Here is a 56,642-nt window from a genome sequence, read left to right on the forward strand (position 1 = left end):
TATGTCCCCGGACCGTACAGTGGGAGAGGGGCGTGGTGAGGGCATCAGGCCGCACAACCGGGAATGGTTTTTACGCCGGAATCTGATCGATCTTACTGCTGCGCGACCAGACGCGGTGCGCGGCGAGCAAATCAAACAGCTTCGTCATAAAGGCATCGTCAACGCTATCGCCCTCGACAATGCCGTCCTCACCCTGCTCGGCAACCTTCAGTTGCGCCTTAAACTGACGCGCGTCGCCGGACAGCGCAATGGGCTTCAGGTGCTTATAGGCTTCCAGCAGATAATAGATGGCATCACCGTTGTTGAGCAGGCTGGCAATATCCCCGCACGGCACAATCACCGCATCGACGGTCAGCGACGGCGCGCCGGCAAAGGTCGCCGCCACCGGCAGCACAGAACCATCGTCGGCGGTCACTTCACCCATGCGGGAATAGAGCAGTTTGGCGTGTACGCCCTGGGTTTTTAGCGCCTGCATAATCCCCAGCACGTCGCTGGCGCGGGTTTTGTCGTTCAGCAGGATGGCGACTACGCGGCCCTTAATTGAACCACCCGGCACCGCATACAGGCTCAGCGATGGATCTTTCTTCACGCCGTTAACCTCTTTCGGCGGCGCAAGGTTGCGCTGTTCGTCCGTTAGCGTGATGCCAAGGTTATCCGCCACGCTCTGGGCAAGCTGAATATCAATGTGCGCCAGCTGATCGACCACGCGCTCGCGGATGTAGGTGCGCACCACTTTGCTCAGTTCGAAGCTAAAGCCGCCGATGATGTGCTGTTGCTCAATCGGCGTCTGGCTGTTCCAGAACAGGCGAGGGTGGGCGTAATACTCACCGAACGAGGGGCTGCGCTCGCGAATTTTGTTGCCGTCGATACGCTCCTGGTACGATTCGAATCCGCCGCGTTTCGGCCCCGGCGGGGTTTCTCGCGGCCAGTTGTCGTTGATGGAGTTCGGCTCATAGTTTGCCGGGTTGGTATCAATATCCTGACGGTGCATCCCGTCGCGCTGGAAGTTATGGTACGGGCAGGTTGGGCGGTTAATCGGGATCTCGTGGAAGTTCGGCCCGCCAAGACGGCTAATCTGCGTATCGGTATACGAGAACAGACGTCCCTGTAAGAGCGGATCGTTGGTGAAATCCAGTCCGGGGACGATGTGGCCCGGGTGGAACGCGGCCTGCTCGTTTTCGGCAAAGAAATTATCCGGGTTGCGGTTAAGCACCATTTTCCCCACCAGCTGAACGGGCACCAGCTCCTCAGGGATGAGTTTTGTCGGGTCAAGCAGGTCGAAATCGAACTTAAACTCGTCTTCTTCCGGGATCAGCTGTAAGCCCAGTTCATATTCCGGGAAGTCACCCGCTTCAATGGATTCCCACAGTTCGCGGCGATGGAAGTCCGGATCGCGCCCGGTGAGCTTCTGCGCCTCATCCCATACCAGCGAGGCTTTGCCCGCTACCGGCTTCCAGTGGAAGCGCACAAACGTAGCTTTTCCTTCCGCGTTGATCATGCGGAAGGTATGAATACCGAACCCTTCCATCGTGCGATAGCTGCGCGGGATCCCACGGTCGGACATCGCCCACATCACGTTGTGTAAGGTTTCAGGCTGCAGGGAGACATAGTCCCAGAAGGTATCGTGCGCACTTTGTCCCTGGGGTATGGCCCAGTGGGGCTCCGGTTTTACCGCATGGACAAAGTCAGGAAATTTATGCGCATCCTGAATGAAAAACACCGGGGTGTTATTGCCCACCAGATCGAAAATACCCTCTTCGGTATAAAACTTGGTGGCAAAGCCGCGGATATCACGCACCGTATCTGCCGAACCTGCGCCACCCTGCACGGTGGAGAAACGCACAAAGACCGGCGTGATTTTATCCGGGTCGGAGAGGAAATCCGCTTTGGTGATCGCTTTCAGGCTTTTATAGGGCTGGAAGTAGCCGTGCGCCGCAGAACCGCGCGCGTGAACGATGCGTTCCGGAATTCGCTCGTGGTCAAAATGGGTAATTTTTTCCCGCAGGATGAAATCTTCCAGCAGGGTCGGTCCGCGCGCGCCTGCGCGAAGGGAGTTTTGATCGTCAGCAATGCGCACGCCCTGATTTGTGGTGAGTGCAAAACCTTCGCCGCCTTTACGGTGTGGCTCAAGCGATTTAAGCTTCTCGTTTCCGGTGTCCGGCGATTTCATGCTTCCCGGCGCGGTTGGTTGTTCGCCAGGGGCTGATGGGCCCGGCGAGGGGCGGTGAGAGCCGTCAGCAGGGGCGAGAGAGTCCATACCCGGTTGAGATTCTTCAGTGCCATGAATCGGTGATTGATGTGATTTATCTTTGTTCGACATTGCACGCTTCTCCTTTATCCATTGCTAAAAACCCTATTAAGGATAGAACAATGTCGTGAGATAGCTCGCTAACTAAGCGTTTTTCACATGACGTTATTAACGAAAGGAGCCATCTCACCCACTCGGAGCGCGACGTAAGGCAGCAGGATCGGCTATCATAGAATTTTCCTGCTTCAAGAATTTGCTTTAGTGAATCCGTCGCTTATGAAACCTCTTCGTCAACAAAACCGCCAGGTTATTAGCTATGTGCCCCGCGTTGAGCCCGCGCCGCCTGACCATGCCCTGAAAGTGGATGGTTTTCGTGATGTCTGGCTGCTTCGCGGTAAATATGTGGCTTTTGTCCTGATGGGGGAGCATTTCCGCCGGTCGCCGGCGTTTTCCGTGCCGGAGTCAGCCCAGCGATGGGCGACGCAAATCCGCCAGGATGAAGAGGTTGAAGAATAACAGCCATAAAAAAACCGCCATCAGGCGGTTTTTTTATTTCTATCGAGATTAACGGTGCGCCAGCTCGGCGTCGTCTTCACTTTCCAGAATGGCTTTGTCGGTCTGCTTCAGCCACTGGCTGGTCAGCGTACCGGCAGTCATGGAGCCGCTCACGTTCAGCGCGGTACGGCCCATGTCGATCAGCGGTTCAACGGAGATCAGCAGGGCGACCAGCGTGACGGGCAGGCCCAGCGCGGGCAGCACAATCAGCGCGGCGAAGGTTGCACCGCCGCCGACACCTGCAACGCCGGCGGAGCTGATGGTAACAATCCCGACCAGCGTGGCGATCCAGACCGGATCCAGCGGGTTGATACCCACGGTTGGGGCAACCATCACCGCCAGCATCGCCGGGTAGAGACCCGCGCAGCCGTTCTGACCGATGGTAGCACCAAAGGAGGCAGAGAAGCTGGCGATAGATTCCGGCACGCCCAGACGACGGGTCTGTGCTTCAACGTTCAGCGGAATAGACGCTGCGCTGGAACGGCTGGTGAAGGCAAAGGTCAGTACCGGCCATACTTTGCGGAAGTATTTCAGCGGGCTGACGCCGTTCACGCCCAGCAGGATACCGTGCACCACGAACATAATGCCCAGGCCCAGATAAGAGGCGACAACGAAGCTGCCCAGCTTAATGATGTCCTGCAGGTTAGAGCCGGCTACCACTTTGGTCATCAGTGCCAGAACGCCGTATGGCGTCAGCTGCATGACCAGACGGACCAGCTTCATCACCCAGCTTTGCAGGGTATCAATCGCCGTCAGCACGCGTTCGCCTTTCGGCGCGTCGTCTTTCAGCAGCTTAAGCGCAGCCACGCCCAGGAATGCCGCGAAGATCACCACGCTGATGATAGAGGTTGGGCTTGCACCGGTCAGGTCAGCAAACGGGTTCTTCGGAATGAAGGAGAGGACCATCTGCGGAACCGTCAGATCAGCCACTTTACCCACGTAGTTGGTTTGAATTGCGGTCAGACGCGCCGTTTCAGCGGTACCCTGAACCAGACCTTCGGCCGTCAGGCCAAACAGGTTGGTAACCAGCACCCCCACCAGCGCGGCAATCAGCGTGGTAAAGAGCAGCGTACCAATGGTCAGAAAGCTGATTTTACCCAGCTGAGTTGCGTTGTGCAGACGGGCTACGGCGCTCAGAATAGAGGCGAACACCAGCGGCATAACGACCATCTGCAGCAGCTGGACGTAGCCGTTACCGACAATGTTGAACCACTGAATGGACTCTTTCAGTACCGGACTATCGGAGCCGTAGACGGCGTGTAAGGCCAGACCAAACGCCACACCCATGACCAGACCGACCAGCACTTTTTTCGCCAGGCTCCACTGTTTGTGGCGCGCCTGCGCGAGAAGCAATAGTAATACGACGAACACGACTATGTTCGCGATGAGTGGAAAATTCATCCCCGTTCTCCTGATTTATTATGTGGGATCGGTTTTTCCCGATCCTGTTGGCGGAAGGTTAGCAGAAGTGTGATGTGGCGCTTATATCCAAATGGAATGGTTTATGACAAATGGAATGATTTTGTTGGTTTACTGTTCAATCTGGTGATGAATAAAACGATTGAACTGAAATTGCAGCGAATTGATCATCTGGGAAGACCAGCGGACTGCACTGTTTTCGGGCAAGGTTTGCGGCATCCAGACGGCGTAGGCGAACAGCGCCATGCAAAGCACGCGTTCAAGCTGATTCCCCTTCTGCGGCGCAAGGATCGGAAAACGGAAACGCCAGCGGCAGGGCCATAGCAGCGGCACGCCCGCGGGCGTCAGCATATCGGCGAGGATATGGCTTAAATAACCCAGCACCATGCCCTGAATGGCATCGCCCGGCACTATCCAGCTTTCAGGGACTTTTAAATAGAAAAGCGTGAGCAGGCCAAAAACGGCCAGCAGGCTGTGGGTAAACCCGCGGTGGCCGAACGCGCGGGCGATGGGCTTCGACACCCACTTCAGGCGCTGTCCGAGGAAGGATTTTGGGTGGTCAATATCGGGCAGCAGACAGGTTAAAACGGCGGAAGGGACAATATGCCACCAGTCTCCCTGTGCAAGCACGGGAGTAAGTTCTGCGTTTTTGGCAAATACTGCACACGCAATTGAAAAAAGCAGGTGGCCTTCCGCCGTCATGATAAAACCCACGAAACTGTCAATTTATACAGTATAGGGTTTTTATACAGTGGGCGAAAGAGGTGACGGTGTAACTGTTTGTCACAAACGCGCCTCAGCGCGCCAGCCAGCCGCCGTCGACGGCTAAGGTGTGACCATTCACGTAATCTGATGCGGGGGAGGCTAAAAAGACGACCGGCCCCTGAAGGTCATCCGGTACTCCCCATCGACCCGCCGGGATGCGGTCAAGGATCTCCGCGTTACGCTGTTCGTTATCGCGCAGCTGCTGCGTGTTGTTCGTCGCCATGTAGCCCGGCGCGATGGCATTCACGTTGATGCCATGTAGCGCCCACTCATTTGCCAGCAGGCGCGTGATCCCCAGTACGCCGCTTTTCGAGGCGGTATACGACGGCACGTGAATGCCGCCCTGAAAGGAGAGCATAGAGGCAATATTGATAATTTTGCCGCCCTGGCCCTGGGTGATAAATCGCTTAGCGACCGCCTGAGAGAGGAAAAAGAGCGACTTGAGATTCAGGTTCATGACGTCATCCCAGTCTTTTTCGCTGAACGTCAGAGCCTCCTCCCGGCGAATCGTCCCGGCATTGTTTACCAGAATATCAATTCGTCCCATCTCCGCCACGGCGGTGTCCACGACGTACTGAAGATTTTCCTGCTGGCTCAGATCGGCCCGAATAGCCACAAAACGTCTTCCCAGGGCGGTGACGGCGCTGGCCGTTTTCTCAGGAGCTTTGCGATTTACCCCAACGATATCGCAACCTGCCTGCGCCAGCGCAATAGCCATGCCTTGCCCCAGCCCGGTATCGCACCCGGTGATGAGGGCCACTTTGCCTGAAAGAGTAAAGGTGTCCAGTATCATACGCGCCTCACAAGCTGGTTATCGTCGTGCTGACGTTAAAGATAGGAGGCAGGGATGAGAAAAGCAAACAAAATGAAACTGTGTTTTGTTTTTGTCAGGCAGCATGACGCTGCCTGTAAGAGGAGCGCTATTCGCCGCGCAGGTGTTGAACCGTCAGTTCAGCCAGCGAATTCAGCTTAACGTCGGAAAGAGCATACCGGGGATCGTGGCGGTTTTCTTCATCGGGAACCACAATGGAGCGCATACGCGCGGCTTTGGAGGCCACCATGCCGTTTACTGAATCTTCGAGCGCGACGCAGGTAAGCGGATCAAGACCCAGCTTCGCGGCGCAGTCCATATAGACCTGCGGATGCGGCTTGCTGTAGGGCAGTTTTTCCGCAGAGGCCAGGGCGTCAAAACTGTCTCGCAGCTCAAACATGATCAGCACTTTTTCCAGCATATGCAGCGGTGAAGCGGAAGCCAGGCCAACCTTCAGCCCCTGAGATTTGCACAGCGCGACAGCCTCATGTACGCCCGGTAAGAGCGGCTTGTTCTCCTCCACCAGCGCGATGGCGCGGCTGATAATACGCGAGGTGACTTCGTCGCGATCGGGCCCAACCCACGGCTGTTGGGCGTACCACAGGTCAACGACCATATCAATACGCAGGCCCAGCGTGTCGGGAAGTTCATTACGGCGACTGATATCAACGCCCAGGCTGGCCATCACGTCCAGCTCGGCGCGATCCCACAACGGCTCGGAATCAATCAGTAATCCATCCATGTCAAAAATAGCGGCAAGTATCTGGCGCGGTGTCGACATCACAACGTCTCCTTATCCAGGTGTTCGACAGACGATAAGTGCTAAGCACAGTCTGCAATTTAGCATATTGCTTTTAAAGAGCGGGCGAAATTGATGTCCAGCAGGTAGACTTAGGCTCAAATCACGCGTCTTTATGAAGAGGAACTGATGACGTATCAACAAGCTGGACGCATTGCTGTCTTAAAACGTATTGCAGGCTGGGTGATTTTTATTCCCGCCGTCATTTCTACGCTGATCTCCGTGCTGAAGTTTATGTACGATCACAGCGAAAAACAGCCGGGCATTAATGCGGTAATGCTTGATTTTGCGCATGTCATGATTGAGATGGTGCGGTTTAATACCCCGTTCCTGAACGTCTTCTGGTTCAACTCGCCAACGCCGGACTTTCACCAGCAGCTGAATGTTGGGTTCTGGATTATCTATGCGCTGATTTTTATTGCGATGGCGCTGCAGGCATCGGGCGCACGAATGAGTCGCCAGACCCGTTTTTTACGCGAAGGGGTGGAAGATCAGCTTATCCTTGAGAAGGCGAAAGGGCCTGAAGGAATGAGCCGGGAGCAGATTGAATCCCGCATTGTGGTGCCTCGTCACACCATTTTCCTGCAAATTTTCCCGCTCTATATCCTGCCGGTTATCATCATCGTGGCGGGATATTTCTTCTTCTCACTGCTCGGTTTTCTGTAACGAATTAGGGTGGCGGCAAGGCCACCCGTTTTGTCTTTAAGCCGCAAGCACGCGTTCAAGCGCGCGCTGGGCGTTGACCAGATGTTGCCCGCCAAAAAGAATGGCTCGGTTCATCAGCGTATAGAGCTGATACACGGGCTGGCGCTCAAGGAAGTCCGGCGGCAGGGGGGAGACAGACTGATAGCCATCGTATATTTGCGGCGGTTGTTCGGGATGCAGGGGCAACATGGCCAAATCGCACTCTCTGTCGCCCCAGTAGCAGGCCGGGTCGAAGATATACGGGCCGTTGGGGCCCAGCGCGCAGTTATCGGACCATAAATCACCGTGCAGCAAAGACGCCTGAGGCTGGTGGGAGGCCAGGCGCTGTTGCACATGCTCGACGATGGCATCAATATTGCCAAATTCCAGCCCTTTCTCTGCGGCCAGCTCAAGCTGCCATCCGATGCGCTGCTCGGCAAAGAACGTCGACCAGCGGCGCTGCCAGGCATTGGGCTGCGGCGTGGTGGAAAGGTCGTTGTCAAAGTCGAGACCAAACTGGGGCTGGTCGCTCCACTGGTGCAGGCGCGCTAACTGTTGTCCGAGAATAAAGGCATTATGGGCGTCCAACGGGCGGGCAGGGAGATAGTCCATCACCAGAAAGCTGTAGTCCCGGTCACTGCCCACGGCCAGCACCTCAGGTACCGTCACCGTTTTACTGCGGGACAACAGTTCAAGCTGATCGGCTTCAGCGGTAAAAATCTGGAGCAGCTCTCGCTCGTCGCATTTAACGAACAGATCGCGTCCTGCGTAGCGTAAATGCCACGCGGCGTGAATTTCCCCGCCCGGCAGCTCGTTACGCAGTTCAATTTCACCTTCACCCAATTGCTCATGTAAAAGATGACTGATAGCCTGCCACATGTTGACTCTCCCATGTTGTCTGCCAGATCATAAAGTTAGCGCATAACTGCGGTAAAAAAATACGAACTAACGCACACCTGAGCGGATTAATTTCATGCAGGGCACTTATTGTTCTTTTTTCTGCCAGCGTTCCCACGTCTCCACGGTAATGTCGGCAGGCTTGTCGGTCACGCTTTCCACCAGGCTGGCGGCCAGCGCATGCACCTCTTCTTCACTCAGGGCTGCGATCAGGCCAAACGCCAGGGTGCCTAAATCATGGATATGACCTTCGTCATCCGTTAGCGTGAGCAGGAAATTCGCCCGTGTAAAGGCATTGTTGAGCTCGTTAAGCTCGGTCAGCGATGCTTCATGAAGGCTGATGGTCACGACGTAGCGGGTGATATCACCACTGCTCATAATTCACCTCGTTGTTATCCTGAAAGTTTTTTTAGCATAGTCGATACGCCATATTTGGCGACTTCCACAGATATCCCCCTCCGTCAGGAGGGGGATATATCGGTTAGCTTCGTGACAGGTAATCGACGATTTTCTGCGTATCGGCAAGCGAACACAGGCGCGTTCCCTGATTGATGGTGGCGGCACTCCCCGCCGCGACGCCATAGCGCGTCATCTCCAGAAGTGATGCGCCCTGCGCCAGCTTCAGCGCCATCGCGCCGACCATACTGTCGCCTGCGCCGACGGTGCTCTGGCTCTTCATTGGGGGTGGAACAACCTGCACAAAGCCCGTCTTGTCTACGGCCAGCGCACCCTGAGGACCGAGAGAGACGACAACACGGTGCGCTTTGCCGCTGCGAACCAGTTCTTCTGCGGCAGTACGCACGTCATCCGGCTGGCTAAGTTCGCGATTAACAAGCGCACTCAGCTCTTTCTGGTTAGGCTTAACGAGCTCAAGCTGTCCGGGTTCTAATGCCGCCTGCAGGGCTTCGCCTGAACTGTCGACAATGCAGCGAATGCCGCGATGAAGTACGGCATCAACCAGTGCTGTCAGTTTTTCTGTTTTCACGCCTGGCGGCAGGCTACCGCTGATGACCAGCAGCGAGCCGCTTTCAATGGTTAGCACCTTCTCTTCCAGCTGACGAAACTCATCATCGCTCAGCCTGGCGCCTGGCATAACGAAACGATACTGTTCCCCGCTGGACTCAACGTGGACATGCAGGTTCTGCCGGGTCCAGTCTTTGGCGTCTACGGTATCCACGGCAACCTGTTCATCGGCCAGCAAGGTAACAAGATGCTCCCCCGTGGCACCACCGGCCGGAAAGATGGCAGTCGCTTTACCGCCGAGGTGGGTAATCGCGCGCGCAACGTTAATCCCGCCGCCGCCCGGCTCAAATACGGGTGCGCTACAGCGTAGTTTACCTTCCGGGTAAATCTGCGGCGTTATGGTCGCGGAGTCGAGGGAAGGGGAGAGCGTCAGCGTATAAATAGAAGCCATCATAACCTCCTTTTAGCATGGGTTCTTTTAAGCCTGGCACCGATCGACAGGAAGGCAATGTAAATAACAGTATGATTTTAAAAATGAATGCTGACATAAATGCGATGAGGGATATATAAAATAAAACGCGTTTTGAGATCGTTCTTATTCAAAAAATGAAATAAGAAAATATTGCTATGTTATTTGCGCCTTTTTATAATTTGTTACCTTTCTCTGGACGCCTTGTCATTGATCCTCAAGAAAGTTTCCGAGACCGTGGTGGTCTCTTTTTTTGTTGTACGGACTCCTTAAATAAAATGAAGCTTTTGAAGACAGTACCCGCAGCACTGATGCTGGCGGGTGGCGTTTTTGCATCACTGAATGCAGCCGCCGATGACACCGTTTTTACTGTCATGGACGATCCCTCCACTGCCAAAAAACCGTTTGAAGGTAACCTGAACGCCGGGTATCTCGCCCAATCGGGTAATACGAAAAGCTCTTCTCTGACGGCGGACAGCACCCTGACCTGGTACGGCAATACCACTGCATGGTCGCTGTGGGGAAATGCCAGCAACACGTCCGCTAACGATGAACGCTCATCCGAGAAATACGCGGTCGGTGGACGTAGCCGTTACAACATGACCGACTATGACTACATCTTTGGTCAGGCAAGTTGGTTAACCGACCGCTTCAACGGCTATCGCCAGCGCGATGTGTTCACCGCCGGTTATGGTCGTCAGTTCCTGAATGGTCCGGTACACAGCCTCCGTTTCGAATTCGGTCCTGGTGTCCGCTATGACGAGTACACCAATGGCGAAAATGAAACCCAGCCGCTGGGCTATGCTTCCGGCACGTATGCCTGGCAGATGACCGACAACACCAAATTTACGCAGGGTGTTTCTGTGTTTGGTGCCGAGGATACGACGCTGAATTCCGAAAGCGCTTTGAATGTGGCTATCAATGAACACTTCGGTTTGAAATTGGCCTACAACGTGACCTGGAACTCTTCACCGCCAGAAACGGCACCGGATCATACCGATCGCAGAACCACGATTTCGCTGGGCTATAAAATGTAATCATAGCGGGCCGATGAAAGTGTCGGCCCGTTTTCATTATTATGGTTAACCCGCGCCAATAAATTCTCATCACGCGCAACGGCATTTATTTTTATTTGTACTTAGCCCCAAATCATTGCCGCCCACCGAAATAACAGCATTGCACCGCAGATGGCAACCAGCACCAGCACCATTTTCCAGTGTTTTACGGCAAATCGTTTTGTTGGCATAACCTAATCCTTGTTCGTTGATACGCATAGTCTATCAAACGGAGCCAAAAGATGCGCCTTCCCGGGAGCGATCGAGTTATGCCAACAAGGGGTCGGCTCAGAACCAGTGGAATCGTTCGGCGAGGATCAACACTAAACCTGTTGCGGAAAGGATGTTCAAAATCACAACCGTTCTACTGGATACATTCATGGTATGCACCTGTTGATATAAAAGGCATGTTCAAGAGTAGCCCAGCATGTCTGAAATGCGAGCGCCGGAGAGATGCAATCTGCAAATTTACGCTACGTGCCAGCCCATCATTCTGGCTGCAGAGGGTGCAATCTCCTTGCTGATAGTGTTAACATTACGTCGCTTGCCGTAAATCCGCATTAATCTGAATTCGGCAGGTGCATGATGACGAACCAATTTGACGATTGTTGGTCAGATGGTGTCGTAATCTATTGTCAAATCACGATTATTTTCTTTGTATATGCTCTTATGTGTGGGGCATCACTGCAAATAAGGATATAAAATGCCTGTAATTACTCTTCCTGATGGCAGCCAACGCCATTTCGACCACGCTGTTAGCCCTATGGATGTTGCCCTGGACATCGGTCCTGGCCTCGCGAAAGCGACCATCGCCGGCCGTGTGAACGGTGAGCTGGTTGATGCGTCCGATCTGATTGAAAACGATGCGACGCTTGCAATCATCACCGCGAAAGACGAAGAAGGTCTGGAGATCATTCGTCACTCCTGCGCACACCTGTTGGGTCATGCTATCAAGCAGCTGTGGCCAAACACCAAAATGGCGATCGGTCCGGTTATCGACAACGGTTTCTACTACGACGTTGATCTTGACCACACCCTGACCCAGGAAGATATCGACGCGCTCGAAAAACGTATGCACGAGCTCGCCGAGACCAACTATGACGTCATCAAGAAGAAAGTCAGCTGGCACGAAGCGCGTGAAACCTTCGTCAAGCGTGGCGAGAGCTATAAAGTCTCTATTCTCGATGAAAACATTGCTCATGATGACAAGCCTGGCTTGTACCATCACGAAGAATACGTCGACATGTGCCGTGGACCGCACGTGCCGAACATGCGCTTCTGTCATCATTTCAAACTGATGAAGATCGCCGGCGCCTACTGGCGTGGCGACAGCAACAACAAGATGTTGCAGCGTATCTATGGTACCGCGTGGGCGGATAAGAAAGCCCTGAACGCGTACCTGCAGCGCCTGGAAGAGGCGGCGAAGCGTGACCACCGTAAAATCGGTAAGCAGCTTGACCTGTACCACATGCAGGAAGAAGCGCCGGGTATGGTGTTCTGGCATAACGATGGCTGGACTATCTTCCGTGAACTGGAAACGTTCGTACGCTCCAAGCTGAAAGAGTACCAGTATCAGGAAGTGAAAGGCCCGTTCATGATGGACCGTGTGCTGTGGGAAAAAACCGGCCACTGGGACAACTACAAAGATGCGATGTTCACCACCTCGTCTGAGAACCGTGAATACTGCATCAAGCCAATGAACTGCCCGGGCCACGTTCAGATCTTCAACCAGGGTCTGAAATCCTACCGCGACCTGCCGCTGCGTATGGCGGAGTTCGGTAGCTGCCACCGTAACGAGCCATCAGGTGCGCTGCACGGTCTGATGCGCGTTCGTGGCTTTACGCAGGATGATGCGCATATCTTCTGTACTGAAGATCAGGTTCGTGACGAAGTTAACGCCTGTATTCGTATGGTCTACGATATGTACAGCACCTTTGGCTTCGAGAAGATCGTGGTCAAACTCTCAACGCGTCCGGAAAAACGTATCGGTAGCGATGAGACCTGGGATCGCGCAGAAGCGGATCTCGCCGTAGCGCTGGAAGAGAACGGTATTCCGTTCGAATACCAGCTGGGCGAGGGCGCATTCTACGGTCCGAAAATTGAATTTACCCTGTATGACTGCCTCGATCGCGCATGGCAGTGCGGTACTGTACAGCTGGACTTCTCCCTGCCGCAGCGTTTAAGCGCCTCTTATGTTGGCGAAGACAACGAGCGTCAGGTACCGGTCATGATTCACCGTGCTATTCTAGGTTCTCTGGAGCGCTTCATCGGCATCCTGACCGAAGAGTTCGCGGGCTTCTTCCCAACCTGGCTTGCGCCAGTGCAGGTCGTGGTGATGAACATTACCGATTCTCAGGCAGATTACGTTAAAGAATTGACGCAGAAACTACAAAATGCGGGCATTCGCGTAAAAGCAGACTTGAGAAATGAGAAGATTGGCTTTAAAATCCGCGAGCACACTTTACGTCGTGTCCCGTATATGTTGGTCTGTGGTGATAAAGAGGTGGAAGCAGGCAAAGTTGCCGTTCGCACCCGCCGTGGTAAAGACCTGGGCAGCCTGGACGTAAGTGAAGTGATTGAGAAGCTGCAACAAGAGATTCGCAGCCGCAGTCTTCAACAACTGGAGGAATAAGGTATTAAAGGCGGAAAACGAGTTCAAACGGCACGTCCGAATCGTATCAATGGCGAGATTCGCGCCCAGGAAGTTCGCTTAACAGGTCTGGAAGGCGAGCAGCTGGGGATTGTGAGTCTGAGAGAAGCGATCGAAAAGGCTGAAGAAGCTGGAGTAGATTTAGTTGAAATCAGCCCTAACGCCGAACCGCCAGTTTGTCGTATCATGGACTACGGCAAGTTCCTTTATGAAAAGAGTAAGTCTTCTAAGGAACAGAAGAAGAAGCAAAAAGTTATCCAGGTTAAGGAAATCAAATTCCGTCCTGGTACCGACGATGGCGATTATCAGGTAAAACTCCGCAGCCTGATTCGCTTTCTGGAAGATGGCGATAAGGCCAAGATCACACTGCGTTTCCGCGGTCGTGAGATGGCCCACCAACAGATTGGTATGGAAGTGCTTAACCGCGTCCGTGACGATCTGAGTGAACTGGCAGTAGTCGAATCCTTCCCTACGAAGATCGAAGGCCGCCAGATGATCATGGTGCTCGCTCCTAAGAAGAAACAGTAAGGCCTTCAAGCAGCAAAATCTGTGGAGCCTTCGGGTTTCATAGGTTTTGTTCGCCTATGTTTCGTTTATTTAACAATGCGAAGTGGAAGTTATTAAGATGCCAAAAATTAAGACCGTACGCGGTGCTGCTAAGCGCTTCAAAAAAACCGGTGGTGGTGGATTTAAGCGTAAGCACGCAAACCTGCGTCATATTCTGACCAAAAAATCTACTAAGCGTAAACGTCACCTGCGTCCAAAAGGCCTTGTTTCTAAAGGCGATCTGGGTCTGGTTATCGCGTGCCTGCCGTACGCATAAGCCGTTAACGTTTAATTTTTTACTAAGAATATAGATACAGGAGAGCACATATGGCTCGCGTAAAACGTGGTGTAATTGCACGTGCACGTCACAAGAAAATTTTGAAACAAGCTAAAGGCTACTACGGTGCGCGTTCACGCGTATACCGCGTTGCCTTCCAGGCTGTTATCAAAGCAGGTCAGTACGCTTACCGTGACCGTCGTCAGCGTAAGCGTCAGTTCCGTCAACTGTGGATTGCGCGTATCAACGCAGCAGCACGTCAGAACGGTATTTCTTACAGCAAATTCATCAACGGCCTGAAAAAAGCCTCTGTTGAAATCGACCGTAAGATCCTGGCTGACATCGCAGTATTCGACAAAGTAGCGTTCACCGCTCTGGTCGAAAAAGCGAAAGCAGCACTGGCATAAGCCAGTTGAGAGAGGGGGCCTGGCTCCCTCTTTTCATTTAACACCATCAGAAGATTGACATTTATCCGTGCAGGCTTTTCAATAAGGTCTTACCGGTTTTTACCCAACAAGGTAACGCAAGCATGAATGCTGCTATTTTCCGCTTCTTCTTTTACTTTAGCACCTGACTCCAGGAGGCTAGCGCGTGAAAGATGAAACGAAAAACAGCGCCAGATAAGCCTCCCAATGGAGGCTTTTTTTGTGCCTGAATTTGAGAGAATAACTCCACCAAATCGGTGTCTGCACCGACATAATGAGGAAAATCATGTCACATCTCGCAGAGCTGGTTGCCAGTGCAACAGCCGCCATTAATCAGGCCTCAGATGTTGCCGCGTTAGACAATGTCCGCGTCGAATATCTTGGGAAGAAAGGGCACCTGACCCTTCAAATGACAACCCTGCGTGAACTGCCGCCAGAAGAACGCCCGGCAGCGGGTGCGGTGATTAACGAAGCCAAAGAGCAGGTTCAGCAGGCGCTGAACGCGCGTAAGGCCGAGCTGGAGAGCGCGGTACTAAACGCGCGTCTTGCGGCAGAAACCATCGACGTTTCTCTGCCGGGTCGCCGTATTGAAAACGGTGGTCTGCATCCGGTTACCCGTACTATCGATCGTATTGAAAGTTTCTTCGGTGAGCTCGGCTTTACCGTGGCGACTGGCCCGGAAATCGAAGATGATTACCACAACTTCGACGCCCTGAACATTCCTGGCCATCATCCGGCACGCGCTGACCACGACACTTTCTGGTTTGACGCGACGCGTCTGCTGCGTACCCAGACCTCTGGCGTTCAGATCCGTACCATGAAGGATCAGGAACCACCAATCCGCATCATCGCGCCGGGCCGCGTGTATCGTAACGACTACGATCAGACCCACACCCCAATGTTCCACCAGATGGAAGGTCTGATTGTTGATAAAAACATCAGCTTCACCAACCTGAAGGGCACGCTGCACGATTTCCTGAACAACTTCTTTGAGGAAGATCTGCAGGTTCGTTTCCGTCCGTCCTACTTCCCGTTCACCGAACCGTCTGCGGAAGTTGACGTGATGGGTAAAAACGGCAAATGGCTGGAAGTGCTGGGCTGCGGCATGGTGCATCCAAACGTGCTGCGCAACGTGGGTATCGATCCGGAAGTTTATTCCGGCTTTGCGTTCGGCATGGGCATGGAGCGTCTGACCATGCTGCGCTACGGCGTGACCGACTTACGTGCATTCTTCGAAAACGATCTGCGTTTCCTCAAACAGTTTAAATAAGGGCAGGACAGAACAATGAAATTCAGTGAACTGTGGTTACGCGAGTGGGTGAACACCACGCTGGACAGCGAAGCGCTTTCCAACCAGATCACCATGGCGGGCCTGGAAGTTGACGGCGTTGAGCCGGTTTCCGGTGCCTTCAACGGCGTCGTGGTGGGTGAAGTGGTCGAGTGCGGCCAGCACCCTAATGCTGACAAACTGCGCGTGACAAAAGTGAACGTAGGCGGCGACCGTCTGCTGGACATCGTCTGCGGTGCGCCAAACTGCCGTCAGGGCCTGAAGGTGGCCGTGGCGACCGTCGGTGCCGTACTGCCGGGTGATTTCAAAATCAAAGCGGCCAAGCTGCGCGGTGAGCCGTCTGAAGGCATGCTGTGCTCTTTCTCCGAGCTGGGTATTTCCGACGACCACAACGGCATCATCGAGCTGCCGCTGGATGCGCCAGTGGGCACCGATATCCGTGAATACCTGAAGCTTGATGACAATACTATCGAAATCAGCGTCACGCCAAACCGTGCCGACTGCTTAGGTATTATCGGCGTGGCGCGCGACGTGGCCGTACTGAACCAGACCGAACTCAACGCGCCGGAGATTGTCCCTGTTGAAGCGACCATCAGTGACGTGCTGCCGATTCAGGTTGACGCTGCTGATGCCTGCCCGCGCTACCTCGGTCGCGTGGTAAAAGGCATTAACGTTAAAGCGCCAACCCCGCTTTGGATGAAAGAGAAGCTGCGCCGCTGCGGTATCCGCTCAATCGACGCCGTGGTTGACGTCACTAACTACGTTCTGCTGGAGCTGGGCCAGCCGATGCACGCGTTCGATAAAGATCGTATCGACGGCGGCATCGTTGTGCGCATGGCGAAAGAGGGGGAAACCCTGGTGCTGCTGGACGGCACAGAAGCCAAACTGAACGCCGACACTCTGGTGATTGCTGACCACAGCAAAGCGCTGGCGATGGGCGGTATCTTTGGTGGCGAACACTCTGGCGTCAACGACGAAACGCAAAACGTCCTGCTGGAATGTGCGTTCTTCAGCCCGCTCTCCATCACCGGCCGCGCGCGCCGTCACGGCCTGCACACCGATGCGTCTCACCGCTACGAGCGCGGCGTTGATCCGGCGCTGCAGTACAAAGCGATGGAGCGTGCAACCCGCCTGCTGATCGACATCTGCGGCGGCGAAGCGGGCCCGGTTATTGACGTCACCAACGAAGCGACCCTGCCGAAGCGTGCGACCATTACCCTGCGCCGCAGCAAGCTGGATCGCCTGATTGGTCACCACGTTGCCGACGCGCAGGTGACCGACATCCTGACGCGCCTGGGCTGCGAAGTGACCGAAGGTCAGGACGAGTGGAAGGCCGTTGCGCCATCCTGGCGTTTCGACATGGAAATTGAAGAAGATCTGGTGGAAGAAGTGGCCCGTGTTTACGGCTACAACAACATCCCTGACGAGCCTGTGCAGGCGGGTCTGGTGATGGGCACCCACCGTGAAGCCGACCTGTCCCTGAAGCGTGTGAAAACCATGCTTAACGACAAAGGCTACCAGGAAGTGATCACCTACAGCTTCGTTGATCCTAAGCTGCAGCAGCTGATCCACCCGGGTCAGGAAGCGCTGATCCTGCCAAGCCCAATCTCCAGCGAAATGTCTGCGATGCGTCTGTCCCTGTGGACGGGCCTGCTGGGGACTGTCGTTTACAACCAGAACCGCCAGCAAAACCGCGTGCGCATTTTCGAAAGCGGTTTGCGCTTTGTGCCGGATAATCAGGCAAATTTAGGCATCCGTCAGGATCTCATGCTGGCTGGTGCCATCAGCGGTAACCGCTACGAAGAGCACTGGGACCTGGCAAAAGGCACGGTTGATTTCTACGATATGAAGGGCGATCTGGAAGCGATTCTGGATCTGACCGGTAAATTATCTGAAATTGAGTTCCGAGCGGAAGCGATTCCTGCGCTCCATCCGGGCCAGAGCGCGGCGATTTATTTAGACGGCAAACGCGTTGGTTTCATTGGCGTTGTCCACCCGGAGCTGGAGCGTAAGCTGGACCTGAACGGCCGTACCATCGTGTTCGAGCTGGAGTGGAGCCCGGTTGCAGACCGCGTCATTCCTCAGGCGCAGGACGTCTCCCGCTTCCCGGCGAACCGCCGTGATATCGCGGTTGTGGTCGCTGAAAACGTGCCCGCAGCAGATATTTTGGCCGAATGTAAGAAAGTTGGCGTAAATCAGGTAGTTGGCGTAAACTTATTTGACGTGTACCGCGGCAAGGGCGTAGCAGAAGGTTTCAAGAGCCTCGCTATCAGCCTTATCCTTCAGGATACCAGCCGTACACTCGAAGAAGAGGAGATTGCCGCTACCGTCGCCAAATGTGTAGAGGCATTAAAAGAGCGATTCCAGGCATCATTGAGGGATTGAACCTATGGCGCTTACAAAAGCTGAAATGTCAGAATATCTGTTTGATAAGCTTGGGCTTAGCAAACGGGATGCCAAAGAGCTGGTAGAGCTGTTTTTCGAAGAGATCCGTCGTGCTCTGGAAAATGGTGAGCAGGTAAAACTCTCCGGTTTTGGCAATTTTGATTTGCGAGACAAAAACCAACGTCCGGGCCGTAACCCGAAGACGGGGGAAGATATTCCCATTACAGCCCGCCGCGTGGTGACCTTCAGACCCGGCCAGAAGTTAAAGAGCCGCGTCGAAAACGCAACGCCTAAAGCAGAGTAATATGAACTAACCAAAAAGGCCGCCCACGCGGCCTTTTTTCTTTGCGCTCTCCGGCAAACACGCCGTAAAATCAATTACATCACTCGCTAACAAACCGTACACATGCTTGATTATGCTCATCGCCAGCACCGTTCCGATCGGCGTCGCCTGCTTCTGCTGGCGCTGCTGCTTATTCTTGCCGCGGGTATCAGCCTCTGCGCAGGCGACAGCTGGATCGGGCCTGAAAGCTGGCTGGGGCCTGACGGGCAGCTCTTTGTCTGGCAAATTCGCCTGCCGCGCACCGTCGCGGTGATCCTGGTCGGCGCCGCGCTGGCGCTGTCTGGCACTATTATGCAGGCGCTATTCGAAAACCCGCTGGCGGAGCCCGGCCTGCTGGGGGTGTCGAACGGTGCAGGCGTCGGGCTGATTGCGGCGGTGATGCTGGGCGGGGGAGAACTCTCCGGCTGGAGCATTAGCCTGAGCGCCATTCTCGGCGCACTGCTGATCACAATCATTCTTCTTCGCTTCGCCAGACGGCACCTGTCGACCAGCCGGCTGCTGCTTGCCGGCGTCGCGCTGGGGATCATCTGTAGCGCGCTGATGACCTGGGCGGTCTACTTCTCGACCTCCTTTGACCTGCGTCAGCTCATGTACTGGATGATGGGCGGCTTTGGCGGCGTTGACTGGCACCAGGGCTGGCTAATGGCGCTGCTGGTGCCGGTCATCGCGTGGGCTGCGCTGCAGGCCCAGCCGCTGAATCGGCTCGCGCTGGGGGAAATCTCTGCCCGCCAGCTCGGCATGCCGATTGGTTTCTGGCGTAACGTACTGGTCATTGCCATTGGCTGGCTGGTAGGCGTGAGCGTGGCCCTGGCGGGGGCGATTGGCTTTATCGGGCTGGTCATTCCGCACATGCTGCGTCTTTGCGGCTTCACGGATCATCGAACCTTGCTTCCGGCCTCGGCGGTTGCTGGGGCAGCCACGCTGCTGGTGGCCGACATCATCGCCCGTCTCGCCCTGACGGCCGCAGAATTGCCTGTTGGCGTGGTGACCGCCACGCTGGGCGCGCCAGTCTTTATCTGGCTACTATTAAAAGCTGGACGTTAAATCGACAACCTGAGGAAATGCTATGCAGTCAGATATCCTGAATACCGAAGTGACCACCATTGATGGGGATAACACCACGCTGGAAAGCTACAAAGGCAAGGTGTTGCTCATCGTCAACGTGGCATCGAAATGCGGCCTGACGCCGCAGTACGAGCAGCTGGAGAATATTCAGAAGGCCTGGGAGAAAGACGGTTTTACCGTGCTGGGCTTCCCTTGCAACCAGTTCCTGGGCCAGGAGCCGGGCAGCGAAGAAGAGATCAAAACCTTCTGCAGCACCACTTATGGCGTGACGTTCCCGATGTTCAGCAAAATTGACGTCAACGGTGAAGACCGCCATCCGCTGTATGCGAAGCTGATTGCCGCCGCGCCGAAGGCCGTTGCGCCGGAAGAGAGCGGTTTTTACGAGCGCATGGCCAGCAAAGGCCGCGCGCCGCTCTATCCGGACGATATTCTGTGGAACTTCGAAAAATTCCTGATTGGTCGTGACGGCCAGGTCGTTCAGCGTTTTTCGCCGGATATGACGCCTGAGGACCCGATCGTCATGGAATCTATTAAGCTGGCGCTGGCGAAATAATGTCGCTGCTGATGCAGCTCACGGACGTCGCCGAGAAGGGGCGTCTGGAGCCGGTAACCTGCGACATCAATTCGGGTGAAATCCTGCATCTCGTCGGGCCAAACGGCGCGGGTAAAAGTACGCTGCTGGCGCGGATGGCGGGGCTGACCACCGGGCCAGGGCAGATTACGCTGCTGGAACATGCTTTGCTCGACTGGTCACCCGCCTCGCTGGCCCACCGGCGCAGCTACCTGGTGCAGCAGCAGGTACCGCCTTTTGCGATGCCGGTCTGGCATTATCTGATGCTGCATCTGCACGACAAACAGCATACGGCACTGCTGGAGGAAGTGGCTGCAGCGTTAGGGCTGGAAGATAAACTGTCCCGGCATGCCAGCCAGCTTTCCGGGGGGGAATGGCAGCGGGTGCGTCTGGCGGCGGTCATTCTGCAGATCCATCCCGCGGGCAATCCTCACGGGAGGATGCTGCTGCTGGATGAACCGATGAGCGGTCTGGATGTTGCCCAGCAGGCGGCGCTGGATAGCCTGCTAAGCGCTCTGAGCAGGAAAGGTATCGCCGTAGTGATGAGCAGCCACGATCTTAACCATACGTTACGTCACGCCCATCGCGTGTGGCTCCTGTCGCGCGGCAGGATGATCGCCAGCGGTACGCGGGATCGGGTCCTTACGCCGCCAAATCTTGCCCGCGCCTACAACATGTCGTTCCGCAGGCTGGATATAGAGGGACATAAGATGCTGATTTCTACCGGGCAGGAGTAACCGTTTCTTGCCTGTGAACACAATTGCACGCTAAATTACCAAAAGAACAATAAAAGCAGAGGATTCGTCTGAAAATGCGATTCTGGTTTCTCTTCGTGGCGGCACTCTTTCTTGCGGGATGCAGCAGCCATCGTGCACCGCCGCCTAATCCGCGGCTATCGGATTCTATCACCGTTATTGCCAGCCTTAACGATCAGCTGAGCAACTGGCGCGGCACGCCTTATCGCTACGGCGGCATGAGCCGCGGTGGGGTGGACTGCTCAGGCTTTGTCCTGATGACGTTTCGTGACAAGTTTGATTTACAGCTTCCGCGAGACACGCGCAAGCAGGCGGAAATAGGCACTGAAATTGATAAAGACGATCTCCTTCCCGGTGATCTGGTCTTTTTCAAAACCGGATCGGGAGAAAGCGGCCTGCATGTTGGGATATATGATACAGACAATCAGTTTATTCATGCCTCTACCAGCCGCGGCGTGATGCGCTCTTCTCTCGATAACGTGTACTGGCGTAAAAATTTCTGGCAGGCGCGACGTATTTAGACTGCCCGAACACGTTTCTTATGTCGGCATGGTAACTATTAAACCATGCCGTTTTTCTCAAATAAGCTGATTAAAGTTAAATTTACCTAAATTAGCAACATCCTTATGTGTCTGTTTTATCTAAAACTGGCTATTATTCAGTAACCAGGATAAGATTATTTTAGATTCAGGGATAAATCTGAAAATTAATACGGAACTAATGAAATTAAACTTATTAAAATCAAGACAGTGGAATTGTGTCAGCAATTGCTCCAGGATGTCCTCTCTCATCTTTAATGCGGGGCGAGTGCAATGATTATTACGCTAGATAATGCTTACCAGTCTGAACTGATGCTTCTGCCTGCCCGTAATAGCGCAGGCGAGCTAAAAGGTTTAGAAATACTGGTTAACTTTACTGGCGTCGGCACCGATGTGAGGATCCCCACTGAGCTCGTTATCCCTCGGCTTTCAGCGGCAGAGGAGTTAGCGCTGTTTAACGAAAAACTGCAATTGCTTGATACCTGTAAACTGTTTTTTATTCAGCACCAGTTAATTGCATGGATCAATATTACACCAGCAATTGTTGAGTTTTTATTAAGTAATGGGAATGCTGTTTCAATTCTTGAGCGTTATCCGTTTCTTGAGTTTACTGTTAATGAGAACTATCCAGGTTTAAATAACGGAAAGGACGATCTGCAGCTGGCAAGAATGGCGATCCATTTTCCGCTGGTGCTGGCAAACTTTGGAGCCGGTGCTGCATCGCTCAAGGCCGTCTATGATGGATTATTTAAACGGGTTATTCTTGATAAAGGATTCATCCAGCAGCGTGCTTCTGAGCTTTCTTTCGAGCCTTTTATGCGCGCGATCCTATGGCAAATAACGCCGCACTGCCAGTCGGTGATCGTCTCCGGCATTGACGACCACGGTTTGCTGCAGCGCGTTCTGTCCTTCAATTTTGGTGCCATGCAGGGTGCGCTCTGGCCAGCCGTCTCGGCGGAGCACGTCACGACGCTCGTTCAGCAGCGATAACCCTGCCTTTCGCCCGTGTTTAAGTCCGGGTAAACCCTCTACACTAAAGGCAGGAGGACTTATGACCCTGTCTTTTACTGCTCACTGGCATGACGAGTTGCCTGGCTTTTACACCGCACTCAAACCAACACCGTTACATAATTCACGTCTTATCTGGCATAACGATCGGCTGGCCGATGAGCTGGCCATTCCGCCCGATCTGTTTCAGCGTTCAGACAGTGCTGGCGTCTGGGGAGGCGAGACGCTTCTCCCCGGTATGCAGCCTCTGGCTCAGGTCTATAGCGGACACCAGTTTGGCGTCTGGGCGGGGCAGCTGGGTGACGGCAGGGGGATCCTGCTCGGAGAACAACGGCTTCCCAACGGGGAGACGGTTGACTGGCATCTGAAAGGCGCAGGTCTTACCCCTTACTCACGAATGGGCGACGGGCGCGCGGTATTGCGGTCAACGATACGCGAAAGTCTGGCATCCGAAGCGATGCATGCGCTGGGGATTCCCACCACCCGCGCGCTGTCGATCGTCACCAGCGACACGCCGGTGACGCGCGAAACGGTGGAAAAGGGGGCGATGCTGATGCGCATAGCGCAAAGCCATCTCCGCTTTGGTCATTTTGAGCACTTTTACTATCGCCGCGAGCCGGACAAAGTTCGCCAGCTCGCGGACTTCGCCATTCGCCACCACTGGGCGCATCTGCAGAATGAGGCGGATAAATACGTTCTCTGGTTCCGGGACGTGGTTGCCCGTACCGCCACGATGATTGCGCGCTGGCAAACGGTGGGCTTTGCTCACGGGGTCATGAACACGGACAATATGTCGATTCTCGGCCTGACCTTTGATTACGGTCCGTTTGGTTTCCTGGACGATTATCAGCCGGGGTATATCTGCAACCATTCCGACTATCAGGGGCGTTACAGCTTTGATAATCAGCCGGCGGTTGGGCTGTGGAACCTCCAGCGGCTCGCACAAACCTTATCGCCGTTTATCGACGTTGATGCCCTGAACGATGCGCTCGACAGCTATCAGGACCTTTTGCTGCGGGAATACGGCACGCTGATGCGTAACAAGCTGGGGCTGATGACCCAGGAGAAGGGCGACAACGACATCCTCAACGGCCTGTTTACCCTGATGGCGCGTGAGGGAAGCGATTACACCCGCACCTTCCGAATGCTGAGCCAGACGGAGCAGCACAGCGCGGCCACGCCGCTGCGCGACGAGTTTATTGACCGTCAGGCGTTTGACGACTGGTTTGCACAGTACCGCACGCGGCTGCAGCAGGAGCAGGTAGACGACGCTACCCGTCAGGCGCAGATGAACGCAGCGAATCCCGCGATGGTATTACGCAACTGGCTGGCGCAGCGGGCGATTGAGCAGGCAGAGCAGGGTGAGTACGACGAGTTACACCGGCTGCATCTGGCGTTGCGCACGCCGTTTGCCGACCGGGATGATGACTACGTCAGCCGCCCGCCTGACTGGGGCAAGCGGCTGGAGGTCAGCTGCTCAAGCTAGCGATTTTAGCCGGGCGGCGACGTTGCCTTACCCGGCCTGTTCATCACTGAGCAACCCAGCCGCCATCCATATTCCACGCAGCGCCGCGAACGTTCACGGCGCCGTCGCTGCACAAAAACAGCGCCAGCTCGCCCAGCTGTTCCGGGGTAACAAACTCCCCTGAAGGCTGTTTCTCCGCCAGAAGCTGTTCGCGAGCCTGCTCCGGCGGTACGCCATCCGCGATACGTTTGTCGATTTGCTGCTGCACCAGCGGGGTCAGCACCCAGCCGGGGCAAATAGTATTGGCGGTAATACCCGTGCGGGCGGTTTCCAGCGCCAGGGATTTGGTAAAGCCCACCACGCCGTGCTTGGCCGCAACGTAGGCCGATTTCTCTTTCGACGCGACCAGCCCGTGAACGGAGGCGATATTGATGACGCGCCCCCAGTTTTTATCCCGCATGGCCGGCAGCGCCAGCCGGCTGGTGTGAAACACCGCGGAAAGATTAATGGCGATAATGTCGTTCCATTTCTCCACCGGGAAGGCGTCAACCGGGGCCACGTGCTGGATCCCGGCGTTGTTCACAAGAATGTCCACGCCGCCAAACTGCGATTCGGCGTAGCGCATCATGGCCTCAATCTGCAATACGTCCCGCAGATCCGCATCGTGATAGCCCGGCTTTTTGCCCAGTTGCGCAATCTCTTCCCGTGCCGATGCGCTGTCGCCGAAGCCGTTGAGGATCAGCTGCGCGCCCGCCTTCGCCAGCACGCGGGCGATCCCCAGACCAATGCCGCTGGTTGAGCCGGTGACCAGGGCGGTTTTACCGTTCAGATTCATTTTTCTCTCCTTACACAATGCCGGTCAGATAGAACACGGCAATGACAAAAAGTACTGCCAGACTTTTAATGATGGTGATAGCGAAAATGCCGCCGTAGGCCTGGCGATGGCTCAGGCCGGTGATAGCCAGCAGGGTAATCACCGCGCCGTTATGGGGAAGGGTATCCATCCCGCCGCTCGCCATCGAGGCCACGCGGTGCAGCACCTCAAGCGGGATATTGGCCGCATGCGCGGCGGCGACAAACGAGTCGGACATGGCGGCAAGGGCAATACTCATCCCGCCGGACGCCGAACCGGTGATCCCCGCGAGCACGGTCACGCTGATGGCCTCATTTAGCAGCGGATTCGGAATGGCCGCCAGCGCTTTGGATAACACCAGGAACCCAGGCAGCGCCGCGATAACCGCGCCGAAACCGTATTCCGAGGCGGTATTCATCGCCGCCAGAATGGCTCCGCTCACCGCCGTTCGGCTGCCTTCAGCCAGACGCCCCCGGATATTGCGAAAGCCAAAAATCAGCACCAGCACGATACCGGCGATCAGCGCCGCCTCCACGGCCCAGATGGCGGTGATCTTGCCCACCTCGGTCACAATCGGTTTCGCCAGGCCAGGCAGGGTAAGCTCGTGACTCACGCCGTACCAGCCGGGGATCCAGCGGGTAAACAGCAGGTTCAGTATGCCCACCACCAGCAGCGGAGAGATAGCAATCAGCGGATGCGGGAGATTAATGTTATCCGGCGTCTCGGGTTCATTTTTCAGATCCGTGCCGTAACCTTCATTATTATTGAGCGCCTTCCGGCGCTGGCGCTCCAGCCAGAGCAGGCCAAAGATGATAATAAACAGAGAGCCGATAAGCCCCAGCCACGGGGCCGCCCAGGCGTTCGTGCCGAAGAAGCTGGTGGGGATGATATTCTGGATCTGCGGCGTGCCGGGCAGGGCGTCCATGGTAAACGAGAATGCCCCCAGCGCCACGGTGGCCGGGATCAGCCGCTTAGGGATGCCGCTCTGGCGAAACAGCTCGGCGGCAAACGGGTACACCGCAAACGCCACCACGAACAGCGAAACGCCGCCGTAGGTTAACAGCGCGCATACCAGGACAATCACCGGGATGGCGTGTCGACGCCCGAGGATCTGGATTGCGGCGGCGACGATGGAGCGTGAGAAGCCGGAAAGCTCAATCAGCTTGCCAAACACCGCACCCAGCAGGAACACCGGGAAGTAGAGCTTGACGAAGCCCACCATCTTTTCCATAAACAGGCCGGTAAACGTCGGGCCGACGGCACCCGGATCGGTCAGCAGCACGGCACCGAGCGCCGCGATCGGCGCAAACAAAATAACGCTGTATCCGCGGTAGGCCGCCAGCATCAGCAGTGCCAGCGCCGCCAGGGCTATTAACACACTCATTATGACTCCTCACTTTACTTATTATTCGGATACCAACGAGAGGTTTAACGCTCGACGGTCAGGGCAATGCCTTGTCCGCCGCCTACGCACAGGGTGACGAGCCCTTTTTTGACGTCACGGCGCTGCATTTCGTACAGCAGGGTCACGAGGATTCGGCAGCCGGAAGCACCAATCGGATGGCCCAGGGCGATGGCACCGCCGTTAACGTTGACCTTGTGCTCATCCCAGCCGAGCTGCTGGCCCACCGCCAACGCCTGGGCGGCAAAGGCTTCATTGGCTTCAATGAGGTCCACCTCGTCGAGCGTCCAGCCCGCCCGCGCCAGCGCCGTCCGGCAGGCGCTGACCGGGCCCATGCCCATTACTGACGGGTCAACGCCCGTCACGGCGTAACTCACGATGCGGCCAAGGACAGGCAATCCGCTCTCCCGCGCCTTTTCCTCGCTCATCAGCAGCACCGCGGCGGCACCGTCGTTGAGCGTGGAGGCATTCCCCGCCGTGACGGTGCCTTCCTCGTGCAAAAAGGCGGGACGCAACTGCGCAAGCTGCTCTGCGGTAGTGCCTGGTCGGGGCTGTTCGTCACGATCAATAACCAGCGGCGGCTTTTTACCCTGTTTCACCGTCACCGGCGCTATCTCGGCGTCAAGCCGGCCGGACTCAATGGCGGACGCCACTTTTTGCTGCGAGCGGGCGGCGAAGGCGTCCTGCTGCTCGCGGGAAATGTCATACTCGCGGGCGACGTTTTCAGCGGTGATCCCCATGTGGTAATCGTTGAATGCATCCCACAGGCCGTCGGTAATCATGCTGTCCTTGAGGCCGGCATGCCCGAAACGCAGCCCGGCACGTGCGCCGTCCAGCAGATACGGGGCGTTGCTCATGCTCTCCTGACCGCCGGCGATAACCACCTCCGCGTCGCCGCAGCGGATCGCCTGGGCGGCGAGCTGGACCGCTTTTAAGCCCGCGCCGCACACCAGGTTGACGGTGGTCGCCGGCGTGCTGACGGGCAATCCGGCGCCAATGGCCGTCTGGCGGGCGGGGTTTTGCCCGCATCCGGCCGTCAGCACCTGTCCGAAAATCATTTCATCTACCTGTTCGGCGCTGAGACCACTGTTCTCCAGCAGGTGCCGTACCGTGACGGCCCCAAGCTCAACCGCAGAAAGGGACGAGAGCGATCCGCGAAAACTGCCAATGGGGGTTCGCGTTGCCCCGACAATCATGACCTTTTTCATGCTGACCCCTCAGGTGAAGCGCATCTCGCGCACGTCGTCCGCCACAATGATTTTCCCTGCCGTTTTACGCACGATCTCGTCAATACTGACGCCCGGGGCGTATTCCCGCAGGATGAACGCGCCGTCCTGAATTTCCAGCAGCGCGAGATCGGTCAGGACCCGACGGATACAGCCCGCGCCCGTGAGCGGCAGCGTGCAGCGCGGCAGCAGCTTCGACTCACCGCTCTTTGAGGCGTGGGTCATCACCACAATGATGTTCTGCGCCCCGGCAACGAGATCCATCGCGCCGCCCATGCCCTTCACCATCTTTCCGGGGATCATCCACGAGGCGATGTTGCCCTCCACGTCCACTTCAAATGCACCCAGCACGGTCAGGTCCACGTGGCCGCCGCGGATCATGGCAAACGACTGGGCCGAGTCGAAAATGGCTGCGCCGGTCCGCGCGGTCACGGTCTGTTTACCGGCGTTGATCATGTCAGGATCAAGGGTCTGCTCGTCGGGAAAAGCCCCCATCCCCAGCAGGCCGTTTTCCGACTGCAGCATCACGTCCATCCCGTCCGGAATGTAGTTCGCCACCAGGGTAGGGATGCCGATCCCCAGGTTGACGTAATAACCGTCGCGCAGCTCGCGGGCGACGCGCATGGCCATCTGTTCACGGGTTAACATCGTCACACTCCTTGCGCGCGCAGGGTGCGCTGCTCAATGCGTTTTTCAAACTGGCCGACGATCAGCCTGTCGACGTAAATTCCCGGGGTGTGAATGGCCGACGGGGGCAGTTCACCCGGCGGAACAATCTCTTCCACCTCCACCACCGTGATCCGGCCCGCCGTTGCCATCAGTGGATTAAAGTTTTGCGCGGTATGGCGATAGATGACGTTGCCGTACCAGTCCGCTTTCCACCCCTTGATCAGCGCGAAATCGCCGACGATCGCCTCCTCGAGGATGTAGTGCTTGCCCGCGAACTGGCGCACGTCCTTGCCGGTCGCCACGGGCGTGCCGTAGCCGGTGGCCGTATAAAACGCCGGAATACCGGCCCCGCCCGCGCGCACCTTTTCCGCCAGCGTGCCCTGCGGCGTAAGCTCAATTTCCAGCTCGCCGCTCAGCACCTGCTGCTCAAACAGCGCGTTCTCGCCGACGTAAGAGGCCACCACTTTGCGAACCTGCCGCGTTTCGAGCAGTATCCCCAGGCCGAATCCATCCACGCCGCAGTTGTTTGACACCACGGTCAAATCTCTCACCTGACGGCGTCGGACCTCCGCAATCAGGTTCTCCGGAATGCCGCACAGGCCGAAGCCGCCCGCCAGCAAGGTCATTCCGTCCGTCAGCCCGTCCAGCGCCTGCGCATAGCTGCCGACGCGCTTATCCAGTCCTGCCATAGTCATCCCTCCCGTTAACCGTGCCGGTATCATTAGGGGCGGCGACTCATTTGTTAATTTTGAATTTGTGACCCACTCATTTGGTTTTCTTATTAATTTCCTGTTAACTAATTCTTTTCAATTAGTTAACAGGATGAAAAATGAGAATGAGTGTCAAACAGTTACGCGCGTTTTTAGCGGTAGCTCACACTCTCAATTTCGCGCACGCCAGCGAACGCTTAAATCTCTCCCAGCCGGCCCTGAGCCTGACGATTAAAAGTCTGGAAGACGCGCTCGGCGGCCCGCTGCTGCAGCGGAGCACGCGCAAGGTTGCCCTTACGCAGGAAGGGGAGACGTTTCTGCCGATGGCGCGGCAGCTGCTTGCCGACTGGGATAATGTGGAGGAGGCGATGCACCAGTGCTTTACCCTGCAGCGCGGCAAAATCTCGGTCGCGGCGATGCCGTCATTTGCCGCCAACGTTTTACCGGAGGTGCTCAAGGCGTTTCGCGATCGCCACGCCGGGATCAACGTCACCGTGCATGACGTCATTAACGAGCAGGTGATTGAGATGGTGCGGGAAGGGCGGGTTGAGATGGGGATCGCCTTTGAGCCGGCCCCCACGCACAACCTGCTGTTTACACCGCTGGGGCTCGACAGGTTTGTCGCCATTGTGCCGAAGGACTCCGCGCTCGCGGGCAAAAAGCGGCTGGCCTGGGAAGAGCTACTGACGCTGGATTTTATTACCCTGCAGCGCCCATCGGCGGTACGTCTGATGATGGAGGAGGAGCTGGCCCGAAGCGGCAGAAAGCTGGACGTGGCGCTGGAGAGTCATCAGCTGGTGACGGTAGGTCGCATGGTCGCCAGCGGGCTGGGCGGCAGTGCCGTACCGGCGCTCTGCGAAGCGCAGATGACGGCGCTGGGCGCGGTCTGTATACCGCTGGATAACCCGCCCATTGAAAAGTGCATCGGAGCAATCCATCCGGGGCACACGCAGCTCTCTAAAGCGGCGCATGCCCTGCTGGAAACGCTGAAGGATTTTTACCAGCCCGCTCACGGGGCGAGAAATACCTGCGGTACGGGGTGATCCGGATGGCTGCCGACACGCACCTGCGCGCCGTACCAGCGCGCCAGCGTCCCGGCCTGCAGCACGTCCTCCGGTGTGCCACTGGAGACCAGCCTGCCGTTGTGCAACAGCAGAATGCGATCCGCCCACAGCGCCGCCAGATTGAGATCGTGCAGCACCACGCACACGTGGAGATGACCCCGACGGGTCAGGGATTTCATCAGGCGCAGCAGATGCTGCTGGTGGTAGAGATCCAGCGCGGAGGTGGGCTCATCAAGAAACAGCCAGCCGCGCGGGGCTCCGTCGCACCAGAGTTGGGCCAGCGCGCGGGCGAGCTGGATCCGCTGCTGCTCGCCGCCGGAGAGCGTCGAATAGCGTCTGCCCGCCAGCGGTAGACAGCCCGTTATCGCCATCACTTCCTCAACTACCGACGCTTCAGGGGAGCGAGTCCAGGGCGCGCGTCCCATACCGACCACCGCGTCCACCGGCCAGTCGAATCCGGGCTGTGTATTCTGGCGCATCACCGCCCGGTAGCGCGCGAGGGTATCCGGCGGCCAGTCCGCAAGCGGCGTCCCGGCCAGAGTGCAGCGTCCGCTTGCGGGCTTGAGATAGCCGGTAAGCAGCCGCAATAACGTCGATTTCCCGGCACCGTTGGGGCCAATCAGGGCGACCAGCTCACCCTGAGAGAGGGTAAGCGACACATCGTCTATCAGCGTCCGCTGCCCGGCGTTAAAGAAAATCTTCTCTGCACAATAGCGTTCAGCCATGCGTACCTCCGCGACGAAAGATAAGCCACAGGAACCACGGCGCGCCGAGAAGGCTGGTCAATAACCCGACGGGCATCTCCGCCGGAGAGACCAGGGTGCGCGCCAGCGTGTCGGCAACCAGCAGCAGCAGCGCACCGGCCAGCACCGAGCCGGGTACGACGGCCCGGTGGTCGGCCCCCAGCCACATGCGCATCAGGTGCGGCACCACAAGGCCAATAAAGCCGATCACGCCGCTGACGGCTACCGCCGCGGCAACCAGTAGGGCGCTGCACAGCAGCAGGATCCGCTGTACCATCGCAACATCCACCCCGAGATAGTGCGCCTCTTCATCGCCCAGCTGCAGCAGGTTGAGCGGGGCGGCCAGCCGCCAGATAATCAGCACCGCGGGCACCATCAGCGACGTTACCGCCAGCAGGGTGGACCACTGCGCCTGCCCGAGGCTGCCCATTCCCCAGAGGGAAAGCTGGCGAAGCTGGGCATCGTTGCTGAGCCATGAGAGCACCCCGACGGCCGCGCCGCACAGGGCGTTGATGGCGATCCCCACCAGCAGCAGGCGGGACAGGGAGCCGTGACGCTGCTGGCTGAGCAGGAAGATAATAACGGTTGCGGCCAGCGCGCCGAGGAACGCCGCGAGCATCGGGGCATACAGCATCAGCAGGGCAGGTAACGCGGCGGGAATGACCACCCACAGCGCCACCGCCAGCGCCGCGCCGCTGCTGATCCCCAGCAGACCCGGGTCTGCCAGCGGGTTGCGGAAAAGCCCCTGCATCACACAGCCGGCCAGCGCCAGCGCTCCGCCAATCACCAGCGCCAGCAGTACGCGGGGCAGGCGAATGGTAAGCCAGATCTGACGCATGGCCTCATCGCTGCCGCTCCACAGCAGGCTGACCGGCAGGTGCAGTGCCCCAAACCCGGTCGCGGTGAGCGTCATGATGCTCAGGATCGCAGCCAGCATCCACAACGACAAGGCGATCCGCCGGGACATCAGGGCAGTTGCTCCGCTTTGGCGCGCAGCTGCTGGATGGCATCCGGCGTTCGCACGCTGAAGCCCAGCAGCGCCATATCATCAATCGCCAGCATCTGCCTGTTCCGTCCCGCCGGGGTTTGCGCCAGACCGGGCAGCTTCCACAGGTTTTCTTCGCCGCCCAGCGCGTTCACGCCGTCCTGCGAAATCACCACCAGATCGGGCTGGCTGGCAATGACCCCTTCCTGAGACAGCGGCTGATAGCGGGTGAATCCCTGCATCGCGTTCTGCAGCCCGGCTGCACGGATGGCAGCGTCTGCGCCGGTCTGCTGCCCGGCGGCCATTGCGGTCATTCCCCCGTGGTTGAGGATAAACAGCACCCGCTTGTTGAGGGGTGCGGAGGGCAGGGCCGCCAGCGCCTGACGCAGCGTGTGGCGCAGGGCTTCCCCCTCGGCTTCATGGTGCGTAGCGTTGGCAATCACCCGAACCTTTTCCTCAATGACGCTCAGGTCGTTGCGGCCGGGAACGGTTACTACCCTGACGTGACTTTGTTCAACCTGCTTCAACGCCAGAGACGGCTGCGCCTGGTCGCTGGCCAGCACCAGCGTGGGGCGCATGGACAAAATGCCTTCGGCGTTAAGCTGGCGTAAATATCCCACGTCAGGCAGATCGTTTGCCGCCTGCGGCCACTGGCTGGTGCTGTCGCGCGCGACCAGCGAAGACTGCGCGCCAAGCGCGTAGACAATCTCCGTCACGTCGCCGCCAAGGGCGACAATTTTCTCCTGCGCGGCGGCAAACGCCACCAGAGGCAGGGCGCTCAGCAGGGCTAACCACGTTTTCATGCGGCCAGCCCTTTTGGCGTCAGGGCGTCAATCTGGCTGCGCCACTGGCTCTGCTCCGGCTCACCTTCGGTACGCTGGCCGTAAAGCTGGGCGATTTGCGTGCCGTCGGCGGCAAACAGCTCCAGGCTGGTGACGTGGCCGTCAGCCGTGGGTTTGCGCGTCACCCAGCTCTCTGCGATCGTCTCCTCCAGCAGATGCAGAGTAAAGGCAGGGTTAAAGACGTTCAGCCAGCCTTTCATCGGCACGACTTTTTCCACCGCGCCGGTGAAGATCTGCACGCAGCCGCGGTTGCCGACGAAGACCATGATTTCGTTGCCGTCCCGGCGTGCCGCTTCCAGCAGCTGTGCCAGCGCGCTGTTCTCAACCTTACAGGCCAGGTCGTCGCCCACCAGGCGAAACGCCTGCTGACGGCTGAGATTGTGGCGTTTGAGCAGGCTGAAGAACTGATGCACGTCGGTCATGGCGCGCCACTCCTTGTCCACGAGAGCGGCATCCGCGTTTTCGGCGTGAGCCGGGACATCCCCAGCGCTCAGCTCAAGCGGCGGGTTATCGGCAAAGATAAAGCGGGTCAGCACGTCGCCCCATGCGGTAAGGTCGGTGTTGTCCGTGGTGTAGACCTTCAGCACCGCATCGCCCTGACGATCGAAGAACTGAATGCTCTGTCGCTCGCCGCGGGCGGTGGTTTCGCTGAGGTGAAACGCGCTCGCCCACTGGTTGAGGAACAGGCGCAGATCCAGCGCGCGCGGGTTCAGCACCAGCCCGGCGTGGCCGTTCAGGTGCTGGTTGGTGAAGCTGCCCACCTGCTCGTGAACGGCATACTCGTTGCGGCAGATGCACTTGGTTTCACCCACGGCTTCCAGCGCGCCCAGGATATCGCGGATTTCGCCGCGCAGTCGCCAGGCGTCATGGCCCACGCGGGAAAAGGTCAGTTCCGCTTCGCTGATGTTCATTAACCCTGCGATGTCTCGCGCATACTTACCCGGATTTTCTTCTTTTAGCTCAAGCCAGCGTGCGTAGTGATGCATTGTCTTATCCTTCTGAAGAGTGGCCCCGAAGGGAATTACCACTGATAGCTTACGAAAATCTTGCCGTTACGACCGTCCTGCGGAATACCCTGCGGAGACCAGTACTCCTTATCGAAGGCGTTGCCGAGCACCAGCGTGGTGGTGACGCCCTTGAGCTGCTCCTGGCCCTTATAGCTGACGTAGAAATCGTTAACCGCATAGCCCGGCTGCTTGCTGTAGCTGCTGCTGACGTGGGTTGAGCGATCGGCAAAGGTGCCGATCCAGCCCACGGAGAAACCGCTTTGCGCCACCGGAACGTCCAGCTTGCTGGTGACGGTGTCCGGGTTAATGCTGGAGATGTACTCGCCCGTATCGGTGTCTTTCCCGCGCGTGCGGTTATAGGCCACGTCGAGGCTAAACAGATCGGCCGAGTATTTTGCCATCATGTCCCAGCCCCAGATTTTGGCGTTCGGAACGTTGTACGACATGGTGGTCGCCGCGGCAAAATCGACGGTTGTGGAGATATAGTCTTTGGCTTTGGTATCGAAATAGCTGGCCTTAAACTCCAGCGCATCGTTGGCAAGCATCAGATCGTCAAAGCGCAGGCCAAAACCAAACTCCTGCGTTTCGTTGGTTTCCGGGCGCAGGTTCGGGTTCGGCACCCAGTAGTTGGTGTAGAAGCGGCCAATGGAGAAGTGTTTGGCGTCGTTATACATCTCACCCATGGTCGGCGCGCGGAAGGCCTGCGCGTAAGATCCGAACAGCATCAGCCAGTCGGTGGGGCTGACGGTTAACCCGGCGCGGGAGGACCATTTATCGGCATCGACATCGTCGTAGCCATTGCTGCTGCCGCGGTAGTTGTCATACCGCGTGCCGCCCAGCAAGGTGATCGGCAGATCGCGCAGGGTGATTTCATCCTGCAGCCAGCCGGAGCTGAAGTCGATTTTCGCCTCCGGGAAGCCGGTCGTGGACCCGCCCGGACGCTGCTCCTGACGATAATATTCTCCGCCGTAGGTCAGCAGGTGAGAGGCAAAAGAGTCGCTGAACAGGCGGGTACGGTTTTCCACCTTGCCGCCTTTGGTGGTCTGCTTGCGGAACTCGCCGGTGCTGTCGATGTTCTGGGCATTAATGCGCGCTTCGGACCAGTAAACCTTCGCATCGGCGTTCAGCCAGTCGTATCCTTCCGGCGCAATGTGGTAGCCAACCTGCGCATCGCGCTGGATGGTGGAGCGGTCGGTCATCGGGTTGCTGCTATTGGCATCAGAGGTTTGCGGGTTTTTCGGCTCCTGCGCGGCGTTGTTGTAGTAGCGCAGGGCGCCGCTCAGCGTCTGGGCCTGGTCGATTTTCCAGCTGCCTTTCGCCAGCATATTATTGATGGATTCGTCGTTCGGCGCCGTCGCACCGTCGCTCTGGCGGATATCGCCGCGGTCGCGGCTGGACCACGATACCAGGCCGTCCAGGGTATCGGTACGGCCATAGGCGCTGGCCCCCAGGCCGAGGCTGTGGTCCCCCGTTGCGCCGGTACCAAACACGCGATAACCGCTGTTTTTGCCCGGTTCCAGCAGATCTTTGGCGTCGACGGTGTCATAGGAGATGACACCACCCAGCGCGCCGCTGCCGTAGAGCAGCGCAGACGGACCGCGCACCACTTCAATACGTTTAATCAGCGCCGGATCGAGGAACGTGCTGTTGAGGTGCCCGGTGTCGGTACCCTGGCGCACGCCGTCGACCAGCACCAGAACGCCGCGGCGGTCGTAGCCGCGCAGGTTAACGTCCTGACCGTTGGTGCGGCCGGTGCCGTCCAGCGTCAGACCGGGCACGTTGCTCAGCAGGTCGGCGGCAGAGCTGGCGGTCTGTTTTTCCGGGGCGGTGGCGTCAACCACGCTCACCATCATCGGGGCTTCGAAAGCGCTACGGGCGTTGCCTGTGGCGGTGACGGTTATTTCATCTGCGGCAGCAAACGCGGCGCCCGGCAGGGTGCTGACAATCGCCAGCGCCAGAAGGGACGGGCGTAAACGTGCGGTATGCAGGTGTAGCATAGCAACTCTCCATAAAGTATCGAAAGCGCTGGCTGCCTGGGGATCACCTGGGTGGCTGGCGAAAGTTTTGGTTTATTTTGTGAGGATCAGTTTTCCGGCATTCGTCTGGCGCAGCAGATACTGCTGGCCGTCATGCTCGATAATCACCCGGCCTTCCTCACCCAACAGGCTTTTGCTGTCGATGCGGCGATCGGTGGAAGCAGGGGATGGCGCTGTGTGTGTTTTTACTGGCGTTGCCGCGCTGTTATCGGTCGGTGACATAATGTTTATAAATAACAATCAATGTAACAATGATAATCATTATCAATAAACTGCAAATTCACGGCAAGCGTTTTTGTGAAAATTGTGTGACGGGATCAAATTCAGGAGGAGGAAATGCGGCCTGATGCCCTCACCCGAGCCCTCTCCCACAGGGAGAGGGGCGCGAACCGTAGGTCGGGTAAGCGCAGCGCCACCCGACAATAACATCAGAAGCGAGAATCAACCGCCGCTGCCAGCTTCTCCAGCAGCAGCTCGCTGTCTTCCCAGCTCAGGCACGGGTCGGTGATCGACTGACCGTATACCATCTGCTGGCCGGCAACGATTTTCTGCGTGCCTTCTTTGATAAAGCTTTCGGCCATGATCCCGGCAACGGCGGTCGAGCCGCTGCGGATCTGCTGACAGACCTCATCGCAGACGTCAAGCTGGCGGCGATGCTGCTTCTGGCAGTTGCCGTGGCTGAAATCTACCACCAGATGTTCCGGCAGGTCGAATTCGGCCAGCGTTTCACAGGCGGCAGCGATGTCTTGTGCATGGTAATTAGGCTTCTTCCCGCCGCGCATAATGATATGCCCATACGGGTTACCGCTGGTCTGGTAGATGGTCATATGGCCGTTCTTGTCCGGCGACAGGAACATATGGCTGGCACGCGAGGCGCGGATCGCATCGACCGCAATCCGGGTGTTGCCGTCGGTCCCGTTTTTGAAGCCGACCGGACAGGAGAGGGCTGAGGCCATCTCGCGGTGGATTTGGCTTTCGGTAGTGCGCGCGCCAATCGCGCCCCAGCTGATCAGATCGGCGATAAACTGCCCGGTCACCATGTCGAGAAACTCGGTGGCCGTCGGCACGCCCAGCTCGTTGACCTGCAACAGCAGCTTGCGCGCCAGCTCGATGCCGTGGTTTACGCGATAGCTGCCGTTAAGGTCAGGGTCGGAAATCAGTCCCTTCCAGCCCACCACGGTACGCGGTTTTTCAAAGTAGGTGCGCATCACAATCTCAAGGCGATGCTGGTATTTGTCCCGCAGCCCCTGAAGTCGTTTTGCATAATCCATCGCGGCATCCAGATCGTGGATGGAGCAGGGCCCAATCACCACCAGAAGACGCTTGTCTTCACCATTGAGGATTTTTTCAATGCGGCGGCGGGAGGCCGTCACATGTTCCGCGACCGCGGCGGAAACGGGGTGCCGCTCGGCCAGTTCAGCCGGGGTGACCAGGCTGTCTATGCGCGCCGTGCGGAGTTCATCGGTTTTATTCATGACTTGTCTCAGAAAATTTTTGCTTCATCGGCAGACTACCGGGAAGTGATGGGCATCACATTAAACCAATCCCTGCTGATTTCAAGTTCGGGGCGACACCGCCCCGCTGTTGAAAAGGATGATACATGAATCTGAGTTAATGTACTAGCTTATTAGTACATGCGGCGGTTAAGCCCCATGATGTCGAGAATTTTGGTGGCGATCTCTTCTACCGAATAGTTCGTGCTGTTCAGCCACGGGATCTGGTTTTTGCGGTACAGGGCTTCCACTTCGGAAACCTCCATGCGGCACTGGCGCATCGAGGCGTAGCGGCTGTTCTCGCGGCGCTCTTCGCGGATCGCCGCGAGACGTTCCGGGTTAATCGTCAGGCCGAACAGCTTGTGCTGCAGCGGCTTGAGCGCAGCGGGCAGCACCAGGTTATCCATATCGTCGGCAATAAAGGGGTAGTTTGCGGCGCGGATGCCGAACTGCATCGCCAGATAGAGGCTGGTCGGCGTTTTGCCGCAGCGCGACACGCCGAGCAAAATCACCTGCGCCTGGTCGAGGTTGCGCAGCGAGATCCCGTCGTCGTGCGCCAGGGTGTAGTCGATGGCGGCAATACGCGCGTCATATTTGGTCAGGTTGCCGGGGTTCAGCCCGTGGGTGCGGTGCGCGATAGGGGTCGGGTCAAGCTTAAGCTCGCTCTGGAGCGGGGCCACCAGCGCCTGCACGATATCCTGGCAAAAGCCTTCACTTTGCAAAATGATGTGGCGAATCTCAGGAATAACGATGGAGTAGAACACCAGCGGGCGCACGCCGGTCTGCTGGAAGATGGCGTCAATCTGGTCTTTCACCGCTTTGGCACGGCTCTCATTTTCCACAAACGGCAGCGTGATGCTGTTAATCGAAACGGGGAATTGCGACATCACCGCGTGGCCCAGCACCTCGGCGGTGATCGCCGTACCATCAGAAATATAAAAAACGTGACGATCGACAGCATTATCCATTTTACCCACCCTGAATATCATACCTAATTGTCTGAAAGCATAAATTAAAAAAGTTAATTACACAGCAAAGAAGTTATCTGAATTTAAAATGAAATGATGTTTTTGATTTTCCTGAAAAGCGGATTTCATTTTTCAAATAGCGACTTTATTTTTGTGGTTTCTGGCTGAATATAGAGGAATCATCAGCTTATTGGCTGGTGGGAAACTATCCGAAAAGTTGAAAATTTAAATTGCTTACACGATTCACCGTTTTTTTAGCGCAAATAATTATGCCAGTATAAATACGTAGTCAGGTGTTACTTACTCCGATCAAATATCACAAAAGGATTGTTTCGATGTCCAACAATGGCTCGTCACCGCTGGTGCTTTGGTATAACCAACTCGGCATGAATGATGTAGACAGAGTTGGGGGCAAAAATGCCTCCCTGGGTGAAATGATTACAAATCTGTCCGGTATGGGTGTCTCCGTACCAAACGGGTTTGCCACGACCGCCGACGCGTTTAACCTGTTTTTAGACCAGAGCGGTGTAAACCAGCGCATTTACGACCTGCTGGATAAAACGGATATTGATGACGTCACCGAGCTTGCCAAAGCCGGGGCGCAGATCCGCCAGTGGATCATCGACACACCTTTCCAGCCGGAACTGGAAAAAGCTATCCATGACGCGTACAACCAGCTCTCCGCTGACGACGCGCAGGCCTCCTTTGCCGTACGTTCTTCCGCGACCGCAGAAGACATGCCGGACGCGTCGTTTGCCGGGCAGCAGGAAACCTTCCTGAACGTTCAGGGCTACGATGCGGTGCTGGTGGCGGTGAAGCACGTGTTTGCTTCCCTGTTCAACGACCGCGCCATCTCTTATCGCGTGCATCAGGGCTATGACCATCGCGGCGTGGCGCTCTCCGCGGGCGTGCAGCGCATGGTGCGCTCGGACGTGGGTTCCTCCGGCGTGATGTTCTCCATTGATACCGAATCCGGCTTCGACCAGGTGGTGTTCATCACCTCCGCGTGGGGCCTGGGTGAGATGGTCGTGCAGGGCGCGGTGAACCCTGACGAATTCTACGTACACAAGCCTACGCTTGCCGCGGGCCGTCCGGCGGTGGTGCGCCGCACCATGGGCTCGAAAAAAATCCGCATGATTTATGCCCCAACCCAGGAGCATGGCAAGCAGGTTAAGATTGAAGATGTGCCGCAGGAGCAGCGCGACCGCTTCTCCCTGACCGACGCCGAAGTGCAGGAGCTGGCGAAGCAGGCGGTGCAGATTGAGAAACACTATGGCCGTCCGATGGATATCGAATGGGCGAAAGACGGGAACACCGGCAAGCTGTTTATCGTTCAGGCGCGCCCGGAAACCGTTCGCTCTCGCGGCCAGGTGATGGAGCGTTATACGCTGCACGCGCAGGGTAAAATCGTGGCGGAAGGCCGCGCCATCGGTCACCGCATCGGTGCCGGTCCGGTCAAAGTGATCCACGACATCAGCGAGATGAACCGTATTGAGCCAGGCGACGTGCTGGTGACCGACATGACCGACCCGGACTGGGAACCGATCATGAAGAAAGCGTCGGCCATCGTCACCAACCGCGGCGGCCGTACCTGCCACGCGGCGATTATTGCCCGCGAGCTGGGGATCCCGGCGGTTGTCGGCTGCGGTGACGCCACCGAGCGCATGAAGGACGGGCAGAACGTGACCGTCTCCTGTGCCGAAGGCGACACCGGCTACGTCTACGCCGATATCCTTGACTTCAGCGTGAAGAGCTCCAGCGTGGATACCATGCCGGATCTGCCGCTGAAGATCATGATGAACGTGGGTAACCCGGACCGCGCGTTTGACTTCGCCTGCCTGCCGAACGAAGGCGTTGGCCTGGCGCGTCTGGAATTCATCATTAACCGCATGATCGGCGTTCACCCGCGCGCGCTGCTTGAGTTTGACGACCAGGACGCGAAGCTGCAGAACGAAATCCGCGAGATGATGAAAGGTTACGACTCGCCGAAAGAGTTCTACGTCGGCCGTCTGACCGAAGGGATCGCCACGCTGGGCGCAGCGTTCTACCCGAAACGCGTGATCGTGCGTCTGTCTGACTTTAAGTCTAACGAATACGCTAACCTTGTGGGCGGCGAGCGCTACGAGCCGGAAGAAGAGAACCCGATGCTGGGCTTCCGCGGGGCCGGACGCTACGTGTCCGACAGCTTCCGCGACTGCTTCGCGCTGGAGTGCGAGGCGGTGAAACGCGTGCGCAACGACATGGGGCTGACCAACGTCGAAATCATGATCCCGTTCGTGCGTACCGTGGATCAGGCGAAAGCGGTGGTGGACGAGCTGGCGCGTCAGGGCCTGAAGCGCGGCGAAAACGGGCTGAAGATCATCATGATGTGTGAGATCCCGTCCAACGCCCTGCTGGCCGAGCAGTTCCTGGAGCACTTCGACGGCTTCTCTATCGGCTCGAACGACATGACTCAGCTGACGCTGGGCCTGGACCGCGACTCCGGCGTGGTTTCTGAGCTGTTCGACGAGCGTAACGAGGCGGTGAAAGCGCTGCTTTCCATGTCCATCCGCGCGGCGAAGAAGCAGGGTAAATACGTCGGGATTTGCGGTCAGGGACCATCCGACCATGAAGACTTTGCCGCCTGGCTGATGGAAGAGGGGATTGACAGCCTCTCCCTGAACCCGGACACGGTAGTGCAAACCTGGCTGAGCCTGGCGGAACTGAACAAGTAACGGCAACACGATCGCAAAAAGGCGAGGATTTTATTCCTCGCCTTTTTTATTTCACCTCTAATTTGCTCCCCATCACAAATAATCTAAAAAACCAAATATCATAATTTGTCTGTTAATTAAGACAATTGTTAGTGCGCAACGCGTTGCTAATACTTGAGCCTTACTGCGCATTTCCCTTCAGATGATGCGCAACTGGTTGAAATACGTTTTAACCTGATAAAAAGGCAAACAACAATGACACTTTCCTCTGTATTGCGTACCAAAGATAAAATAGGTTATGGCTTAGGTGATATGGCCAGCGCGCTGGTCTGGCAAACGGCCACATTATTTCTTGCTTATTTCTATACCGACGTTTTTGGTTTGCCTGCCGCGATCATGGGTACTATGTTTTTAGTGGTGCGCGTGGTTGATGCGTTTGTCGACCCGTGTATTGGCGCGCTGGTTGACCGCACGCAGACGCGTCACGGCCGTTTCCGTCCCTGGCTGCTGTGGTTTGCTATTCCCTTTGGCGTAAGCTGCCTTATTACCTTCTACGTACCGGACGTCGGGCCGACGGCAAAAATTATTTATGCCTGCGTGACCTACGCGATTTTAAGTCTGATTTACTCCGCCATTAACGTGCCTTACTGCGCCATGCCGGGCGCGCTGACGCTGGATCCGCGCGAGCGTCACTCCCTTCAGTCCTGGCGTTTTGGCCTGTCATTTATTGGCGGGTTGATCGTAACGGTTATCGCTCTGCCGCTGGTCTCATTGTTGGGCCAGGGCAACGTGCAGAAAGGCTATTTCTTTGCCATGAGCCTGATGGGGCTGCTGGGAATTGTGCTGTTCTTTTGCTGTTTCCTGATGACCCGCGAGCGTTATTCCCCGCGCAATGATACCTCCGGCTCCATGCTCACCGATTTAAAACTGCTGGCCGGTAACAGCCAGTGGCGCATTGTGTTTGTGTTTAATATTTTGCTGTTAACGGCGGTGGTGACGCGCGGCTCTGCCACCATGTATTACGTCAACTATGTACTGTTGCGCCCGGAGCTGGTTTTTGCCTTTATTGTTTCTGGCATGGTGGCCTCGCTAAGCGGCGCGTTATTATCTGAACGCCTGCTGGGGAAATTTGACCGCGTACGCGCCTATCAGTGGACGATAATGTCCTTCGTCATTTTCGGCGCGCTGATTTTCTTCCTGCCGCCTTCGCAGGTGTGGCTAATCTTTGGCCTTAACATCGTCTTTAGCTTTATTCAAAACCTCACAACGCCGCTCCAGTGGACCATGTTCTCTGATGTGGTCGACTACGAAGAGCATCGTAGCGGCCGCCGTCTGGACGGGCTGGTCTTCTCTACCGCACTGTTCGCCATCAAGTTTGGCCTTGCGCTGGGTGGGGCAGTGGTCGGCTGGGTGCTCGGCATGGTGGATTACGCCCCGGGCCAGGCAGCCCAGGCGCCGCACGTGCTCTCCACCATCAACGCGCTGTTCACCCTTATTCCGTGCGCGCTGTTCCTCTGCATGGTGGCGCTGCTTTCCATCTACAAGCTCAACAGCCGGCTGGTGGATTCCATCGCCCGGGAGCTGGCCAGCAAGCGTGAGGTAAGACCCGACGCGGGGCAGCTCAGCCCGGCAACCCCTTCCGTACTACAGGAGTAAAATATGACTGCTATCTATAAGGACGCGGGACGTCCCGTGCACGAGCGCGTCGCTGATTTACTGGCGCGCATGACCCCGGAAGAGAAGTTCGCCCAGATGCACGCCTACTGGCTGATCCTTGATGAAAACGGCAACCACCGGGAGCGCAGCGATTTGAGCGATGAATTTGCTGGCGTCAGCGAGCAGGCGGCGCTGAGCGAACGGCTAAAACTGGGCGTCGGGCAGATCACCCGTCCGCTCGGCACCCACATCGTTGACGCGAAAACCGGGGTGCGCGCGGCTAACCGCCTGCAGCGCATGATGATGGAAGAGACGCGGCTTGGCATTCCGGCGTTGTTCCACGAGGAGTGCCTGGTGGGGCTGCTGTGCAAAGACGCCACCCTGTTCCCGTCCTCGCTCAACTACGGCTCGACCTGGGACCCGGAGCTGGTGCAGCGCGCGGCAGAGCAGATCGGTAAAGAGGCGCGTTCCGTCGGTTGCCAGCAGGGGCTGGCGCCGGTGCTGGACGTTTCCCGCGACGTCCGGTGGGGGCGAACCGAAGAGACCTTCGGGGAAGATCCCTGGCTGGTGGGCGTGATGGCAACCGCCTGGGTGAAAGGGTTACAGGGCGACAAGCGCGATCTGCTGGCGACGCTCAAGCATTACGTGGGCCACTCGTTCAGCGAAGGGGCGCGCAACCACGCCCCGGTGCATCTTGGTTTTAGCGAGCTGAACGACACCTTCCTGCTGCCGTTTGAAATGGCGGTCAAGCTGGCAAACGCCGGTTCGGTCATGCCCGCCTACCACGACATCGATAACCAGCCGGGGCACAGCGACAGCTTCCTGTTGACCACCGTCCTGCGCGAACAGTGGGGCTTCGACGGCATTATTGTGGCGGACTACGGCGGCGTCAGCCTGCTGCACCAGCACCACGGGATTTCCCACGACGCAGCGGAGTCTGCCGCGCTGGCGTTTAACGCCGGGCTGGACGTTGAGCTGCCGAAAGATGACTGCGCACGCCATCTGGCGGAAGCGGTAGAGCGCGGGCTGATCTCTATGGCGAAAGTCGATGAGATCGTGGCGCGTACGCTGACCGAAAAATTCCGTCTCGGCCTGTTTGAGAACCCGTATGCCGATGAAAACGGCATCGATCTGCAAAATGAGATGACCCGCCAGGTGGCGCGGGAGGTGGCGACAAAATCGATCACGCTACTGGAAAACAACGGCATTCTGCCGCTGAACGGTAAACCCCGCGTGGCGGTAGTTGGGCCGACGGCAGACGATCCGCTGGCGTTACTCAGCGGGTATAGCTTCCCGGTGCATCTGATCATCAGCGATATGGTTGAGGAAACCTCGCAGGTGACGACCCCGCGCGCGGCGCTGGAGCAGTACCTGGGTGCATCGAACGTGCGCTACGCGAAAGGGTGCCACATTATTGAAAAACGGATGGCGGGTGCGCCGGTCTTCCCGGGCGACAGCGGCGGCAAGCCAATGCAGCAGTCTCCGGTGTCGCAAAGTACCGCACTTATCCCCGAGGCGGTCAGCGCCGCACAGGAGAGTGACGTGGTGGTGGCCTGCGTGGGCGATCTCGCCGGGCTGTTCCAGAGCGGCACGGTAGGGGAAGGCTCCGATACTGACTCCCTGAATCTGCCGGGCGTGCAGCAACAGCTGCTGGAGGCGCTGGTGGCGACGGGCAAACCGGTGATCGTCGTAATGACCGGCGGGCGTCCGTACAACCTTCAGGGGCTGGAGGAGAAGATTGCCGCGCTGATGATGGCCTGGGCGCCGGGACAGGAAGGGGGCTGGGCGATTGCCGATGTGTTAACCGGTCGCGCGGAGCCGCAGGGCCGGCTGGTGGTCAGCGTGCCGAAAAGCGCCGGGGCGATGCCGTTCTACTATAACCACAAGCTGAAAAGCGGCGGCACGCCGTTCGCGTTCCATTTCGGTGCGCGTTACCCGTTTGGTTTCGGCCTCGGCTGGACGCAGTTTAGCTGGGGCACTGCCCGCGTCGCTGAAAGCAGCGTGCCGGTCGACGGTGAGGTGACGCTGAGCGTGGATATCACCAATACCGGCGAGCGCAGCGGCAGCGAGGTGGTGCAGGTCTACGTGCGGGACAAGGTCGCCACCCAGGTGCGCCCGCTTCAGGAGCTTAAGGCCTTCCAGCGCGTCACGCTCTCGCCGGGCGAAACCGCCACGCTCACCTTCACGCTGCCGGTTGAGATGTTCAACTTTACCCGCCGGGACGGGAAACGCATCGTTGAGCCGGGCGAGTTTGAACTGCAGATTGGCGCATCGTCGGCGGATATCCGCCAGGCGGTGGCGGTCAATGTGACGGGGGAAACGCGGGTGCTGCCTGCTGAGTGGCGGATGCTCAGTACCTGTGAGGTTAAGCGCGCGTAGTCAGGATAAAAAAAAGCCCATCGTGGGAGATGGGCAAAGACTACACACAGCAATTCGTTGTTTCACTCAGGGGATTTCCATGCTTATAAATCAAGGTGTTGATTTATAACCGTGAGCTAATAGTAGGCATTGTAATTTTTAGCGTCGATCAGATTCGTCTCAATAGTTAAAGAGACGTAAAGATTTCTTGAGAATAATAGCGGACTTAGTGCTGAAATGGCGGGTCTGACCAGTGTGCAACGAATAAATACTTTAGCGGTGTTAAAGTATTGTGCGGGATAATGTAGGCCGGGTAAGCGTAAGCACCACCCGGCAACAAGGCTTAATGGGTATTCTTTTCTTCCAGCTCGTCCAGCTCGCTCAGAATCACGTCCGGGTCGGTTCCAGGCGGCGGCACTTCATGAACCCAGGCGGAGAACAGACGCCAGGTAACGGCGAGCAGCACTGGGCCAATGAACAGACCGATCATCCCGAATGCAATCAACCCGCCGATAACCCCGGAGAGGATCAGGATCAGCGGCAGGTCTGCGCCCATGCGGATGAGGATGGGGCGAATCACGTTATCCATGGTGCCAACCACGCAGCTCCAGACCAGCAGAACCGTTCCCCACGTGGTATCACCCGTCCAGTAAAGCCAGATAATGCTCGGAACCAGCACCAGCAGCGGCCCCAGTTGCGCAAGGCAGGTCATCAGCATGACTACGGTAAAGACGGTGGCGTACGGTACGCCGGAAATCGCCAGGCCGATACCGCCCAGCACCGCCTGCACCAGCGCCGTCACCACGACGCCCAGGGCGACCGCGCGCACGGCCTGCGCGGCCAGCAGCACCGCGGCGTCACCCCGTTTTCCCGCCAGGCGGGTGGCAAAGTGACGAACGCCTAAAGCCACCTGCTCACCGCGCCAGTAAAGCAGGGCGCTGAAGACCAGCATCAGGGTACAGTGCATCATAAAGCGGCCGATATGTGCGGCCTGACCGACAAACCAGGTGGTGGTGGTGCCAATATACGGACGCACTTTCGCCATCAGCGCGCTGCCGCCCATCTCCAGCAGGCTATGCCAGCCGCTGTAAAGTTTAGCGCCCACGACCGGAATGCTGTTCAGCCAGCCGAGGTCCGGCAGCGTCAGGTCGCCGCTTGTCACGGCGCGGATCACCGGGCCGCTGGAGTCGACAAGGCTGTTTACCAGCAGCGCAATTGGAATAATAAACAGCAGGAACAGCAGCAGCGTCATCACCAGCACGGCCAGCCCGCGGCGGCCAAACAGCAGTTTCTGCAAGCGCAGCAGCAAAGGCCACGTGGCGACGACAACGGTCGCAGCCCAGGCGAAGCCGAGAATAAAAGGTTGAACAATCCACAGACACGCAATAATCATGAGGGCCAGGAACAGCACCGACAGCAGAATTTGCGCAACATCCCTGGGCTGGCGAAGATTGACCATAAATGAAATTTTCCTTAAAAGAACGCCAGTACCACTGGCGGGAATGGAAAACCGCGTCTCTCTTATCATTAGCGATCGCAGCGGTTTTTGACAGGCGAATTCTGCCTGTAATTCAGCAGAGATTATAAGAAAAAAATGTGATAAAACTTTTAAGATACACGCAAACGATTCCCACAACTCTAATTAGGGTCGACAGTAATGATCCCACAGATTTCTCAGGCACCTGGCGTCGTTCAGCTGGTGCTTAATTTTTTGCAGGCACTGGAGCAACAGGGTTTTACAGGTGATACCGCCACGAACTATGCCGACAGGCTGACGATGGCAACCGATAACAGTATCTACCAGCTTCTTCCCGATGCGGTCGTTTTCCCTCGTTCCACGGCCGACGTGGCGCTTATCGCCCGGCTGGCAACGCAGGAGCGGTTTGCCTCTCTGGTCTTCACGCCGCGCGGCGGTGGCACCGGAACCAACGGTCAGGCGCTGAACCAGGGCATCATTATTGATATGTCGCGCTATATGAACCGCATCATTGAGATCAACCCCGAAGAGGGATGGGTGCGGGTTGAGGCGGGCGTTATCAAAGATCAGCTTAATCAGTACCTCAAGCCTTACGGCTACTTTTTTGCCCCTGAACTCTCCACCAGCAACCGAGCAACCATTGGGGGGATGATCAACACCGATGCCTCCGGGCAGGGGTCGCTGGTCTACGGTAAAACCTCCGATCACGTGCTGGGCGTGCGGGCAGTATTGTTAGGCGGCGATATCCTTGATACCCAGCCGATGCCGGTCGAACTGGCGGAAACGCTGGGTAAAGATAACACCGCCAGCGGGCGCATCTACCGCACCGTGCTGGAGCGCTGCCGCGACAACCGCCAGCTTATTCTCGACAAATTCCCCAAACTGAACCGCTTCTTAACGGGCTACGACCTGCGCCACGTGTTTAACGACGACCTGACGCAGTTTGATTTAACCCGCGTGCTGACCGGCTCCGAAGGAACGCTGGCGTTTATTACCGAGGCGCGGCTGGATATCACCCGCCTGCCGAAGGTGCGTCGCCTGGTGAACGTCAAATATGACTCCTTCGACTCCGCGCTGCGCAATGCGCCGTTTATGGTGGAAGCGCAGGCGCTGTCGGTGGAAACCGTCGACTCTAAGGTGCTGAATCTGGCGCGGGAAGATATCGTCTGGCACTCCGTGCGCGAGCTGATTACCGACGTGCCGGACAAAGAGATGCTTGGCCTCAACATCGTGGAATTTGCCGGTGATGACGCGGAGCTGATTGAAAGCCAGGTGACGACGCTCTGCCAGCGCCTGGATGAGCTGATTGCTCATGGCGAAGGCGGCGTGATTGGCTGGCAGCTTTGTCACGATCTGGCCGGTGTAGAGCGTATTTACGCCATGCGTAAAAAAGCCGTGGGTCTGCTTGGCAATGCGAAAGGGGCGGCGAAGCCGATTCCGTTTGCCGAAGACACCTGCGTGCCGCCCGAGCATCTGGCGGATTATATCGTCGAGTTTCGCGCCCTGCTGGATAGCCACGGCCTGAGCTATGGCATGTTCGGCCACGTGGATGCCGGGGTGCTTCACGTGCGTCCGGCGCTGGACATGTGCGACCCGCAGCAGGAGATCCTGATGAAGCAGATCTCCGACGACGTCGTGGCCTTGACCGCCAAATACGGCGGTCTGCTGTGGGGGGAGCACGGGAAAGGGTTCCGCGCGGAATACAGCCCGGCGTTCTTCGGGGAGCAGCTTTACGCGGAGCTGCGCAAGGTCAAAGCGGCGTTCGACCCGGATAACCGCCTCAATCCCGGGAAAATCTGCCCGCCTGAAGGGGTAGACGCGCCGATGCTCCAGGTGGATGCCGTTAAGCGCGGTACGTATGACAGACAGATCCCGATTGCGGTGCGCTCGTCCTGGCGCGGCGCGATGGAGTGTAACGGCAACGGCCTGTGCTTTAACTTTGACGTGAAAAGCCCGATGTGCCCGTCAATGAAAATCACCAGCAACCGCATTCACTCGCCAAAAGGGCGTGCGACGCTGGTGCGCGAGTGGCTGCGTTTGCTGGCGGACCGTGGCGTCGATCCCCTGAAGCTGGAGCAGGAGCTGCCGGAAAAACGGGCCAGCCTGCGCTCGCTGATTGAGCGCACCCGCAACAGCTGGCATGCCAATAAGGGCGAGTATGATTTCTCCCATGAGGTGAAAGAGGCGATGTCCGGCTGTCTGGCCTGTAAAGCCTGCTCTACCCAGTGCCCGATTAAAATCGACGTGCCGGAATTCCGCTCGCGCTTCCTGCAGCTCTACCACACCCGCTATCTGCGCCCGGTGCGCGATCATCTGGTGGCGACGGTGGAAAGCTACGCGCCGCTGATGGCGCGCGCGCCGAAGACCTTTAACTTCTTTATCAATCAGCCGCTGGTGCGCAAGCTTTCCGAAAAGCATATCGGCATGGTCGATCTGCCGTTGTTGTCGGTGCCGTCGCTGCAGCGCCAGCTCGTCGGCCACCGCTCGGCGAACATGACCCTGGAGCAGCTCGAAGCGCTTACTCCTGAGCAAAAAGCGAAGGTGGTGCTGGTGGTCCAGGATCCGTTCACCAGCTACTACGACGCGCAGGTGGTCGCTGACTTCATCCGCCTGGTTGAAAAACTGGGCTATCAGCCTGTAGTGCTGCCGTTCTCGCCAAACGGCAAGGCGCAGCACATTAAAGGCTTCCTGAACCGCTTTGCGAAAACGGCGCAAAAAACCGCTGATTTTCTCAACCGGATCGCCGAACTTGGGATGCCGATGGTTGGCGTCGATCCGGCGCTGGTGCTTTGCTATCGCGATGAATACAAGCAGACGCTGGGTGATAAGCGCGGCGATTTCCACGTCATGCTGGTGCACGAGTGGCTGCCGGCAGCCCTGGAAGAGAAGGCCATTCAGGAGGCTGGCGGTGAACCGTGGTATCTGTTCGGACACTGTACGGAAGTGACGGCGCTGCCCGGCGCCCCGGCGCAATGGGCGTCTATTTTTGCGCGTTTCGGCGCGAAGCTGGAGAGCGTCAGCGTGGGCTGCTGCGGTATGGCGGGCACCTACGGCCACGAGGTGAAAAACCACGCCAACTCGCTCGGCATCTATGAGCTGTCGTGGCATCAGGCGATGCAGCGATTGCCAAGAAACCGCTGCCTGGCGACGGGCTACTCCTGCCGCAGCCAGGTGAAACGGGTTGAGGGTAACGGCGTACGCCACCCATTACAGGCTTTACTGGAGATAATTGGATGATCTGGAAACGTGCCGTCACGCTGCAGGCGCTAAACGCCATGGGCGAGGGGAATATGGTGGGGCTGCTGGATATCCAGTTCACCCGCATTGGGGAAGACGATCTGGAGGCGACGATGCCTGTCGATAGTCGCACCCATCAGCCGTTTGGCCTGTTGCACGGCGGGGCTTCCGTCATGCTGGCGGAAACCCTGGGCTCCGTCGCGGGATATCTCTGCACCGAAGGCGAACAGAAGGTGGTCGGGCTTGAGGTGAATGCCAACCACATTCGCTCGGTGCGCAGCGGGCGCGTGCGCGGTATCTGCCGCGCCCTGCACGCTGGCAGCCGCCACCAGGTGTGGCAGATTGATATTCTCGACGAGCAGGATCGCCTGTGCTGCTCGTCGCGTCTGACGACGGCGGTCGTGTAAAGTTTTCAGATGAATTGCCTTTGGTCAAAAACTAGCCAGTGTGTTGTGATATACTGGTCAGGATTTGTACATAAGCGAGGACATCATGGATACTGAAATAACCCCAACACAGCTGGCAATTGAATATTTACGTCGCGATAAGAGCAACCTGTCTCCGGCGCAGTACCTGAAAAAGCTGAAACAGCTTGAGCTGGAGTTCACGGATCTGCTGGCGCTCTCTTCGAATGAACTGAAAGAAGAGATCTACTTTGCCTGGCGGTTGGGCGTTCACGTCCATTGAGTGAGTGTTGTTGAACAGGCCGCGAGTGCGGCCTTTTTTGTGTCTGACATTCAGTATTTAGCGGGGAGCTTGTTGATTTTGATAAGCCTGCCTTCTTCCATTTCGATAAATCCGCCGGTTTTCAAATCCGCCAGAATGCGCATCACGCCGCTGCGGGAGAGGTGGGTTTTATCGCGGATATAGCGTTCAGCGGTTATCGTTTTGCGAAAAGTGTCTTCTTCGCGCATCAAATCGATTAACTGTCCACGAATAATCTCATAGGCAGAGGGCGCAATTCGATGAAGCATGTTTTTATAGAGGCGATTGGTAACATGCATAATATGTTGAGATAGAATATTCCAGAGATTGTGGGTTTCCACAACTTCCCGCGCTTTTTCTACCGAGATAACACCCGTCAGCCCTGGTGTAATGACTTTACAATACTCATCAAAAAAGACGTCCGTCACATTGCCTATCCCAAACAAAGCGGGGGCCTGCACAGTGAACAACAGGGTCTCATCATCCCGGCGGTAGGAGGCCACGCTTCCCTCCAGTATGAGGTAGCACATGGCCTCACCATGAATTGTATGCTCTAAACGTTCTCCGACGACTGTCGTATGAAAGACAGCAAAGGGACGCAGATGTGCAATTAGTTCACTCGCGAAAGGTGATGAGCGATAACGATCATCTGCGATGTCCTCAAAATCTGGCATAGATAACGGCCTTACTGTTTCATTGTATTATCGAAACATTATAGCGCCGACAGGGCTTTCAGGCTCTAACTCAGCAAGGTGTTATCAATACTTTAACGGTAAATGATTTATCTCCTGTAGAACCCCACGCTGCATCGTAATGTATCCGCCTGTTCTGAGTTCGGAGAGGATCCGCATGATGCCGCTACGTGAAAGCCATGTACGGCTCTTAATGTAATTTGCCGCAGTAGTATGTTCCCGAATGGACTCGGGTTCCTGCATAAGCTCCACGAGCTGAGTGCAGATAATATCGTATGCGGACAGCTGCGATATCATCGCGCAATGCTCGTACACCCGGGAAGCCGAATACATTAGCAGCCTAGCGAAGTGTTCCCACAAATTGTCATTCGCAATGATCTGATTGAAGCTGGCGAGCGCCAGCATACCAATCTCAGATGTTTCTAACGCCCTGACGTACATATGGCCGTTGGTATGCTGGTTACTGACGCCCAGAACAAAGGGAGCCGACTCAGAGTTGAGAATGATGCCATCCCCTCGACGGTGCAAGGCAACGCTGCCGCTTAACAATAAAAAGCAATAGCGTGCTTCGTCGCGATAATAGTGTATAACCTCACCTTTCTCGATTACCATCCGCTCTGAGAATGGCACCATGTGATTAATGAGTAATTCAATTGCGGAGAAAGGTTTTGTCGCTAAGGCGGAGATCCGCGCCTGAGGGGATAACGTCTCTAGCCTGGTATTCATAGTTAACCTCTTTTTTAACCGGTGCAGTTGAGCATGCGCACATAGCCGCATTATCTAAAACGTTAAGCACCAGGGAAATATACCCGACCGGTCTAAATTTAGACCGTTAAAGTAATAGTTATTATAAGTGCTTGATTTATTTATTAGCGAGTGACTGGTCTATGTTTGGACTGGTTTTTTATTTGAATGTAAGAATTTTCTTGGGCTTTGATTCTGTATGTGAAGTTATTAAAAGGTTAATGTTTTCTTTATAGAGTTAAGGTCTACAGTTGGACTGAAAATTAAATTGTCTTTTATCGGGCATTTTAATAAATTTCGTTTCAGCCAGTGAACAGCATTGAAGCTCCTGTCTTGTTTGTAGACGTTGTCTGTTATTTAAAGGGAGAGGGTTCAACGTTATGCTTACGGCACTTTTAAAACCGGCACATATAAATGGTCGAATAAACCATAGGGATGATGTTGCCGAAATGATAGTTATAAATAAAGTTACTAAGGATATAAATCATGAAAAAGAATATTATTGCTGCTGCTTTCGCTGCGACTGCTGCTCTGACCATGTCTAATGCATTCGCTTCTGCTGGTACCGTTAATTTCACCGGTGAAATCATCGATGCAGCGTGCACCGTTGACGCGGGTTCTGTAAACCAGACCGTTGATCTGGGCCGTTACAGCAAATCTGAATTTACCGCTGCTGGCGATAAAGCCGCTGCAACTAAGTTCTCAATCGTTCTGACCGACTGCCCGGCAACCGTAACAGGCGCAACCATCAAGTTTGACGGCTCTGCGGACCCAGCAAACTCCAACCTGCTGGCTGTAACCGGCGGCGCAACGGGCGTTGCTATTAACCTGATGACGGCTGACAGCCAGGATCTGCCGCTGTCGGGCGTTAACTCCCACGTATACAGCCTGTCTGAAACTGTACCAAACACCCTGGACTTCTTTGCTCAGTACGAAGCAACGTCTGCAACTGTGGGCGTAGGTCCAGCAAACGGTGTAGCGAACTTCTCCGTTAGCTACCAGTAATCTTCCTGACCGGAAAAATATATGAGGGCCGGTATACGGCCCTTTTTTATCGAGGTGTAAAATGAATTTTCTTAGCAAAACTTTAATTGCCTGCGCAGTGATTTCAGCAAGCGTGTCCGCCGCCAATGCGGGTGTTATTATTGGCGGAACGCGTGTCGTCTATGATGGCAATAAAAAAGAAGCTTCCATTGATGTTAACAACCCGGATAAGACGCCGTACCTTATTCAGTCATGGGTTGAGACATTAAATGGAGGCGCTGAGAAAGCTCCTTTTATTATTACTCCTCCGTTGTATCGACTCGATGGCGGCCAGCAAAACATTGAGCGTGTCGTGGTGACCGGCAACTTGCCGCAGGATAAGGAAAGTCTCTACTGGCTGAATATTAAAGCGATACCGTCAGCGCCCAAAAAAGATAATACGCTGCAAATAGCGATTAAAACGCGCATTAAGCTGATATACCGTCCTGCAGGCTTAAAGTCTCAGCAGCCGCAGGAGTTAAGTCATCAGTTAACCTGGCGTCGAAATGGTAATCAACTACAGGTTACCAACCCAACCAGCTATGTCATTAACTTTAATGAAATCAGTCTGGGCGGTAAAAAAATTGAAAATGTTTCGTATGTACTTCCTGGGGAATCAATGAATTTCACGCTGCCTGCTGGCGCTAACTCAACCTCTGTTAATTATAAAGTCATTAATGATTATGGAGCGGTGAGTGACGTGCAAAGCGCAAGCTTGTGAAAATAATTGTTTTTGGAATGTCGTTTCCAAGGTGACGTGAATGATGATAGTAAGGGAATATAATAATTTTAAACCTGCGCGATTGGCTTTACTGATTGCATTTGCCCTCGCGGGTTCAATGCAGAATGCCCTGGCGCGCGATTACTTCAACCCGGACCTGGTTGAGCTGGATAATCCGCAAAATGGGGGTAAAGCCGATCTCGCTGCGTTTGAAGCGGGCTCGCAGGCGCCGGGAACTTATCACGTCGATGTGATGCTGGATAACGAACTTGTTGATACGCGTGATATCGAATTCAAAACCTCTGGTGCCCCCAACGATGAGGGGAAATTAGAACCTTGTCTGACCGTGGAGCAGCTGAAAGAGTGGGGCGTAAAAACCGAGCTTTTCCCGGCGCTGGCGGTGGACAACGAACGTTGTGCGAACCTGAACGCGATTCCTTCCGGATCCACTGAATTCCAGTTTGGCGCACAGCGTCTGCTCATCAGCATTCCGCAGGCGGCGATTTCTCGTCAGGCGCGCGGATACGTTCCACCAGAACAGTGGGATGACGGAATCACGGCTGCGCTGCTCAACTTCAGCCTGAGTGGCGCCAACAACCGCTCGCGCAACGGGAGCAGTGATACCAGCAACACGCAGTACGCTAATTTGCGTCCGGGAATCAACATCGGGCCATGGCGTCTGCGCAACTACACCACCTGGTCACGGGATGAAGATGGCAAGGACAAATGGGACAGCGTTTATACCTACGCCCAGCGCGCGATCGTTCCGTTAAAAGCGCAGATGACCCTTGGGGACAGCACTGCGCCCGCTGATGTTTTCGACAGTATGCCGTTCCGCGGTGCGCAGCTGGCCTCCGATGATGATATGCAACCCGATTCACTCAAAGGGTATGCACCCGTCGTCCGCGGTATCGCGCGTACAAATGCGCAGGTCATTGTCCGTCAGAATGGGTATGAGATTTACCAGACCTACGTTACGCCTGGTGCCTTCGAGATCACGGATATGTATCCGACCGGGGGGGCAGGCGATCTGCAGGTAACAATTAAAGAGGCCGACGGTAGCATTCAACAGTTTACCGTTCCCTATGCGTCTTTGCCCGTACTGCAGCGAGAAGGGCGATTAAAGTACGCCGTCACGGGTGGGCAATATCGTTCCTATAACGGTAGCGTAGACAAGACACCGTTTGCGCAAATTACGGGCATCTATGGCTTACCGTATGGCTTAACGGCGTACGGCGGTGGTCAAACGTCGAGCCACTACCAGTCGGTCGCTGCCGGTATGGGCAAGAACATGGGAGATCTCGGCGCAGTTTCTGTCGATGTCATCCAGGCATGGTCTACCCCACAAAATCTGCCGAGCGATAGCGGCCAGTCCTGGCGTGCGCGCTACAGTAAAAACTTTGTCGAAACCGGCACTAACTTTGCTATCGCAGGCTACCGCTATTCGACCAAAGGCTTTTACGGTATGCAGGAAGTGCTTGATTCCTATGGCGATACGGGTTCATTGCAGAACCGACGTCGTAACCGTATGGAGCTGACAATGAACCAGTCTCTAGGCGGTTCATTAGGCTCGATTATGGTGAGCGCCGTTCGCGAAGATTACTGGAATTCCGGGCGAGCCATGGAGTCCTGGAGTCTGGGGTATAACAATTTCTGGAACGGAATCAGCTACGGTTTAACGTATACCTCAACGCGTAACGGGACGCCTGGTACCTATGGTAACCCTACGAGCTATGACAAAGACCAGATGGTGGCGTTTAACATTAGCGTGCCGCTGGATAAATTCTTGCCGCAGACGTGGGCAAACTACAGCGTCAATAACAGTAAAAATAGCGGAACCACCCATACGCTAGGTATCAACGGGACCGCGCTGGAAAACAATGCCCTGAACTGGAGCGTTCAACAGGGGTATGGCAGCAATAATGTCGGATACAGCGGCAACGTGAACGGTGATTACAAGGGTACCTATGGTGAGGTGACGGCAGGGTACAGCTACGACCAGAACAATGAGCGACTGAACTATGGTATTCAGGGGGGTGTCATCGCGCATGCTGACGGCGTGACGTTATCGCAACCGTTGGGAGAAACGAACGTCCTGGTAAAAGTCCCGGGGGCGAAAGGTCTGACGGTGCGAAACCAGACGGGCGCGAAAACGGACTATCGGGGATATACAACGGTAAACAACGTTAACGTCTACCGGAAGAACGATATCGTAATCGATCCACAAAGCCTGTCCGATGATGTCGAACTGGATCTCACGACCCGGACCGTTGTACCTACGCGTGGGGCTGTTGTTCGCGCTGAATACACTGCCAACGTGGGTCAACGCGCATTATTTACGTTATTGCGTGGTAACGGAAAGCCTGTTCCATTTGGGGCGATTGTTAGCGTCAACGGCATTAAAAACAGTGGATTTATTGTCGGCGATAGTGGACAGGTTTATCTCACAGGCTTAGGCGAGAATATTGACCTTATTGCGCAGTGGGGTGAGGGTAGTGATAAGCAGTGTAAAGCCTCATACATTTTAAAACCTACCGATGTTAAAAATAACATCGCGGTTGTTAATACTGTCTGTCGATAGGTAAGAAAATGAATGCATACAAATATCTTTTTCTGTTATTTTTTACATTAATATCTGTTAAAAGCTTTGCTGGAACCTGCACGAATAATTCTGGTCAACAAGCCTTTCTTATAGATTTTGGTCAAGTAACTGTGGCGCGCAGCGTGACTGCGGGAACAACCGTTGCTACCAAGACGGGTACGTTTAATGTAAATTACACATGTCCTGATAACACAGTTCCCTATGTTGAATCGGTGAACAATAATACTCCGCTCGGGAATAATCTCTATGATATAGGCATTAGTGGATTTGGGGTGCGTTTTTCAGTTTACAGAGCGGGCGGTATCTTTGACCATTACTTTCCAAATACGGTTTATTCTACTGGTAGTAATTACACGTATACTTATCAAATTGATCTGGTAAGGACATCCAATACAGCCAAATCCGGATCACTTGCTACTGTACAAATTGCAAACGCGTCAATTACAAACCAGTTTTTCATTGCGACCTGGAATGTTACTGGCGGATACATTAATTATCTGCCCTGTGATATGAGTACTTCGTCGCTGAATTTCCCTATAGGCACTATTCCCGGCTCGAGTTTTGGTACTTCAGTAGGAACAACGCCAGCAAATGCGCAAGCAACTAATACACTGGCATTATCCTGCAATACCGGCGCGAATGTTAGTATTTCGTTAATTGGTGTGCAAAACCCTGATGTTTCCAATACAAGCGTTTTAGCTTTATCAGGCCAAGGGGGGGCGGGGGTAGCGAAGGGTGTGGGGGTGCAAATGTT

Annotated in this window: 54 protein-coding genes, 1 other RNA gene and 1 other annotated feature; of the genes, 28 read left to right on the top strand and 27 right to left on the bottom strand. The window is 56.2% G+C overall.

The genetic code is table 11. The features are described from left to right. Positions 1-70: 70 nt before the first annotated feature. Positions 71-2,320: a catalase HPII gene (gene katE, locus INF73_RS05445; protein ID WP_059355094.1), complete on the bottom strand. Its 2,250-nt coding sequence runs from the start codon at positions 2,318-2,320 to the stop codon at positions 71-73. Between the two features lie 168 nt (positions 2,321-2,488). Here katE and cedA point away from each other — a divergent pair, with 168 nt between their 5' ends. After that, entirely contained in the window at positions 2,489-2,764 is a 276-nt protein-coding gene (gene cedA / locus INF73_RS05450; protein WP_223239595.1) for a cell division activator CedA, read from the top strand. A 48-nt stretch (positions 2,765-2,812) separates the two neighbouring features. Here cedA and INF73_RS05455 read toward each other — a convergent pair whose 3' ends face one another. From INF73_RS05455 to hxpB, 4 genes are all read right to left on the bottom strand, one after another. After that, complete coding sequence (locus INF73_RS05455) at positions 2,813-4,204, bottom strand: L-cystine transporter (protein ID WP_193542804.1); 1,392 nt, start codon at positions 4,202-4,204, stop codon at positions 2,813-2,815. A gap of 129 nt (positions 4,205-4,333) precedes the next feature. Then, entirely contained in the window at positions 4,334-4,924 is a 591-nt protein-coding gene (locus INF73_RS05460; protein WP_032644865.1) for a metal-dependent hydrolase, read from the bottom strand. A 94-nt stretch (positions 4,925-5,018) separates the two neighbouring features. Beyond that, positions 5,019-5,780: a 2-dehydro-3-deoxy-D-gluconate 5-dehydrogenase KduD gene (gene kduD / locus INF73_RS05465; protein WP_193542802.1), complete on the bottom strand. Its 762-nt coding sequence runs from the start codon at positions 5,778-5,780 to the stop codon at positions 5,019-5,021. A gap of 127 nt (positions 5,781-5,907) precedes the next feature. Continuing rightward, positions 5,908-6,579, bottom strand: coding sequence for a hexitol phosphatase HxpB (hxpB, locus tag INF73_RS05470; RefSeq protein WP_193542800.1), 672 nt, complete (start codon positions 6,577-6,579; stop codon positions 5,908-5,910). Positions 6,580-6,726: 147 nt separating this feature from the next. Here hxpB and INF73_RS05475 point away from each other — a divergent pair, with 147 nt between their 5' ends. Then, positions 6,727-7,263 (top strand): YniB family protein, encoded by a 537-nt coding sequence (locus INF73_RS05475; RefSeq protein WP_045261585.1) that lies wholly within the window; start codon positions 6,727-6,729, stop codon positions 7,261-7,263. Between the two features lie 36 nt (positions 7,264-7,299). Here the strand turns inward: INF73_RS05475 and INF73_RS05480 are convergent, their stop codons facing one another. The 3 genes from INF73_RS05480 to pfkB all read right to left on the bottom strand — a co-directional run bounded on the left by INF73_RS05480 (position 7,300) and on the right by pfkB (position 9,592). Then, entirely contained in the window at positions 7,300-8,160 is an 861-nt protein-coding gene (locus tag INF73_RS05480) for a fructosamine kinase family protein (protein WP_193542798.1), read from the bottom strand. Positions 8,161-8,265: 105 nt separating this feature from the next. Next, complete coding sequence (ghoS, locus tag INF73_RS05485; protein WP_028012811.1) at positions 8,266-8,556, bottom strand: type V toxin-antitoxin system endoribonuclease antitoxin GhoS; 291 nt, start codon at positions 8,554-8,556, stop codon at positions 8,266-8,268. Positions 8,557-8,659: 103 nt separating this feature from the next. Then, positions 8,660-9,592, bottom strand: a complete 933-nt coding sequence (gene pfkB, locus INF73_RS05490) for a 6-phosphofructokinase II (protein ID WP_193542808.1) — start codon at positions 9,590-9,592, stop codon at positions 8,660-8,662. Positions 9,593-9,888: 296 nt separating this feature from the next. Here pfkB and INF73_RS05495 point away from each other — a divergent pair, with 296 nt between their 5' ends. Next, on the top strand, positions 9,889-10,647 hold the full coding sequence (locus INF73_RS05495; protein ID WP_028012813.1) for a YdiY family protein: 759 nt from the start codon (positions 9,889-9,891) through the stop codon (positions 10,645-10,647). Between the two features lie 101 nt (positions 10,648-10,748). Here INF73_RS05495 and yniD read toward each other — a convergent pair whose 3' ends face one another. Together yniD and yncL are read right to left on the bottom strand one after the other, a co-directional pair. Beyond that, a complete protein-coding gene (gene yniD / locus INF73_RS05500) occupies positions 10,749-10,856 on the bottom strand; it encodes a small membrane protein YniD (RefSeq protein WP_088205299.1) in 108 nt (35 codons plus the stop codon). 97 nt (positions 10,857-10,953) lie between these two features. Continuing rightward, complete coding sequence (yncL, locus tag INF73_RS05505) at positions 10,954-11,046, bottom strand: stress response membrane protein YncL (RefSeq protein WP_071787459.1); 93 nt, start codon at positions 11,044-11,046, stop codon at positions 10,954-10,956. A gap of 322 nt (positions 11,047-11,368) precedes the next feature. Here yncL and thrS point away from each other — a divergent pair, with 322 nt between their 5' ends. The 14 genes from thrS (at position 11,369) to selO (ending at position 24,003) form a co-directional block, all read left to right on the top strand. Next, positions 11,369-13,297 (top strand): threonine--tRNA ligase, encoded by a 1,929-nt coding sequence (gene thrS / locus INF73_RS05510; protein ID WP_028012814.1) that lies wholly within the window; start codon positions 11,369-11,371, stop codon positions 13,295-13,297. A 3-nt stretch (positions 13,298-13,300) separates the two neighbouring features. Next, entirely contained in the window at positions 13,301-13,843 is a 543-nt protein-coding gene (infC, locus tag INF73_RS05515) for a translation initiation factor IF-3 (RefSeq protein ID WP_023616141.1), read from the top strand. Positions 13,844-13,940: 97 nt separating this feature from the next. Next, positions 13,941-14,138: a 50S ribosomal protein L35 gene (gene rpmI, locus INF73_RS05520; protein WP_003030583.1), complete on the top strand. Its 198-nt coding sequence runs from the start codon at positions 13,941-13,943 to the stop codon at positions 14,136-14,138. 50 nt (positions 14,139-14,188) lie between these two features. After that, on the top strand, positions 14,189-14,545 hold the full coding sequence (gene rplT / locus INF73_RS05525) for a 50S ribosomal protein L20 (RefSeq protein ID WP_000124850.1): 357 nt from the start codon (positions 14,189-14,191) through the stop codon (positions 14,543-14,545). A 117-nt stretch (positions 14,546-14,662) separates the two neighbouring features. Beyond that, positions 14,663-14,787, top strand: a sequence feature (Phe leader region). Then, positions 14,668-14,712 carry a pheST operon leader peptide PheM gene (gene pheM / locus INF73_RS05530; RefSeq protein WP_001386830.1) on the top strand — a complete coding sequence of 15 codons (45 nt, stop codon included), beginning with the start codon at positions 14,668-14,670 and terminating at the stop codon, positions 14,710-14,712. (Overlaps the previous feature by 45 nt.) A gap of 62 nt (positions 14,788-14,849) precedes the next feature. Beyond that, entirely contained in the window at positions 14,850-15,833 is a 984-nt protein-coding gene (gene pheS / locus INF73_RS05535) for a phenylalanine--tRNA ligase subunit alpha (protein ID WP_010426091.1), read from the top strand. A gap of 15 nt (positions 15,834-15,848) precedes the next feature. After that, entirely contained in the window at positions 15,849-18,236 is a 2,388-nt protein-coding gene (gene pheT / locus INF73_RS05540) for a phenylalanine--tRNA ligase subunit beta (RefSeq protein WP_193542796.1), read from the top strand. Positions 18,237-18,240: 4 nt separating this feature from the next. Beyond that, complete coding sequence (gene ihfA, locus INF73_RS05545; RefSeq protein WP_003857805.1) at positions 18,241-18,540, top strand: integration host factor subunit alpha; 300 nt, start codon at positions 18,241-18,243, stop codon at positions 18,538-18,540. 102 nt (positions 18,541-18,642) lie between these two features. Further along, positions 18,643-19,623 (top strand): vitamin B12 ABC transporter permease BtuC, encoded by a 981-nt coding sequence (gene btuC, locus INF73_RS05550; RefSeq protein ID WP_193542794.1) that lies wholly within the window; start codon positions 18,643-18,645, stop codon positions 19,621-19,623. A 22-nt stretch (positions 19,624-19,645) separates the two neighbouring features. Further along, entirely contained in the window at positions 19,646-20,197 is a 552-nt protein-coding gene (locus INF73_RS05555) for a glutathione peroxidase (protein WP_028012818.1), read from the top strand. Further along, positions 20,197-20,952 carry a vitamin B12 ABC transporter ATP-binding protein BtuD gene (gene btuD, locus INF73_RS05560; RefSeq protein ID WP_193542792.1) on the top strand — a complete coding sequence of 252 codons (756 nt, stop codon included), beginning with the start codon at positions 20,197-20,199 and terminating at the stop codon, positions 20,950-20,952. The genes INF73_RS05555 and btuD overlap by 1 nt, the downstream gene beginning before the upstream one ends. A 74-nt stretch (positions 20,953-21,026) precedes the next feature. Then, positions 21,027-21,491, top strand: a complete 465-nt coding sequence (locus tag INF73_RS05565) for a C40 family peptidase (protein ID WP_028012820.1) — start codon at positions 21,027-21,029, stop codon at positions 21,489-21,491. Between the two features lie 291 nt (positions 21,492-21,782). Next, positions 21,783-22,499, top strand: a complete 717-nt coding sequence (locus INF73_RS05570; protein WP_028012821.1) for an EAL domain-containing protein — start codon at positions 21,783-21,785, stop codon at positions 22,497-22,499. A gap of 61 nt (positions 22,500-22,560) precedes the next feature. Next, positions 22,561-24,003 (top strand): protein adenylyltransferase SelO, encoded by a 1,443-nt coding sequence (selO, locus tag INF73_RS05575; protein ID WP_193542790.1) that lies wholly within the window; start codon positions 22,561-22,563, stop codon positions 24,001-24,003. Positions 24,004-24,046: 43 nt separating this feature from the next. On the opposite strand, the gene INF73_RS05580 is transcribed toward selO, so the two are convergent. The 5 genes from INF73_RS05580 to INF73_RS05600 are packed head-to-tail and all read right to left on the bottom strand — an operon-like array spanning position 24,047 to position 28,821. After that, positions 24,047-24,817, bottom strand: coding sequence for a 3-hydroxybutyrate dehydrogenase (locus INF73_RS05580; RefSeq protein WP_028012823.1), 771 nt, complete (start codon positions 24,815-24,817; stop codon positions 24,047-24,049). 10 nt (positions 24,818-24,827) lie between these two features. After that, positions 24,828-26,222, bottom strand: coding sequence for a GntP family permease (locus tag INF73_RS05585; protein ID WP_199886617.1), 1,395 nt, complete (start codon positions 26,220-26,222; stop codon positions 24,828-24,830). A 41-nt stretch (positions 26,223-26,263) separates the two neighbouring features. Further along, positions 26,264-27,445 carry an acetyl-CoA C-acetyltransferase gene (locus tag INF73_RS05590; RefSeq protein ID WP_193542788.1) on the bottom strand — a complete coding sequence of 394 codons (1,182 nt, stop codon included), beginning with the start codon at positions 27,443-27,445 and terminating at the stop codon, positions 26,264-26,266. A 9-nt stretch (positions 27,446-27,454) separates the two neighbouring features. Further along, positions 27,455-28,111 (bottom strand): CoA transferase subunit B, encoded by a 657-nt coding sequence (locus INF73_RS05595; protein WP_041910432.1) that lies wholly within the window; start codon positions 28,109-28,111, stop codon positions 27,455-27,457. Between the two features lie 2 nt (positions 28,112-28,113). Further along, a complete protein-coding gene (locus INF73_RS05600) occupies positions 28,114-28,821 on the bottom strand; it encodes a CoA transferase subunit A (protein ID WP_028012827.1) in 708 nt (235 codons plus the stop codon). Positions 28,822-28,961: 140 nt separating this feature from the next. On the opposite strand from INF73_RS05600, the gene INF73_RS05605 reads away from it, so the two are divergent. Next, entirely contained in the window at positions 28,962-29,885 is a 924-nt protein-coding gene (locus INF73_RS05605) for a LysR family transcriptional regulator (RefSeq protein WP_032644866.1), read from the top strand. Here the strand turns inward: INF73_RS05605 and INF73_RS05610 are convergent. The 8 genes from INF73_RS05610 to INF73_RS05645 form a co-directional block, all read right to left on the bottom strand. Then, positions 29,852-30,631 (bottom strand): heme ABC transporter ATP-binding protein, encoded by a 780-nt coding sequence (locus INF73_RS05610; protein ID WP_193542786.1) that lies wholly within the window; start codon positions 30,629-30,631, stop codon positions 29,852-29,854. The two genes, INF73_RS05605 and INF73_RS05610, sit on opposite strands and share 34 nt — an antisense overlap. Further along, positions 30,624-31,616 carry an iron ABC transporter permease gene (locus INF73_RS05615; protein ID WP_045261574.1) on the bottom strand — a complete coding sequence of 331 codons (993 nt, stop codon included), beginning with the start codon at positions 31,614-31,616 and terminating at the stop codon, positions 30,624-30,626. Before INF73_RS05615 ends, INF73_RS05610 begins: the two co-directional genes overlap by 8 nt. Beyond that, a complete protein-coding gene (locus INF73_RS05620; RefSeq protein ID WP_193542785.1) occupies positions 31,616-32,437 on the bottom strand; it encodes a hemin ABC transporter substrate-binding protein in 822 nt (273 codons plus the stop codon). The genes INF73_RS05615 and INF73_RS05620 overlap by 1 nt, the downstream gene beginning before the upstream one ends. Further along, positions 32,434-33,462, bottom strand: coding sequence for a hemin-degrading factor (locus INF73_RS05625; RefSeq protein WP_193052883.1), 1,029 nt, complete (start codon positions 33,460-33,462; stop codon positions 32,434-32,436). Before INF73_RS05625 ends, INF73_RS05620 begins: the two co-directional genes overlap by 4 nt. 35 nt (positions 33,463-33,497) lie before the next feature. After that, positions 33,498-35,480, bottom strand: coding sequence for a TonB-dependent hemoglobin/transferrin/lactoferrin family receptor (locus tag INF73_RS05630; protein ID WP_193542783.1), 1,983 nt, complete (start codon positions 35,478-35,480; stop codon positions 33,498-33,500). 72 nt (positions 35,481-35,552) lie between these two features. Continuing rightward, positions 35,553-35,741 (bottom strand): hemin uptake protein HemP, encoded by a 189-nt coding sequence (hemP, locus tag INF73_RS05635; RefSeq protein WP_028012833.1) that lies wholly within the window; start codon positions 35,739-35,741, stop codon positions 35,553-35,555. A 206-nt stretch (positions 35,742-35,947) separates the two neighbouring features. Continuing rightward, complete coding sequence (gene aroH / locus INF73_RS05640; protein ID WP_049138946.1) at positions 35,948-36,994, bottom strand: 3-deoxy-7-phosphoheptulonate synthase AroH; 1,047 nt, start codon at positions 36,992-36,994, stop codon at positions 35,948-35,950. Between the two features lie 152 nt (positions 36,995-37,146). Continuing rightward, positions 37,147-37,980 (bottom strand): pyruvate, water dikinase regulatory protein, encoded by an 834-nt coding sequence (locus tag INF73_RS05645; RefSeq protein ID WP_028012835.1) that lies wholly within the window; start codon positions 37,978-37,980, stop codon positions 37,147-37,149. Positions 37,981-38,315: 335 nt separating this feature from the next. Here INF73_RS05645 and ppsA point away from each other — a divergent pair, with 335 nt between their 5' ends. The 3 genes from ppsA (at position 38,316) to INF73_RS05660 (ending at position 44,708) form a co-directional block, all read left to right on the top strand. Next, complete coding sequence (gene ppsA / locus INF73_RS05650; protein WP_028012836.1) at positions 38,316-40,694, top strand: phosphoenolpyruvate synthase; 2,379 nt, start codon at positions 38,316-38,318, stop codon at positions 40,692-40,694. 234 nt (positions 40,695-40,928) lie between these two features. Next, entirely contained in the window at positions 40,929-42,329 is a 1,401-nt protein-coding gene (locus INF73_RS05655) for an MFS transporter (RefSeq protein WP_193542781.1), read from the top strand. Between the two features lie 3 nt (positions 42,330-42,332). Then, complete coding sequence (locus INF73_RS05660) at positions 42,333-44,708, top strand: glycoside hydrolase family 3 N-terminal domain-containing protein (RefSeq protein ID WP_193542779.1); 2,376 nt, start codon at positions 42,333-42,335, stop codon at positions 44,706-44,708. 5 nt (positions 44,709-44,713) lie between these two features. On the opposite strand, the gene rprA is transcribed toward INF73_RS05660, so the two are convergent. Together rprA and ydiK are read right to left on the bottom strand one after the other, a co-directional pair. Beyond that, positions 44,714-44,821, bottom strand: an RNA gene (gene rprA / locus INF73_RS05665) — antisense sRNA RprA. A gap of 209 nt (positions 44,822-45,030) precedes the next feature. Further along, entirely contained in the window at positions 45,031-46,146 is a 1,116-nt protein-coding gene (gene ydiK / locus INF73_RS05670; protein WP_048960742.1) for an AI-2E family transporter YdiK, read from the bottom strand. Between the two features lie 198 nt (positions 46,147-46,344). Between ydiK and INF73_RS05675 the strand changes: the two genes are divergently transcribed. The 3 genes from INF73_RS05675 to INF73_RS05685 all read left to right on the top strand — a co-directional run bounded on the left by INF73_RS05675 (position 46,345) and on the right by INF73_RS05685 (position 50,088). Beyond that, positions 46,345-49,401 (top strand): FAD-binding and (Fe-S)-binding domain-containing protein, encoded by a 3,057-nt coding sequence (locus INF73_RS05675; protein WP_193542777.1) that lies wholly within the window; start codon positions 46,345-46,347, stop codon positions 49,399-49,401. Then, positions 49,398-49,808, top strand: a complete 411-nt coding sequence (gene menI, locus INF73_RS05680; RefSeq protein ID WP_193542775.1) for a 1,4-dihydroxy-2-naphthoyl-CoA hydrolase — start codon at positions 49,398-49,400, stop codon at positions 49,806-49,808. The genes INF73_RS05675 and menI overlap by 4 nt, the downstream gene beginning before the upstream one ends. A gap of 85 nt (positions 49,809-49,893) precedes the next feature. Beyond that, on the top strand, positions 49,894-50,088 hold the full coding sequence (locus INF73_RS05685; protein ID WP_003857766.1) for a YdiH family protein: 195 nt from the start codon (positions 49,894-49,896) through the stop codon (positions 50,086-50,088). Between the two features lie 50 nt (positions 50,089-50,138). Here the strand turns inward: INF73_RS05685 and INF73_RS05690 are convergent, their stop codons facing one another. Then, entirely contained in the window at positions 50,139-50,780 is a 642-nt protein-coding gene (locus INF73_RS05690; protein ID WP_193542773.1) for a winged helix-turn-helix transcriptional regulator, read from the bottom strand. 84 nt (positions 50,781-50,864) lie between these two features. Further along, on the bottom strand, positions 50,865-51,524 hold the full coding sequence (locus tag INF73_RS05695) for a winged helix-turn-helix transcriptional regulator (protein WP_193542771.1): 660 nt from the start codon (positions 51,522-51,524) through the stop codon (positions 50,865-50,867). Positions 51,525-52,028: 504 nt separating this feature from the next. On the opposite strand from INF73_RS05695, the gene INF73_RS05700 reads away from it, so the two are divergent. From INF73_RS05700 to INF73_RS05715, 4 genes are all read left to right on the top strand, one after another. After that, complete coding sequence (locus INF73_RS05700) at positions 52,029-52,547, top strand: fimbrial protein (RefSeq protein ID WP_193542769.1); 519 nt, start codon at positions 52,029-52,031, stop codon at positions 52,545-52,547. A gap of 61 nt (positions 52,548-52,608) precedes the next feature. Next, positions 52,609-53,286 (top strand): molecular chaperone, encoded by a 678-nt coding sequence (locus INF73_RS05705; protein WP_028012853.1) that lies wholly within the window; start codon positions 52,609-52,611, stop codon positions 53,284-53,286. A gap of 40 nt (positions 53,287-53,326) precedes the next feature. Then, the gene (locus INF73_RS05710; RefSeq protein WP_227413086.1) at positions 53,327-55,867 is read left to right on the top strand and encodes a fimbria/pilus outer membrane usher protein; all 2,541 of its coding nucleotides are present in this window, start codon (positions 53,327-53,329) and stop codon (positions 55,865-55,867) included. A gap of 8 nt (positions 55,868-55,875) precedes the next feature. Then, positions 55,876-56,642 (top strand): hypothetical protein (locus INF73_RS05715; protein WP_193547286.1); only part of this gene is annotated, 767 nt, incomplete at its 3' end.

The sequence above is a fragment of the Enterobacter cloacae complex sp. P6RS genome, assembly GCF_014982245.1.
Taxonomy (GTDB): Bacteria; Pseudomonadota; Gammaproteobacteria; order Enterobacterales; family Enterobacteriaceae; genus Enterobacter; species Enterobacter bugandensis.

What these genes read in the sequence shown, in the direction of transcription:
- thrS (WP_028012814.1), top strand. Translation starts at nt 11,369, where the DNA reads ATGCCTGTAATTACTCTTCCTGATGGCAGCCAACGCCATTTCGACCAC.
- rpmI (WP_003030583.1), top strand. Translation starts at nt 13,941, where the DNA reads ATGCCAAAAATTAAGACCGTACGCGGTGCTGCTAAGCGCTTCAAAAAA.
- kduD (WP_193542802.1), bottom strand. Translation starts at nt 5,780, where the DNA reads ATGATACTGGACACCTTTACTCTTTCAGGCAAAGTGGCCCTCATCACC.
- INF73_RS05455 (WP_193542804.1), bottom strand. Translation starts at nt 4,204, where the DNA reads ATGAATTTTCCACTCATCGCGAACATAGTCGTGTTCGTCGTATTACTA.
- pheS (WP_010426091.1), top strand. Translation starts at nt 14,850, where the DNA reads ATGTCACATCTCGCAGAGCTGGTTGCCAGTGCAACAGCCGCCATTAAT.
- INF73_RS05600 (WP_028012827.1), bottom strand. Translation starts at nt 28,821, where the DNA reads ATGGCAGGACTGGATAAGCGCGTCGGCAGCTATGCGCAGGCGCTGGAC.
- INF73_RS05660 (WP_193542779.1), top strand. Translation starts at nt 42,333, where the DNA reads ATGACTGCTATCTATAAGGACGCGGGACGTCCCGTGCACGAGCGCGTC.
- INF73_RS05630 (WP_193542783.1), bottom strand. Translation starts at nt 35,480, where the DNA reads ATGCTACACCTGCATACCGCACGTTTACGCCCGTCCCTTCTGGCGCTG.
- INF73_RS05620 (WP_193542785.1), bottom strand. Translation starts at nt 32,437, where the DNA reads ATGAAAACGTGGTTAGCCCTGCTGAGCGCCCTGCCTCTGGTGGCGTTT.
- INF73_RS05580 (WP_028012823.1), bottom strand. Translation starts at nt 24,817, where the DNA reads ATGAATCTGAACGGTAAAACCGCCCTGGTCACCGGCTCAACCAGCGGC.
- btuD (WP_193542792.1), top strand. Translation starts at nt 20,197, where the DNA reads ATGTCGCTGCTGATGCAGCTCACGGACGTCGCCGAGAAGGGGCGTCTG.
- INF73_RS05695 (WP_193542771.1), bottom strand. Translation starts at nt 51,524, where the DNA reads ATGAATACCAGGCTAGAGACGTTATCCCCTCAGGCGCGGATCTCCGCC.
- INF73_RS05710 (WP_227413086.1), top strand. Translation starts at nt 53,327, where the DNA reads ATGATGATAGTAAGGGAATATAATAATTTTAAACCTGCGCGATTGGCT.
- INF73_RS05690 (WP_193542773.1), bottom strand. Translation starts at nt 50,780, where the DNA reads ATGCCAGATTTTGAGGACATCGCAGATGATCGTTATCGCTCATCACCT.
- menI (WP_193542775.1), top strand. Translation starts at nt 49,398, where the DNA reads ATGATCTGGAAACGTGCCGTCACGCTGCAGGCGCTAAACGCCATGGGC.
- INF73_RS05495 (WP_028012813.1), top strand. Translation starts at nt 9,889, where the DNA reads ATGAAGCTTTTGAAGACAGTACCCGCAGCACTGATGCTGGCGGGTGGC.
- yniD (WP_088205299.1), bottom strand. Translation starts at nt 10,856, where the DNA reads ATGCCAACAAAACGATTTGCCGTAAAACACTGGAAAATGGTGCTGGTG.
- INF73_RS05475 (WP_045261585.1), top strand. Translation starts at nt 6,727, where the DNA reads ATGACGTATCAACAAGCTGGACGCATTGCTGTCTTAAAACGTATTGCA.
- INF73_RS05615 (WP_045261574.1), bottom strand. Translation starts at nt 31,616, where the DNA reads ATGTCCCGGCGGATCGCCTTGTCGTTGTGGATGCTGGCTGCGATCCTG.
- rplT (WP_000124850.1), top strand. Translation starts at nt 14,189, where the DNA reads ATGGCTCGCGTAAAACGTGGTGTAATTGCACGTGCACGTCACAAGAAA.
- aroH (WP_049138946.1), bottom strand. Translation starts at nt 36,994, where the DNA reads ATGAATAAAACCGATGAACTCCGCACGGCGCGCATAGACAGCCTGGTC.
- pheT (WP_193542796.1), top strand. Translation starts at nt 15,849, where the DNA reads ATGAAATTCAGTGAACTGTGGTTACGCGAGTGGGTGAACACCACGCTG.
- INF73_RS05705 (WP_028012853.1), top strand. Translation starts at nt 52,609, where the DNA reads ATGAATTTTCTTAGCAAAACTTTAATTGCCTGCGCAGTGATTTCAGCA.
- selO (WP_193542790.1), top strand. Translation starts at nt 22,561, where the DNA reads ATGACCCTGTCTTTTACTGCTCACTGGCATGACGAGTTGCCTGGCTTT.
- INF73_RS05625 (WP_193052883.1), bottom strand. Translation starts at nt 33,462, where the DNA reads ATGCATCACTACGCACGCTGGCTTGAGCTAAAAGAAGAAAATCCGGGT.
- ghoS (WP_028012811.1), bottom strand. Translation starts at nt 8,556, where the DNA reads ATGAGCAGTGGTGATATCACCCGCTACGTCGTGACCATCAGCCTTCAT.
- yncL (WP_071787459.1), bottom strand. Translation starts at nt 11,046, where the DNA reads ATGAATGTATCCAGTAGAACGGTTGTGATTTTGAACATCCTTTCCGCA.
- INF73_RS05645 (WP_028012835.1), bottom strand. Translation starts at nt 37,980, where the DNA reads ATGGATAATGCTGTCGATCGTCACGTTTTTTATATTTCTGATGGTACG.
- ydiK (WP_048960742.1), bottom strand. Translation starts at nt 46,146, where the DNA reads ATGGTCAATCTTCGCCAGCCCAGGGATGTTGCGCAAATTCTGCTGTCG.
- INF73_RS05700 (WP_193542769.1), top strand. Translation starts at nt 52,029, where the DNA reads ATGAAAAAGAATATTATTGCTGCTGCTTTCGCTGCGACTGCTGCTCTG.
- ihfA (WP_003857805.1), top strand. Translation starts at nt 18,241, where the DNA reads ATGGCGCTTACAAAAGCTGAAATGTCAGAATATCTGTTTGATAAGCTT.
- INF73_RS05570 (WP_028012821.1), top strand. Translation starts at nt 21,783, where the DNA reads ATGATTATTACGCTAGATAATGCTTACCAGTCTGAACTGATGCTTCTG.
- INF73_RS05610 (WP_193542786.1), bottom strand. Translation starts at nt 30,631, where the DNA reads ATGGCTGAACGCTATTGTGCAGAGAAGATTTTCTTTAACGCCGGGCAG.
- INF73_RS05605 (WP_032644866.1), top strand. Translation starts at nt 28,962, where the DNA reads ATGAGAATGAGTGTCAAACAGTTACGCGCGTTTTTAGCGGTAGCTCAC.
- katE (WP_059355094.1), bottom strand. Translation starts at nt 2,320, where the DNA reads ATGTCGAACAAAGATAAATCACATCAATCACCGATTCATGGCACTGAA.
- ppsA (WP_028012836.1), top strand. Translation starts at nt 38,316, where the DNA reads ATGTCCAACAATGGCTCGTCACCGCTGGTGCTTTGGTATAACCAACTC.
- INF73_RS05460 (WP_032644865.1), bottom strand. Translation starts at nt 4,924, where the DNA reads ATGACGGCGGAAGGCCACCTGCTTTTTTCAATTGCGTGTGCAGTATTT.
- INF73_RS05480 (WP_193542798.1), bottom strand. Translation starts at nt 8,160, where the DNA reads ATGTGGCAGGCTATCAGTCATCTTTTACATGAGCAATTGGGTGAAGGT.
- hxpB (WP_193542800.1), bottom strand. Translation starts at nt 6,579, where the DNA reads ATGTCGACACCGCGCCAGATACTTGCCGCTATTTTTGACATGGATGGA.
- hemP (WP_028012833.1), bottom strand. Translation starts at nt 35,741, where the DNA reads ATGTCACCGACCGATAACAGCGCGGCAACGCCAGTAAAAACACACACA.
- INF73_RS05675 (WP_193542777.1), top strand. Translation starts at nt 46,345, where the DNA reads ATGATCCCACAGATTTCTCAGGCACCTGGCGTCGTTCAGCTGGTGCTT.
- INF73_RS05655 (WP_193542781.1), top strand. Translation starts at nt 40,929, where the DNA reads ATGACACTTTCCTCTGTATTGCGTACCAAAGATAAAATAGGTTATGGC.
- INF73_RS05595 (WP_041910432.1), bottom strand. Translation starts at nt 28,111, where the DNA reads ATGTTAACCCGTGAACAGATGGCCATGCGCGTCGCCCGCGAGCTGCGC.
- INF73_RS05590 (WP_193542788.1), bottom strand. Translation starts at nt 27,445, where the DNA reads ATGAAAAAGGTCATGATTGTCGGGGCAACGCGAACCCCCATTGGCAGT.
- INF73_RS05565 (WP_028012820.1), top strand. Translation starts at nt 21,027, where the DNA reads ATGCGATTCTGGTTTCTCTTCGTGGCGGCACTCTTTCTTGCGGGATGC.
- INF73_RS05555 (WP_028012818.1), top strand. Translation starts at nt 19,646, where the DNA reads ATGCAGTCAGATATCCTGAATACCGAAGTGACCACCATTGATGGGGAT.
- INF73_RS05685 (WP_003857766.1), top strand. Translation starts at nt 49,894, where the DNA reads ATGGATACTGAAATAACCCCAACACAGCTGGCAATTGAATATTTACGT.
- btuC (WP_193542794.1), top strand. Translation starts at nt 18,643, where the DNA reads ATGCTTGATTATGCTCATCGCCAGCACCGTTCCGATCGGCGTCGCCTG.
- pfkB (WP_193542808.1), bottom strand. Translation starts at nt 9,592, where the DNA reads ATGGCTTCTATTTATACGCTGACGCTCTCCCCTTCCCTCGACTCCGCG.